This is a genomic window from Nocardiopsis sp. TRM 82005 (assembly GCF_056312425.1).
Genome location: NZ_JBWDTQ010000004.1, coordinates 57,672 through 115,342, shown reverse-complemented (window position 1 = coordinate 115,342; position 57,671 = coordinate 57,672). Strand labels below are relative to the sequence as shown.

49 protein-coding genes (2 of these 49 cut by a window edge) are annotated in these 57,671 nt (G+C 70.2%); 28 read left to right on the top strand and 21 right to left on the bottom strand.

The window, feature by feature from the left end:
* Positions 1–1,338: the 5' portion of a GntP family permease gene (locus tag AC0T5L_RS01845; protein ID WP_476163560.1), read on the bottom strand. The gene continues 39 nt to the left of window position 1, outside the view; only the first 1,338 of its 1,377 coding nucleotides appear in the window; it begins with the start codon at positions 1,336–1,338; its stop codon lies beyond the left edge, outside the window.
* 477 nt (positions 1,339–1,815) lie between these two features.
* On the opposite strand from AC0T5L_RS01845, the gene AC0T5L_RS01840 reads away from it, so the two are divergent.
* From AC0T5L_RS01840 to AC0T5L_RS01815, 6 genes are all read left to right on the top strand, one after another.
* Complete coding sequence (locus AC0T5L_RS01840) at positions 1,816–2,448, top strand: DJ-1/PfpI family protein (protein WP_476163559.1); 633 nt, start codon at positions 1,816–1,818, stop codon at positions 2,446–2,448.
* A gap of 2 nt (positions 2,449–2,450) precedes the next feature.
* Complete coding sequence (locus AC0T5L_RS01835; protein ID WP_476163558.1) at positions 2,451–2,906, top strand: MarR family winged helix-turn-helix transcriptional regulator; 456 nt, start codon at positions 2,451–2,453, stop codon at positions 2,904–2,906.
* 103 nt (positions 2,907–3,009) lie between these two features.
* A complete protein-coding gene (locus AC0T5L_RS01830; RefSeq protein WP_476163557.1) occupies positions 3,010–4,014 on the top strand; it encodes a threonine aldolase family protein in 1,005 nt (334 codons plus the stop codon).
* Between the two features lie 145 nt (positions 4,015–4,159).
* The gene (locus AC0T5L_RS01825) at positions 4,160–4,951 is read left to right on the top strand and encodes an IclR family transcriptional regulator (protein WP_476163556.1); all 792 of its coding nucleotides are present in this window, start codon (positions 4,160–4,162) and stop codon (positions 4,949–4,951) included.
* Positions 4,952–5,218: 267 nt separating this feature from the next.
* The gene (gene glpK / locus AC0T5L_RS01820; RefSeq protein ID WP_476163555.1) at positions 5,219–6,718 is read left to right on the top strand and encodes a glycerol kinase GlpK; all 1,500 of its coding nucleotides are present in this window, start codon (positions 5,219–5,221) and stop codon (positions 6,716–6,718) included.
* A 216-nt stretch (positions 6,719–6,934) separates the two neighbouring features.
* Entirely contained in the window at positions 6,935–7,687 is a 753-nt protein-coding gene (locus AC0T5L_RS01815) for an MIP/aquaporin family protein (protein ID WP_476163554.1), read from the top strand.
* Between the two features lie 184 nt (positions 7,688–7,871).
* On the opposite strand, the gene AC0T5L_RS01810 is transcribed toward AC0T5L_RS01815, so the two are convergent.
* The gene (locus AC0T5L_RS01810) at positions 7,872–8,738 is read right to left on the bottom strand and encodes a helix-turn-helix domain-containing protein (protein ID WP_476163553.1); all 867 of its coding nucleotides are present in this window, start codon (positions 8,736–8,738) and stop codon (positions 7,872–7,874) included.
* A 462-nt stretch (positions 8,739–9,200) separates the two neighbouring features.
* Here AC0T5L_RS01810 and AC0T5L_RS01805 point away from each other — a divergent pair, with 462 nt between their 5' ends.
* Complete coding sequence (locus AC0T5L_RS01805; protein WP_476163552.1) at positions 9,201–10,769, top strand: glycerol-3-phosphate dehydrogenase/oxidase; 1,569 nt, start codon at positions 9,201–9,203, stop codon at positions 10,767–10,769.
* Positions 10,770–10,930: 161 nt separating this feature from the next.
* On the opposite strand, the gene AC0T5L_RS01800 is transcribed toward AC0T5L_RS01805, so the two are convergent.
* From AC0T5L_RS01800 to AC0T5L_RS01755, 10 genes are all read right to left on the bottom strand, one after another.
* Entirely contained in the window at positions 10,931–11,134 is a 204-nt protein-coding gene (locus tag AC0T5L_RS01800; RefSeq protein WP_077691661.1) for a cold-shock protein, read from the bottom strand.
* 663 nt (positions 11,135–11,797) lie between these two features.
* Positions 11,798–12,706, bottom strand: a complete 909-nt coding sequence (locus tag AC0T5L_RS01795) for an ATP-binding cassette domain-containing protein (protein WP_476163679.1) — start codon at positions 12,704–12,706, stop codon at positions 11,798–11,800.
* Between the two features lie 8 nt (positions 12,707–12,714).
* Positions 12,715–13,665, bottom strand: coding sequence for an ABC transporter ATP-binding protein (locus AC0T5L_RS01790; protein WP_476163551.1), 951 nt, complete (start codon positions 13,663–13,665; stop codon positions 12,715–12,717).
* Complete coding sequence (locus AC0T5L_RS01785) at positions 13,665–14,576, bottom strand: ABC transporter permease (RefSeq protein ID WP_476163550.1); 912 nt, start codon at positions 14,574–14,576, stop codon at positions 13,665–13,667. The genes AC0T5L_RS01790 and AC0T5L_RS01785 overlap by 1 nt, the downstream gene beginning before the upstream one ends.
* Entirely contained in the window at positions 14,573–15,568 is a 996-nt protein-coding gene (locus tag AC0T5L_RS01780) for an ABC transporter permease (RefSeq protein ID WP_476163549.1), read from the bottom strand. The genes AC0T5L_RS01785 and AC0T5L_RS01780 overlap by 4 nt, the downstream gene beginning before the upstream one ends.
* Before the next feature lie 184 nt (positions 15,569–15,752).
* Positions 15,753–17,462 (bottom strand): ABC transporter substrate-binding protein, encoded by a 1,710-nt coding sequence (locus AC0T5L_RS01775; RefSeq protein WP_476163548.1) that lies wholly within the window; start codon positions 17,460–17,462, stop codon positions 15,753–15,755.
* Positions 17,463–17,805: 343 nt separating this feature from the next.
* Positions 17,806–18,825: a LacI family DNA-binding transcriptional regulator gene (locus AC0T5L_RS01770; RefSeq protein WP_476163547.1), complete on the bottom strand. Its 1,020-nt coding sequence runs from the start codon at positions 18,823–18,825 to the stop codon at positions 17,806–17,808.
* A gap of 105 nt (positions 18,826–18,930) precedes the next feature.
* Positions 18,931–19,821: an Fpg/Nei family DNA glycosylase gene (locus tag AC0T5L_RS01765; RefSeq protein WP_476163546.1), complete on the bottom strand. Its 891-nt coding sequence runs from the start codon at positions 19,819–19,821 to the stop codon at positions 18,931–18,933.
* Positions 19,822–19,939: 118 nt separating this feature from the next.
* Positions 19,940–23,068 carry a DNA helicase gene (locus AC0T5L_RS01760; protein ID WP_476163545.1) on the bottom strand — a complete coding sequence of 1,043 codons (3,129 nt, stop codon included), beginning with the start codon at positions 23,066–23,068 and terminating at the stop codon, positions 19,940–19,942.
* A gap of 153 nt (positions 23,069–23,221) precedes the next feature.
* A complete protein-coding gene (locus AC0T5L_RS01755; RefSeq protein WP_476163544.1) occupies positions 23,222–24,685 on the bottom strand; it encodes a PucR family transcriptional regulator in 1,464 nt (487 codons plus the stop codon).
* A gap of 251 nt (positions 24,686–24,936) precedes the next feature.
* Between AC0T5L_RS01755 and gabT the strand changes: the two genes are divergently transcribed.
* Positions 24,937–26,274 carry a 4-aminobutyrate--2-oxoglutarate transaminase gene (gabT, locus tag AC0T5L_RS01750; RefSeq protein ID WP_476163543.1) on the top strand — a complete coding sequence of 446 codons (1,338 nt, stop codon included), beginning with the start codon at positions 24,937–24,939 and terminating at the stop codon, positions 26,272–26,274.
* 20 nt (positions 26,275–26,294) lie between these two features.
* On the opposite strand, the gene AC0T5L_RS01745 is transcribed toward gabT, so the two are convergent.
* Together AC0T5L_RS01745 and AC0T5L_RS01740 are read right to left on the bottom strand one after the other, a co-directional pair.
* On the bottom strand, positions 26,295–26,783 hold the full coding sequence (locus AC0T5L_RS01745; protein ID WP_476163542.1) for an Lrp/AsnC family transcriptional regulator: 489 nt from the start codon (positions 26,781–26,783) through the stop codon (positions 26,295–26,297).
* Positions 26,784–26,925: 142 nt separating this feature from the next.
* A complete protein-coding gene (locus AC0T5L_RS01740) occupies positions 26,926–28,566 on the bottom strand; it encodes a PucR family transcriptional regulator (RefSeq protein WP_476163541.1) in 1,641 nt (546 codons plus the stop codon).
* Between the two features lie 196 nt (positions 28,567–28,762).
* Between AC0T5L_RS01740 and AC0T5L_RS01735 the strand changes: the two genes are divergently transcribed.
* Positions 28,763–30,049 carry an aspartate aminotransferase family protein gene (locus AC0T5L_RS01735; protein WP_476163540.1) on the top strand — a complete coding sequence of 429 codons (1,287 nt, stop codon included), beginning with the start codon at positions 28,763–28,765 and terminating at the stop codon, positions 30,047–30,049.
* A 96-nt stretch (positions 30,050–30,145) separates the two neighbouring features.
* The gene (locus tag AC0T5L_RS01730) at positions 30,146–31,654 is read left to right on the top strand and encodes a CoA-acylating methylmalonate-semialdehyde dehydrogenase (protein WP_476163539.1); all 1,509 of its coding nucleotides are present in this window, start codon (positions 30,146–30,148) and stop codon (positions 31,652–31,654) included.
* Positions 31,655–31,893: 239 nt separating this feature from the next.
* Here AC0T5L_RS01730 and AC0T5L_RS01725 read toward each other — a convergent pair whose 3' ends face one another.
* Positions 31,894–32,136 (bottom strand): hypothetical protein, encoded by a 243-nt coding sequence (locus tag AC0T5L_RS01725; RefSeq protein WP_476163538.1) that lies wholly within the window; start codon positions 32,134–32,136, stop codon positions 31,894–31,896.
* 239 nt (positions 32,137–32,375) lie between these two features.
* The gene (locus tag AC0T5L_RS01720; protein WP_476163537.1) at positions 32,376–33,188 is read right to left on the bottom strand and encodes a carbon-nitrogen hydrolase family protein; all 813 of its coding nucleotides are present in this window, start codon (positions 33,186–33,188) and stop codon (positions 32,376–32,378) included.
* Between the two features lie 181 nt (positions 33,189–33,369).
* On the opposite strand from AC0T5L_RS01720, the gene AC0T5L_RS01715 reads away from it, so the two are divergent.
* From AC0T5L_RS01715 to AC0T5L_RS01700, 4 genes are all read left to right on the top strand, one after another.
* On the top strand, positions 33,370–34,035 hold the full coding sequence (locus AC0T5L_RS01715; protein WP_476163536.1) for a TetR/AcrR family transcriptional regulator: 666 nt from the start codon (positions 33,370–33,372) through the stop codon (positions 34,033–34,035).
* A 52-nt stretch (positions 34,036–34,087) separates the two neighbouring features.
* Complete coding sequence (locus AC0T5L_RS01710; RefSeq protein WP_476163535.1) at positions 34,088–35,017, top strand: ABC transporter ATP-binding protein; 930 nt, start codon at positions 34,088–34,090, stop codon at positions 35,015–35,017.
* The gene (locus AC0T5L_RS01705; protein ID WP_476163534.1) at positions 35,014–36,612 is read left to right on the top strand and encodes an ABC transporter permease; all 1,599 of its coding nucleotides are present in this window, start codon (positions 35,014–35,016) and stop codon (positions 36,610–36,612) included. Before AC0T5L_RS01710 ends, AC0T5L_RS01705 begins: the two co-directional genes overlap by 4 nt.
* Before the next feature lie 158 nt (positions 36,613–36,770).
* The gene (locus tag AC0T5L_RS01700) at positions 36,771–37,622 is read left to right on the top strand and encodes an alpha/beta hydrolase (protein ID WP_476163533.1); all 852 of its coding nucleotides are present in this window, start codon (positions 36,771–36,773) and stop codon (positions 37,620–37,622) included.
* A 39-nt stretch (positions 37,623–37,661) separates the two neighbouring features.
* On the opposite strand, the gene AC0T5L_RS01695 is transcribed toward AC0T5L_RS01700, so the two are convergent.
* Together AC0T5L_RS01695 and rlmN are read right to left on the bottom strand one after the other, a co-directional pair.
* Positions 37,662–38,135, bottom strand: a complete 474-nt coding sequence (locus AC0T5L_RS01695) for a hypothetical protein (RefSeq protein WP_476163532.1) — start codon at positions 38,133–38,135, stop codon at positions 37,662–37,664.
* A 31-nt stretch (positions 38,136–38,166) separates the two neighbouring features.
* A complete protein-coding gene (gene rlmN, locus AC0T5L_RS01690) occupies positions 38,167–39,264 on the bottom strand; it encodes a dual-specificity RNA methyltransferase RlmN (RefSeq protein WP_476163531.1) in 1,098 nt (365 codons plus the stop codon).
* Between the two features lie 196 nt (positions 39,265–39,460).
* Here rlmN and AC0T5L_RS01685 point away from each other — a divergent pair, with 196 nt between their 5' ends.
* Positions 39,461–40,546 (top strand): suppressor of fused domain protein, encoded by a 1,086-nt coding sequence (locus AC0T5L_RS01685; protein ID WP_476163530.1) that lies wholly within the window; start codon positions 39,461–39,463, stop codon positions 40,544–40,546.
* Positions 40,547–40,665: 119 nt separating this feature from the next.
* On the top strand, positions 40,666–41,892 hold the full coding sequence (locus AC0T5L_RS01680) for an MFS transporter (protein WP_476163529.1): 1,227 nt from the start codon (positions 40,666–40,668) through the stop codon (positions 41,890–41,892).
* Between the two features lie 50 nt (positions 41,893–41,942).
* Here the strand turns inward: AC0T5L_RS01680 and AC0T5L_RS01675 are convergent, their stop codons facing one another.
* Entirely contained in the window at positions 41,943–42,320 is a 378-nt protein-coding gene (locus tag AC0T5L_RS01675) for a BlaI/MecI/CopY family transcriptional regulator (protein ID WP_476163528.1), read from the bottom strand.
* Positions 42,321–42,988: 668 nt separating this feature from the next.
* On the opposite strand from AC0T5L_RS01675, the gene AC0T5L_RS01670 reads away from it, so the two are divergent.
* The 4 genes from AC0T5L_RS01670 to AC0T5L_RS01655 all read left to right on the top strand — a co-directional run bounded on the left by AC0T5L_RS01670 (position 42,989) and on the right by AC0T5L_RS01655 (position 48,896).
* Complete coding sequence (locus AC0T5L_RS01670; protein ID WP_476163527.1) at positions 42,989–46,642, top strand: multifunctional oxoglutarate decarboxylase/oxoglutarate dehydrogenase thiamine pyrophosphate-binding subunit/dihydrolipoyllysine-residue succinyltransferase subunit; 3,654 nt, start codon at positions 42,989–42,991, stop codon at positions 46,640–46,642.
* 32 nt (positions 46,643–46,674) lie between these two features.
* A complete protein-coding gene (locus AC0T5L_RS01665) occupies positions 46,675–46,854 on the top strand; it encodes a DUF6104 family protein (RefSeq protein ID WP_476163526.1) in 180 nt (59 codons plus the stop codon).
* A 248-nt stretch (positions 46,855–47,102) separates the two neighbouring features.
* Entirely contained in the window at positions 47,103–47,954 is an 852-nt protein-coding gene (locus AC0T5L_RS01660; protein ID WP_476163525.1) for a DUF4097 family beta strand repeat-containing protein, read from the top strand.
* Complete coding sequence (locus AC0T5L_RS01655) at positions 47,955–48,896, top strand: PadR family transcriptional regulator (protein WP_476163524.1); 942 nt, start codon at positions 47,955–47,957, stop codon at positions 48,894–48,896.
* A 206-nt stretch (positions 48,897–49,102) separates the two neighbouring features.
* Here the strand turns inward: AC0T5L_RS01655 and AC0T5L_RS01650 are convergent, their stop codons facing one another.
* The gene (locus AC0T5L_RS01650; protein ID WP_476163523.1) at positions 49,103–50,332 is read right to left on the bottom strand and encodes an NAD(P)-dependent malic enzyme; all 1,230 of its coding nucleotides are present in this window, start codon (positions 50,330–50,332) and stop codon (positions 49,103–49,105) included.
* 344 nt (positions 50,333–50,676) lie between these two features.
* Between AC0T5L_RS01650 and AC0T5L_RS01645 the strand changes: the two genes are divergently transcribed.
* The 7 genes from AC0T5L_RS01645 to AC0T5L_RS01615 all read left to right on the top strand — a co-directional run bounded on the left by AC0T5L_RS01645 (position 50,677) and on the right by AC0T5L_RS01615 (position 56,258).
* The gene (locus tag AC0T5L_RS01645) at positions 50,677–51,603 is read left to right on the top strand and encodes an ABC transporter substrate-binding protein (protein WP_476163522.1); all 927 of its coding nucleotides are present in this window, start codon (positions 50,677–50,679) and stop codon (positions 51,601–51,603) included.
* Positions 51,604–51,644: 41 nt separating this feature from the next.
* The gene (locus tag AC0T5L_RS01640; protein WP_476163521.1) at positions 51,645–52,610 is read left to right on the top strand and encodes an amino acid ABC transporter permease; all 966 of its coding nucleotides are present in this window, start codon (positions 51,645–51,647) and stop codon (positions 52,608–52,610) included.
* A complete protein-coding gene (locus tag AC0T5L_RS01635; protein WP_476163520.1) occupies positions 52,607–53,428 on the top strand; it encodes an amino acid ABC transporter ATP-binding protein in 822 nt (273 codons plus the stop codon). The genes AC0T5L_RS01640 and AC0T5L_RS01635 overlap by 4 nt, the downstream gene beginning before the upstream one ends.
* A 331-nt stretch (positions 53,429–53,759) precedes the next feature.
* A complete protein-coding gene (locus tag AC0T5L_RS01630) occupies positions 53,760–54,347 on the top strand; it encodes a class I SAM-dependent methyltransferase (protein WP_476163519.1) in 588 nt (195 codons plus the stop codon).
* An 81-nt stretch (positions 54,348–54,428) separates the two neighbouring features.
* Positions 54,429–54,908 carry an N-acetyltransferase family protein gene (locus AC0T5L_RS01625; protein ID WP_476163518.1) on the top strand — a complete coding sequence of 160 codons (480 nt, stop codon included), beginning with the start codon at positions 54,429–54,431 and terminating at the stop codon, positions 54,906–54,908.
* A 124-nt stretch (positions 54,909–55,032) separates the two neighbouring features.
* The gene (locus AC0T5L_RS01620; protein WP_476163517.1) at positions 55,033–55,458 is read left to right on the top strand and encodes an ATP-binding protein; all 426 of its coding nucleotides are present in this window, start codon (positions 55,033–55,035) and stop codon (positions 55,456–55,458) included.
* Positions 55,459–55,499: 41 nt separating this feature from the next.
* Positions 55,500–56,258 (top strand): RNA polymerase sigma factor SigF, encoded by a 759-nt coding sequence (locus tag AC0T5L_RS01615; RefSeq protein ID WP_083922283.1) that lies wholly within the window; start codon positions 55,500–55,502, stop codon positions 56,256–56,258.
* Between the two features lie 32 nt (positions 56,259–56,290).
* On the opposite strand, the gene AC0T5L_RS01610 is transcribed toward AC0T5L_RS01615, so the two are convergent.
* Positions 56,291–56,680, bottom strand: coding sequence for a hypothetical protein (locus AC0T5L_RS01610; RefSeq protein ID WP_476163516.1), 390 nt, complete (start codon positions 56,678–56,680; stop codon positions 56,291–56,293).
* A gap of 74 nt (positions 56,681–56,754) precedes the next feature.
* Here AC0T5L_RS01610 and AC0T5L_RS01605 point away from each other — a divergent pair, with 74 nt between their 5' ends.
* A protein-coding gene (locus AC0T5L_RS01605; RefSeq protein ID WP_476163515.1) for a diacylglycerol/lipid kinase family protein crosses the window boundary here: on the top strand, positions 56,755–57,671 show its 5' portion. 16 nt of this gene lie beyond the right edge of the window; 917 of the gene's 933 nt are visible here — the first part of the coding sequence; it begins with the start codon at positions 56,755–56,757; its stop codon lies beyond the right edge, outside the window.

The following is a 57,671-nucleotide window of genomic DNA, read 5'->3' as shown; positions in this document are numbered from 1 at the left end:
GATGAAGCCGATCAGGGTCTCCATGACGGTCCAGGTCTTGAGCGTGGTCTTGACATCCATACCCAGGAAGCGGCCGACCAGCCAGAACCCGGAGTCGTTGACGTGCGACAGGGCCGTGGCACCGGAGGCGATCGCGATGACGATCAGGGACAGGTCGATCGAGGACAGTCCCGAGGAGTTCTGCACGGCCGGAGCGATGAGCCCGGCCGCCGTGGTGAGGGCGACGGTCGCCGACCCCTGGGCGACGCGCAGCGCGAGCGCGATGACGAAGGCGGCCACGATCACCGGCAGGCCGGTGGACTCCAGGGTGTCGGCCAGGGCGATGCCGATGCCGCTGGCCTGTAGCACACCGCCGAACATGCCGCCCGCGCCGGTGATGAGGATGATGGAGCAGACCGGGCCGAGCGCGCCGCCGACGATCTCCTCGACCCGCTGACGGGCGAAGCGACCGCTGCTGAGCACGATCATCGCGAAGAGCACGGTGATGAGCAGCGCGATCGGGGTCTGGCCGAGCAGCTGGAGGCTCTCCACCCACAGGGCGTCCCCGGGGAGGGCACCGATGGAGACCAGGGTGGTCACGCCGGTGTTGGCGAAGATCAGCAGCATCGGCAGCAGGAGGATGGCCAGGACGGTACCCAGGCGCGGGGGGTTCTCGTGCTTGACGGTGCCGTCGGACATGATGTCCTCGGGGACCGGGAGCTCCCACTTGCGGCCCGACCACAGGCCGAACAGGTAGCTGGCCATGTACCAGGTGGGGATGGCCAGGAGGAGGCCGACGAGCAGCGTCAGGCCCATGTCGGCGCCGATCTCGACGGCGGCGGTGACCGGACCGGGGTGCGGGGGCACGAAGGCGTGCATGACAGCGAAGGCGCCCGCGGTGGGCAGGGCGTACATGAGCACGGATCCGCCGACGCGGCGGGCCACGCTGAAGACGATCGGCAGCATGACGATGAGGCCGGCGTCGAAGAAGATCGGGAAGCCGAAGAGCAGCGAGGTCACACCCAGTGCCAAGGGCGCCCGTTTCTCACCGAAGGCCCTGATCAGCACGCTGGCGAGGACGGCGGCACCACCGGTGATCTCCAACAGGCGGCCGATCATGACCCCGAGGCCCACGAGCAGGGCGACGCTGGCCAGGGTTCCGCCGAAGCCGTCCAGGAGGGTGGGCACCACCCCGGAGACCGGGATGCCGGCCGCGAGTGCGGTCAGGACACTGACCAGGATGAGCGCGACGAACGCGTGCAGTTTGAAGCGGATGATCAGGAACAGCAGGAGGGCGATGGCGCCCGCAGCGATCCCGAGGAGGGGACCCGTTCCGTAGACGGGTTCGAAGTTCTCCACGCTGGAGCCTTCCGTCGGTGTGCGGTGGTGCTGAGCCGTGCCAGGGCACGGACCCGACCTGCTCTGGGGGCAGGCTCCGAGAATGGTAATACCATTTGTGAGGTTATGTGAACGCCCCCGTTCCGTTCTGTTACCCCTGCGAGACCTGCGTCACCGACAGACCCGCCAGTGACCGACTTTCACCGGAGGGGTGATGTGCACCACAGGACTCCACTCGGGGCCTCGCTCCGGATTTCAGCCCGCGGGCACGGGCGACGCCCGCCCCGCCCCCGGGGGGCCGAGACAGGGGAGGCGCCGCGTGGCGAAGCGCCCCCACCTGGCGGAGATGGCGCGAAAACACCCCACGGACGCCCGGACCCTGCGAAGCTGACCTCTCCGGGGCAGGGCTCGCCCGCCCCAGGGCGCAGCTGGCACGCGGGCGGAACCAGCCCGGAACCCACCATTGACAGTATATTGTCGATTTGACAGCATGCTGTCATGATCGAAGACACCAGGCAGACCATCCACCTCGCCGTCTACGACCAGCTCGCCGACTGGGAGATCGGGCACGCCATCGCCACCGTCCGCAGTGGCGACTGGCAGCGCGTCCCCGACCGCTACGACGTGGTGACCGTCGGCCTCACCGGCGCACCCGTCACGACCGCCGGAGGGCTGACCATCCTGCCGGACATCACCCTCCCCCAACTCAAACCCTCGTCCAGCTCCATGCTGATCCTGCCGGGGGCCGACGGCTGGGACACCGACCCCGAGTCCCTCTCCCCCTTCGCCTCGGCCGCGGGGATCTGGCTCGACGCCGGGGTACCGGTCGCCGCCATCTGCGGCGCCACGGCCGGCCTCGCCCGCGAGGGCCTGCTCGACTACCGCGACCACACCAGCGCCGCGCCCGAGTACCTGCTCTCCACCGGCTACGCCGGCACGGGGCGCTACCGATCGGCCCTCGCGGTCGCCGACGGCGGCCTCATCACCGCCGGCCCCACCGCTCCCCTGGAGTTCGCCCGCGAGATCTTCGCCGCCCTGGACCTCTACCCGCCCCGCGTCCTCGACGCCTGGTACCGGCTGCACGCCGAGCACGACCCGGACGCCTACCACGTACTGCTGGAGGGGGCCTGAGGATGGCGCAGTCCGAGGACAGACACTCCGATCTGCTCACCGGGGCCGCGCTCACCGTCTTTCGACTCAACGGCCAGTTCCTGTCAGTGGCCGAGGAGCTGGCCCGCAACGCCGGCCTGACGGCGGCGCGCTGGCAGGTGCTCGGCGCGGTGATCGACGAACCCTTGCCGGTGTCGGCGATCGCGCGCCGCTTCGGCACCACCCGCCAGAGCGTGCAGCGCATCGCCGATCTGCTCGTGGAGCGGGGGTTGGCCGAGTACCGCCCCAACCCCGCGCACAGCCGGGCCAAACTGCTCACCCCCACCGAGCTGGGCGTGTCCGCCCTGCGCCGCATCGACCCCGACCACAGCCGGGTGGCCGAGGCCCTGGTGACCGAGCTCGGGGAGGAGGACGCCGAGCACGCGCTGAAGTCGCTGCGCCTGCTCTCGCAGGCCATGGACCGGATCGGGGGTGGATGAGGCTCGGGCAGTATCGTCTGTGGCGTACCCGGTCCCGTACCCCCGCCCCGTGCGTCGGGGCCCGGTCCCGCCAGGACACGCGCCCCACGAGGAGGAAGCCGCCATGATCGACCTGCGCTCTGACACCGTCACCCGTCCCACCCCGGCCATGCGCGCGGCCATGGCCGGGGCCGAGGTCGGCGACGACGTGTTTGGCGAGGACCCGACCGTGCGGGAGCTGGAGGAGGAGGCCGCCGGGCTGCTGGGCAAGGAGGCCGCGCTGTACGTGCCGTCCGGGCACATGGCCAACCAGCTGGGACTGTACGCGTCCGTCCGCAGCGGCGAGGAGGTGTGGGCGCACGAGCACCACCACCTCATCGGGGACGAGCAGGGTGCCACCGCGGTGCTGGCGCGGGCCCTGCCACGCCTGTACTCGGACGGGACCTTCCCCACCGACGAGCTGCTGACGTCGTGGATCGCCGGCCGGGGCGACGTCCACCGGGCCGAGCCAGCCCTGGTGTGGCTGGAGAACACGTTCACCGGCCGTGTGGTGCCGCTGGCCGAACAGCGGCGTGTGACCGGCTTCGCGCATCGGCACGGGCTGCGCGCGCACCTGGACGGGGCACGGCTGTGGAACGCGGCCGTCTCCCTGGACACCGCTCCCGCCGAGGTCGCGGACGGGTTCGACACCGTGTCGGTGTGCTTCTCCAAGGGCCTGGGCGCCCCGGTGGGCTCGGCCCTGGCCGGGGACGCCGACACGGTGCTGCGGGCCCGGCGCGGGCGCAAACTGCTCGGCGCGGGGATGCGCCAGGCCGGCATCATCGCCGCTGGGGCCTTGTACGCGCTGCGCCACCACCGGGAGCGACTGGCGGAGGACCACGAGCGCGCCTCGGAGCTGGCCCGGCTGGTCACCGAGCTGTCCGGGCTGACCGCGCGGGCGCGGACCAACATGGTGCTGGTCCAGGCCCCGGCCGGCGAGGGTGCCCGTTACGCCGACGCCTTCACACGGCACGGGGTCGCTGCGACGGGCGGCGGCGACACCGTCCGCCTGGTCGTCCACCTGGAGATCACCGACCGCGACATCGATGAGGCCGCGCGGGGCGTGGCCAAGGCCGCCGCCGAGCTGTGACCCCGACCGCCGCACAGGTCAGCGCGGCGGTGGACGGCTAAAATGTACCGATTGCCCGCGCCTCCGGACAGGGTCATGCCGCGCATCACATCGCGTAGTAGCATTCGCGTATGACATTGTCGTACTAGAGAGTGGTAGCACCGCAATGCCGGGAAGAATCCAGTCGATCGAACGCGCTGCGGCCATCCTCCGAATCCTGGCCACCGGCGCCCGGGGGCTGAGCCTGGCGGACATCTCCCGGTCCCTGGAGTTGCCCAAGGGCACCGTCCTCGGCATCCTGCGCACCCTTCAGCACGTCGGCTTCGTCGAGCAGGACCCCGAGTCGGGATGCTACCGGCTGGGCGGGGGCATGCTCAGCCTCGGCACCCGCTACCTGGACGGCAACGAACTCCGCACACGTGCTCTGAACTGGGCGGACGGCCTGGCCTCGCGCAGCGGCGAGAGCGTGCGGATCGGTACGCTGCACAAGCACCAGGTGCTCGTGGTGCACCACGTGTTCCGCCCGGACGCCTCCCAGCAGACGCTCGACGTGGGCGACCTCCTGCCGCTGCACGCCACGGCCATCGGCAAGGTGCTCATGGCCTTCGATCCCCTGGCCGCGCCCGAGGAGGACCCGATCGTCGCCGAGACCGGCGGGGCGGCGGTCCTGACCTCCTTCACCCGGCGCACCGTCACCTCCCCCGCAGCGCTGGAGCGCCAGCTGGACGAGGTACGGGACAACGGCTGGGCCTGGGAGATGGAGGAACTCGTGGACGGCGAAGTGTCCATCGCCGCGCCCATCCGGGACCGGCGCGGCACCACCGTCGGCGCCATCGGTGTGCGCGGCGCGGTCGAACGCCTGCGCGAGGAGGGGGGCAAACCAGACATGGAGCAGGTCTCCTACGTGCGCGACGCCGCCCGGGCCATCTCCCGCGAGCTCGGCGCGACACCGTACTGAGCTCCCACGCGTCCCCGTTCGCCGCCCTTCCGCGCCCCGGCTTCCCGCGCGGCGGCTTCCTTGTGCTCGCCCCTCCCTGGCACCGTTGCTCGACGGGCGGAGTGATCCACGCGACACGATTGCGTCACACGGCCTTGACATGGGCAGGAAAGACGGATGAAACTAACGCCTAATCATGCGTCAATGTCGTACAACGTGCGGGTATAACCCAGTCCGCGTGCGTGCGGCCCTGTCCCGAGCCCTCTCCACCCTGAAGGCGAGCACCCGATGAGTCAGCAGTACGTCGCCGCGATCGACCAGGGCACCACGTCGAGCCGCTGCATCCTCTTCGACCGCGACGGACGTATCGTCTCGGTCGACCAACGCGAGCACAGGCAGATCTTCCCCAAGCCCGGATGGGTCGAACACGACGCCGAGGAGATCTGGGCCAACGTCGAGGTGGTCATCCGGCAGGCCCTCGACAAGAACGACATCACCCCCGAGCAGATCGCCGCCGTCGGCATCACCAACCAGCGCGAGACCACCCTGGTCTGGGACCGCGAGACCGGTGAGCCCGTCCACAACGCCATCGTCTGGCAGGACACCCGAACCGGCGGACTGATCCGCGAGCTCGGCGGCGAGGCCGGGCAGGACCGCTTCCGCGAGAAGTGCGGACTGCCGCTGGCCACCTACTTCTCCGGCCCCAAGCTGCGCTGGCTGCTCGACAACGTCGACGGCCTCCGCGAGCGCGCCGAACGTGACGAGGTCATGTTCGGCACCATGGACACCTGGATCATCTGGAAGCTGACCGGCCGCCACGTCACCGACGTGACCAACGCCAGCCGCACCATGCTGATGAACCTGTCCACCCTGCAATGGGACCAGGAAATCCTGGACGCCATGGGCATCCCCGCGGGCATCCTGCCCGAGATCCGCTCGTCCTCCGAGGTCTACGGCGAGGCCCGCGGCCACCTGGCCGGGACCCCCGTCGCGGCCTCGCTCGGCGACCAGCACGCCGCCCTGTTCGGGCAGACCTGCTTCGACCCCGGCGACGTCAAGGGCACCTACGGCACCGGGACCTTCCTGGTCATGAACACCGGCACCGAGCCGGTGACCTCCGAGAACGGCCTGCTCACCACCCTGGGTTACAAGCTGGGCGACGAACCGGCCGTGTACGCCCTGGAAGGCTCCATCGCCGTCACCGGCTCCCTGGTGCAGTGGCTGCGCGACAACCTGGGCATGATCTCCACCGCACCGGAGATCGAGACGCTCGCCCTCACCGAGGAGGACAACGGCGGCTGCTACATCGTGCCCGCCTTCTCCGGCCTGTTCGCCCCGCACTGGCGCAGCGACGCGCGCGGCGTCATGACGGGCCTGACCGGCTACGTCAACAAGGGCCACATCGCACGCGCCGTCCTGGAGGCGACCGCGTGGCAGACCCGAGAGGTCGTCGACGCGATGAACGCCGACGCGCCGACGGAGCTGACCATGCTGAAGGTGGACGGCGGCATGACCGCCGACAACCTGCTCATGCAGATCCTCTCCGACGTGCTCGGCGCCGAGGTCGTCCGTCCGATGGTCGCCGAGACCACCTGCCTGGGCGCCGCCTACGCCGCCGGGCTGGCGGTGGGCTACTGGCCCGACGTGGAGACCCTGCGCGTCAACTGGCACAAGGCGGCCGAGTGGACGCCGAAGATGGACCAGGACGTCCGCACGCGTGAGTACCACAACTGGAAGAAGGCCGTGCGCCGCACCCTGGACTGGGTCGAGCACGAGGACGCCGAGTAGCACGGGGCACGACAACCCCACCGAACGACCGACTCCCAGGGGCGCCGGCTGCCACCTTCGACCCCTGGGAGCGGCCCGCGGGGCGCCGGACGCGCCCCACCATCCCATCCCTGTGACGGGTGTGTCTGATTATCCCCTCGTGTACCGCTCCGTCGGTCCACCCGGACGGATGAGACCTCCCGTGACCCAGTTCCCCCTCACGGGGCGGAGGTCCCCATGGTGTATCTGGCAGAGTTCATCGGTACGGCAATCCTGACCCTGCTCGGCTGCGGCGTCGTCGCCGGTGTCTCACTCGCACGGTCCAAGGCTCTCGGCGGAGGCTGGATCGTCGTCACCTTCGGCTGGGGTATGGCGGTCGCGATGGCCGTCTACGTCGTCGGCGCCACCAGCGGCGCCCACATCAACCCGGCGGTCACACTCGGCCTGGCCAGCGTCGGCGAGTTCGGCTGGGCACAGGTGCCCGGTTACATGCTGGCCCAGGTGGCCGGCGGGTTCACCGGCGCCGTCCTCGTCTACCTGGTCTACCTTCCGCACTGGAAGGTGACCGACGACCCGCAGACGAAGCTGGGCGTGTTCAGCACCATCCCGGCCGTGCGCAACATGGTCGCCAACTTCATCACCGAGGTCATCGGTACCGCGATGCTGCTCCTTGGTGTGCTGGGCATCGGCGCGAACGCGGGGTTCGTCTCCGTCAACGAGGGCGTCGACCTGAGCGGCCTGTTCGCCAACGGCCTCGCGCCGCTGCTGACCGGTCTGCTGGTGCTCGCGATCGGCCTGTCGCTGGGCGGCCCGACGGGGTACGCCATCAACCCCGCCCGCGACCTGGGCCCGCGCATCGCGCACGCGCTGCTGCCCATCCCTGGCAAGGGCCCGTCCGACTGGGGGTACGCCTGGCTCCCCGTGGTGGCACCGCTGGTGGGCGGTGTGATCGGCGCCTGGATCTGGCGGCTGACCGGGTTCGGGGGCTGATCCGGGCCCGGTCCGGTACCGGCTCCGTGCCCCTTCCCCGGGGTCGGCCTCCCCGGTGGCGTCCCTCCCACAACGCGCCCAGGGCGTCCGGCATGCTCGCCGGGCGCCCTGTCCCGCGTGCGGCCCCGGTGCACCGTGGACGGCCACCGCTCCCGACGGCTCCTGCTGGCGGCGCCCGTACCCGTCACGAGCGGGGGCAGGTCTCCACGTGGGCCTCCTGAAGGTAGTCGAGTGTCTCTCCCGGACGCAGGGCGACCAGGCGGATGTGGTTGACGAGGTTCTGGTAGCGCGCCACCTCGTCGGGCTCCTCCAGGTAGATGCCGTCGGTGGCGGTCTCCAGGTAGACGACCGTGGGGTCGATGGCGGTGGGGAACTCCATGATGACGAAGGGTCCGCCGGAGCCGGGGTTGAGCTTGGTGGCCAGAGTCATCTGGACGGTGACATGGGGACGCCGTGCCATCTCCAGGATGTGCTTGACCTGGGCGTGCTTGGCCTCCGGGAAGTCCTGGAGCCGGAGCAGGGCACCCTCGTCGAAGATCGCGCACAACTCCGGGGGGTCCTCGTCGTCCAGGATGCGCTGCCGGGCCATCCGGGCGTCGGTGACGCGGCGGATGTCCTGGGGGCTGGCCAGGCAGGCCTGCGAGGTGACCCGCATGTACTCGGGTACCTGGAGCAGCCCGGGCAGGACCACCGGCTGCCAGGTGGTGATGGAGCTCGCCTCGGTCTCGAAACCGACGTAGCGGGCCGCGAGCACGTCCCGGTACCGGGTCCACCATCCGCGTTCGAGGGACTGACGGCACAGAGTGAGGATCTCGTCGTGCTCCTGGCCGGGCTCGACCTCACAGGCGTCCAGAATGGCGCGGATCTCGCTGAGCCGGGGACGCTTCTTCACACCCGACTCGATGTTGGAGTAGGTGGACTTGGACAGCCCCGCGGCGGCAGCCGCCTCTTCGCTGGTCTTGCGTGCGGCCAGCCGTACCCGCCGAAGCTCGGCGGAGAGGCGGCGTCGCCGGATGGTGGGTGAGTACCTGGTCGCCATGATGAGGCTCATCGTAAGTCGGAAAACACCCGTTACGCTGGGCAATCCAGCAAATCCGCACTCCGGGTACGGCCCTCCCCGCCGAACCGGTACACCCGGTCACATGATCCTGGAATGCAGCTTTCTGGACCCCGGGTCTCTCCGTCCGCGCACTCGCGCACTCGTGCGGTCAGGCGCCCCGCCTCAGCGGGCCGGCGGAACCGTGAGGGCTCGACACCACACGCAAGTTCCTGAGTTCGACAATGCCGTATTCCACATGCACCATGTGTCCACACGCATCCCCTCCGCGACACCAGAGGACTGACGCCTCTCCCATTTCCCTGGAAGGAGCCCCCAAGGGCGCCGAATCACCCCTCCGCCTTCTCTGGCGTGCGGCATTGTCGTATTATATGGCTGGTACTCGCATGAAACGTGGAGCCCGTTCGGCTACACGCGAGACCCCCGCCATCCCTCCGAACGGACGGAGCACCAGCCATGACCATCAGCACCAGCCCGAACCACACCGCCACCACGCGCTCACGAACCCGGGACGAACTCACCCGGGGAACCTTCGACCTCCTGGTCATCGGCGGCGGCATCCTCGGCACCTCCGTCGCATGGACCGCCACCCAGGCGGGTCTGCGTGTGGCCATGGTCGACGCCGGGGACTTCGCCGGAGCCACTTCCAGCGCCTCCTCCAAGCTGGTGCACGGCGGTCTGCGCTACCTCCAGACGGGCAACGTGCGCCTGGTCGCGGAGAACCACCGGGAGCGCCGTTCCCTGGCTTCGGACGTGGCACCGCACCTGGTCAACCACATGCCGTTCCTGGTCCCCGTCTACTCAGGCGGACCGCACAGCGCGGCGAAGATGGGCGCCGGGGTGTTCCTGTACTCGGCGCTGTCAGCCTTCGGTGACGGCGTGGGCCGTCTGCTCTCACCCGCCCAGGCGCAGCGTCTCGCTCCCGGACTGCGAACCGACGGCCTCAAGTCGGTGGCCGCCTACAGCGACCACCAGATGAACGACAGCCGAATGGCCGTCATGACCGTGCGCGCCGCCGTGGACGCCGGGGCCGTGGTGCTCAACCACGCCGAGGCCGCGGGCCTGCGCACCACCGGGGGCCGGGTCACCGGCGCCGACCTGCGCGACCGCGTCGACGGCCGTGAGTTCGGGGTCGACGCGCGACTGGTCCTCAACGCGACGGGCCCGTGGGTGGACCATCTGCGCCGCATGGAGGACCCGGCCGCCTCCCCCAGCGTCCGGCTGTCCAAGGGCGCCCACCTGGTGCTGCGCACCCCGGAACCGTGGCGGGCCGCGCTGACCATCCCCGTGGACAAGTACCGGGTGTCGTTCGCCATCCCGTGGGAGGGCAGGCTGCTCCTGGGCACCACCGACGAGGAGTACACCGAGGACCCGGCCGACGTCTCGGTACTGCCCAAGGACGTCGAGCAGATCCTGGGGGAGGCGAAGCTGGGCATCGACGCGCCCTACCTGGACGCCTCCCACGTCGACTACTCGTTCGCGGGCCTGCGGGTGCTGCCCGGCGGACCCGGCGGCACCAGTGCGGCCAAGCGGGAGACCGTGGTCAGCCAGGGCCGGGGCGGGATGCTGTCGGTGGCCGGCGGCAAGTGGACGACCTACCGGCACATCGGCCGGGCCGTCCTGGAAGAGCTGCGCCGGGTGCGCGCGGTACCGCTGGCCGAGGACATGGCCGACCCTCTGCGGACGGTGCCGCTGCCCGGCCTGGCCAGTCCGGACGCGGTGGCCCAGCGGCTGATCACCGACCGTGCGCCCGGCACGCGGATGGACCCGCTGGTCTCCCGGCACCTGGCGTCGCACTACGGCAGCCTGGCGATGGACATCGCGGCGCTGGTGCGCGAGAGGCCGGAACTGGGCGAGCGCGTCCACCCCGACGGGCCCGACATCTGGGCGCAGGTGGTCTTCGCCCGCGACCACGAGTGGGCGGTGACCGCGGACGACGTACTGCGCCGCCGCACCACCGTGACCGTGCGCGGTCTGGACACCCCGGAGGTGCGCCGGCGTACCGAGGCCCTGCTGGGGGAGTAGGCCCTCCGCGGGAGGGCGCTGGGGCCGAAGGCTCCCGGCCGGGGCGGGGGGAGGGGAGGGCGGCGAGGAGGGGCACCGCGCGGAACCCGGCCGTCGAGGGCCGGGCGGAAACGCGAACGCCCCGGAGGGCAGGGCCTTCCGGGGCGTTCTACGACGTGGTCTTAGATACCGACGACGTTCTCGGCCTGCGGGCCGCGAGTGCCGGCGACGACGTCGAACTCCACGCGCTGGTTCTCCTCGAGGTTGCGGAAGCCGCTACCCTGGATCGCGCTGTAGTGAACGAAGGCGTCGGGGCCACCGTCGTCGGGGGAGATGAAGCCGAAGCCCTTCTCGCCGTTGAACCACTTCACAGTTCCCTGAGCCATGTTTTTCTCCTTCAGCTCGGTGTACACGAACGCATACTCACGTCCGAAAATTGCCGCGAGCCGACTCCAAGAGAAACCGCCCGCCGGTCACAAACTCCGCGGGCAAGACACCAACTGCGAAATTCAACGACTAACAATCTTCTCTGAACTTACCACAGCTGAGCGTGCCGACGAAGGGTCTCGATGTGGCAACACGCACGACCCGCGAGGGAATACTCACGGGCCGCGCGGTGTACACGTGTGACGCAAGTTATAGTAACAGCCACATCACGCTCTGTTCGTGAACGTGGGCGCCGCTGCGTCGTTCACGCACTTCAGCGCGGGTGGGCCGTGTCCGGTTCCTGGCCCCTCCCCCTACCACCCGCGACCGCGAAGGTGTACGGCCCGCCGGACGGCGGCACCCGTCCAAGCTGTGCCCCGGACGCCTCCGGGCCGCGTCCGTCAACGTTCGGGGCGAGGCCCCGTAAGAGCACGCGAGCCCACGCACTCACCCTCAAATCCGGATCTTCCTCCCGGATTTCAACATCGAATTCCGTTTTTCGGCAGACGGTGTCGCGGCCACACGAGAAGAACCGCCATACCCTCTCCACCGCGCTGCCGAGACCGGAAAAACCGAGGCGCCCGCCGGGCGGCGGACGCCGCGCGAAGGAAGCGGCGGAGGGCTCAGCCCTGGTCGATCCCCACGAAGTGGTCCTCCTCGGCCTCGATGAGCGGTGCCGACTCCTCGTCGGGCGCCGTCGGCAGGACGACGTCCTCAGGCGGGTTGGCCTCCAGCTCGGCGTCGATCTCCGCCCAGGTGCGGTGCAGCTGCGGCACGCAGGAGAGCAGGTGGCGGCTGTAGGGGTGCATCGGGTTGTCGAACACCCTGGCCGTGGGCCCCATCTCCGCGATGGCGCCCTTGCGCAGGATCACCGACTTGTCGCTGACGTAGTTGCCCAGGGACAGGTCGTGGGTGACGAACAGGATGCCGAGCCCGCGCTCCTTGAGGTCGGCGAGCAGGTTGAGCACGTCGATACGGGTGGAGGCGTCCAGCATGCTGATGATCTCGTCGGCCACCAGCAGCTTGATGTCCAACAACAGCGCCCGCGCGATCAGCAGCCGCTGCAACTGGCCGCCGCTGAGCTGGTGCGGGTACTTGCCGAGGACGTTGCCCGGGTCCAGGCGCACAGTGGCCAGCGCGTCCAGCACCTTCTCCTTCCACACCGCGGCCGGCGTCCGCGGGAAGTAGGAGGTGTGGATCATCTCGAAGACCCGGTCGGCCTTGAAGATCGGGTTGAAGCAGCTGAACGGGTCCTGGAAGACCCCCTGCACCTGGCCGTAGTACTCCTTGCGCGCGGTGTGGCCCCGGATCGTGGTGATGTCGGTGCCCTCGAAGGTGATCCGCCCGGCGGAGGGCTTGGACAGGCCCAGCACCATCTTGCCGATGGTGCTCTTGCCGCTGCCGCTCTCACCGATCAGCGAGACGACCTCGCCCGGCTCCACCGTCAGGTTGACGTCGCGCACGGCACGCAGGCGGCCGCCGCCGAAGGCGCCCACCCTGTACACCTTGTGCACGTGACTGAGTTCCAGCACGGTCTGACTCACCCCGTCTTCCAGCATGCGGCCCAGTGGCCGGGTTCGATCTCCACCAGCGGCGGCTGTTCGGAGCACTTGGAGAATGCCATCGGGCAGCGGTCCTTGAACCGGCAGCCGGTGGGCGGGTCGAGCAGGCCCGGCGGGGTGCCGGGGATGCCCTCCAGGCGGCCCTGCGCCGTGGTGGATCCGACCTCGGGCAGAGCGCCGATGAGCATCTGGGTGTAGGGATGCTTGGGCTCGTTGATGATGGTCGAGGCGGGTGCCTTCTCCACGACGTGGCCCGCGTACATCACCATGATCGTGTCCGCCATCTGGTACACGAGCGAGATGTCGTGAGTCACGAAGATCATGCTCTTGACGTATCCGCGGTCGCGGAACTCCACCATCGACTCGGCGACGGCCCGCTGCGTGGACACGTCCAGGGCCGAGGTGACCTCGTCGGCGATCAGCAGCGACGGGTCGAGCAGGGTGGAGATCACCATGACGACGCGCTGCTTCATGCCCCCGGACAGCTCGATCGGGAACCGGTTGAGCACGTCGGTGTCCAGGCCGACCAGTTCCAGCCGGCGGTTGAGCTCGTCTGCGATGTCGGCGGGCCGGACACCGCGTGCGCGCAGCAGCTCGTTGACCATCCGACCGATCTTGCGGGTGGGGTTGAGGGCGCTCATCGCGTACTGCGGGATGAGCGAGATCTCGTGGTAGCGGAGGGGGACCATCGCGTTGTCGTCCGCGATGGGCACGTCCTTGCCGTCCAGCTCGATGGTGCCGTCCACGTGGCGCATCCGCGAGTCCAGGCGGATCATGCTCTTGCCCAGGGTGGTCTTGCCGCAGCCGGACTCGCCGGCCAGGCCCATGATCTCCCCGTCCGCGAGGTCGAACGTGACACCGTCGAGGGCGTGAACGTCCCCGCGCAGGGTCTGGTAGTAGACCTTCAGGTCATTGACGCGCAGGGTCATTACAGCTCCCGCAGCTTGGGGTTGAACACTTCGTCCAACCCGACGTTGAGGATGTACAGCGAACCCACGATCACCGTGATGCCGAGCCCCGGCGGGATGAACCACCACCACATGCCGAGTTGCAGGGCACTCCAGGCGACGGCGCTCTCCAGCATCAGGCCGAGGGACACGCCGTTCGACGGGCCGAGACCGATGAAGTCCAGGCCGGCGGCAATCAGGATGGCTCCACCGAACAGCAGGATGAAGGACATCACCAGGTAGGAGCTCATGTTGGGCGCGATCTCGGTGGTGATGATCTTCCACGTGCGCCGGCCGCTGAGCCGGGCCAGGTCCACGTAGTCTCGGGTGGCCAGCGACAGCGCCTGGGAGCGCACCGCGCGCGCCGCCCACGGCCACGAGGTCAGTCCGATGAACAGGCCCTGCACGAACAGGCCGCGCGCGTCCAGGTAGGCGATCGCGACGATGAGGACGACCATGGCGGGCAGGACCAGGACCACGTTCGTGATCATGTTGAGGATCTCGTCGACGATCCCGCCCTTGTACCCGGCGACGAAGCCGACCGCCGTGCCGATGACGAAGGCGACGCCGCCGCCGAACACGCCGATGATGAACGTGGAGCGCACCCCGTACACGAACTGGGCCCAGATGTCCTGGCCGAACGTGGTGGTGCCGAACCAGTACTCGCCGCTGGGCGGCTGGGTCTGGGGACCGACGTACTGGTTGGGGTCGTGGTCGACGAAGAACGGGCCGATGATCCCTAGCAGCAGGAAGCTCAGGACGACGCCCAGTCCGATGAGCAGCTTGGGGTTGCGCCGGGCGAAGTGCAGGGTCTCGGAGACCTTGCGCTCGCCGGCCGGCTCGGGAGAGCCCGCGGAGTCCGCGGTTCCCGGTGCTCCGGCGACACTCGTCATGAGGAGCCTCCCGTCATCTGGACCCTGGTGCGCGGGTCGATCAGCACGTAGACGATGTCGATGATGAAGTTGGCGATCAGCACCCCGACGACCACGAACAGGAAGATTCCCTGGAGCAGGAAGAAGTCCCTGCTGTTCAGGGAGTCCAGGATGAGGCTGCCGAGGCCGGGGTAGCTGAAGACGATCTCGGTGAGCAGGGAGCCCGCGATGATCGTGCCCAGCTGGACCGCCAGACCGGTGATCTGCGGCAGCATCGCGTTGCGGAACGCGTAGCGGCGGATCAGCTTGCGCGGTGCGCCGAGTGCCTTGAGGTAGTTGGCGTAGTCCGCCTCCAGCTCGTAGATGATCATGTTGCGCATGCCGATCGCCCAGCCGCCGAGCGCCACCAGGAACATGGACAGGAACGGCAGGAACCAGTGGGCGATCAGGTCGGAGATGAACATCCAGCTGAACTCGGGGCGCAGGGAGAAGCTGTAGCCGCCGGAGGCCGGGAAGACGCCGGCGACGATGCCCAGGCTCCATGCCAGCAGCAGGGCCAGCCACATGTACGGCGTGGCGGTCAGGATGTACCCGACCGGAAGGACCGTGTTGTCCAGGATCTTGCTTCGGGCGGCGAAGGCGCCGAAGCGGTTGCCGACGATCCAGCTGAGCAGGATCGCGGGGAGCAGCAGACCCAGGGTGTAGGGCACCGACCGCAGGATGACGTCGGTGACCGGTTCGGGGTAGAGCATCACGCTGATGCCCAGATCGCCCTGGAGCAGGCCCGACCAGAAGTTCAGGTACTGCTCGAGCAGCGACGCGTTGAGTCCGAATACCTCCTCGTAGTAATTGGTCATGGTCTCCAGGGCCTCGGGGTCGCCCACCGAGGCACGGGAGAGCATGCTCTGGACCGGATCGCCCGGCATGAAGCGCGGAATCATCCAGTTGATGGTGACCGCGACGATGAACGTAAGCAGGTAGACGAAGAGCTTACGACCGATGTAGCGCCACACACGTTCCTCCAGGTGATGGCGGCGGACAGTCGAGCGGCCCCGGCGGGGCGCGGTGCGGACCCTGTGGGTGATCCGTACCGCGCCCGCTCGCCCGGGGCTCCCCCGGCCGGGCGTCTCTCGCGCCGTGCCTCGGCCGGGGGTGGGGAGTGGTCGGCGGAAATGGTGGGGGGCGGCTCCCCCGCCCCTACTCGACCGGTTCGATCTCCGCGAGGGTGGTGATACCGCCCTGCTCCAGCCAGCCGTCCCAGAGAGTGGCCGCGCTGTTGGGCGTGCCGTCGTGCTCACTGGGCCAGTTGGTCCAGGTCGAGTTGTTGGACTGCGCCCAGAGGCCGTTGTACCAAAGCGGGATGGCCGGGAGCTCCGTCAGGTGGATCTCCTGCAGCTGCGAGGTGATCTCGGCCGCGCCCTCGACGTCGTCCACGGGCACCGACGCGAGCTGCTCGGTGAGGTCCCACGCCTCCTCGTTCTCGTACCGGTGGAAGTTCACCGTGGTCTGCTGCTCCTGGACGGGCAGCTGGAAGAGGTAGTCGTAGTAGGTCCACGGCGTGTTGCTCAGCTGCCGCTCGTTGTTGATGACCAGGTCGAACTCACCGGTGTTGCGGTTGTCCCTGAGCAGGCCCTCGTCGGGGAACTCGGCCTCGATGTTGATGCCGACCTCCTGCGCGTTCTGCGCGATCAGGCGGGCGGCCTCCATCCAGTCGGTCCAGCCGGAGGGGACCTCCAGGGTCAGGGTGATGGGCTCTCCGTCTGGCGTCTCGACGAAGCCGTCGCCGTCCTCGTCCAGGTAGCCGGCCTCCTCCAGGAGGCCCACCGCCTCGCCCGCGTCGTACCTGAAGCCTTCCTCCTCGACCATTTCGTGGTCGATGTAGTCGTCCCACTCGGGCAGCAGGCCGGTGGGGCTGGCCGGCTGGACGAGGTTGGCGTAGGGGCCCTCGACGATCTCGGTGAGATCGATGGAGTGGGCCAGGGCCTGGCGGAAGGCCACGTCGTCGAGCGGGGCACTGGAGGTGTTCGGCACCAGCCACGCCGTGTTGGCGCTCTTCATGTACGGGGGACCGTCGTGGAAGCTGGTGACGTTCTCGTCACTGTTGAGGACCTGGTCGATTCCGGGAAGGAAGTTGTTCGAGAGGTCGATCTCGTTCTGGTTCAACATGCCCATCGTCACCTCGTTGGAGGCGTTGACGATGTCGATGATGTAGCGCGCGTCCATGGACATGTCGAGGGCCTCGGTGGCCCACCAGTCATCGTTGCGCTCCCAGACCATGCGGTCGTCAGTGTGCGACTCATAGCCGTAGGGGCCGGTACCGACGGGGTTCTCGTTGGAGCTGTCGGTGACCGCGGTCTCCTCCATGTCCTCCCAGATGTGCGCGGGGAGGATGGGGTTGGCGTAGGCCCAGTTCATCCACTCCTGCGGACGGCTCTCCGAGAAGTTGACGGTGACCGTGCGCTCGTCGGAGGCCTCGACGCTCTCGACGTAGTCCCAGACGTTGCTGTAGGAGACCCCGTCGATCTGGCCGAGTTCGAGCGTGGCCACGACGTCGTCGGCGACCAGGGGCTCTCCGTCGCTCCACGTGATGCCCTCACGCAGGGTGATCTCGTGGGCGGTGTCGGAGACCCACTCGTCGCTCTCGGCGAGCCAGTGCACGTACTCGCCGGTCTCCGTGTCGTAGTGGAAGAGCGGCTCGTAGACCAGACCGATCGTGCCGACCGCGTAACCCCCCCTCATCATGGGGTTCCAGCTGGTCGGCGCTGTCCATGCCGTACCCGTGGTGTACAGCGTCTCGTTCCGGGGGTACTGTCCCGAACCGCCGCCGTCGTCCCCGCCGTCACCCGAACACGCAGTGGCCGCGATGACCAGTGCCGCGAGTGCCGCCGGAAGCCGCAGAGTTTTCATCTCGACTCCTCCTTCCACCCGGCCGGCCCGTGGGGGGACTCCCCCTCCATGACGCGGAGGGGTGGGAGCGCTCCCAGTAGTGAGCGCGCAGGGCCGTTGCTGAACCGGGTAAGTGACGTTAACAACAACACGTCCGCTGGAAGCCCGTCAATGCCCAACACTTTGCTGTTATCCGCTTGTAACAGCACAGATGCGGGTATGTCGGTAGGTTTACTCCCGTCAAACCGGCCGCACAGGCGCGCTCACGCCCTCCGGGCAGGGCGGACGGGGGCCGCGCGTTCGGCGGATCCCCCGGCGGATGACGATCGGGTGTCAATCCCGCGGTCATCTCGGGGACACCGGATCACGTCCTCAGGGGACCGGTGCTCGCCCGCGGGTACAGCTCCCCACGGGAGGCCTCCCGGTGCTCCGCCGACCCGCCCCCGATCGCCGTACCCAGCATCAGCGCGGCCTGACGGCCGTAGGAGACGACGTCACGGGCGATCGCGGTCAGCGACGGGCGGACCAGCCGGCACAGCACCGAGTCGTCCCAGGCCACGATGGACAGCTGGGAGGGCACGTCGACGCCCATCTCGCGGGCCACGCCCAGCCCGGCCACGGCCATCAGGTCGTTGTCATAGACCAGGGCGGTCGGCCGGTCCGTGGTGGCCAGCAGCCTGCGTGTGGTCTTCGTGCCCGCCTCACCCGTGTAGTCGGCGTAGACCGAACGGGCCTCGCCCAGGCCGGCCTGTTCCGCCGCGTCCAGGAAGGCCCTCCCCCGCGCCCGGGTGTGCATGAACTCCTCCGGGCCCGCCACCTGGACGATACGCCGGTGGCCGAGCGCGGCCAGGTAGTGGACGACCTCGCGCATGGCGCCGGCGTCGTCGGTGTACAGGCAGGGCAGGGAGCCCACGCCCCCGGGTCCGCCCAGGACCACGGTGGGCAGCGAAAGGTCCTCCACCACCCGGATCCGGGGATCGTCCACGCGCAGGTCCACCATGATCACACCGTCGACCCGGCGCTCGGCCGTCCAACGCCGGTAGGCCGCGATCTCGGCGCGCATGTCCTCTGTGACCTGTAACAGGAGGTCCACTCCCGACGAGGCCAGCTCCGTCTCGATACCTGAGACCAGCTGCATGAAGAAGGGTTCCAGGCCGAGTGCGTGGGCGGGGCGGTCGACCACCAGGCCGATCGCGCCGACCCGGCCGCCGGGCGAGAGCGCCCGTGCCGGGCTGCTGGGCGCCCATCCCAGGTCACGGGCGATCCCCATGATGCGCCCACGGGTCTCCTCCGAGACACCTGGGCGCCCGTTGAGGGCGTACGACACGGCACCCTTGGACACCCCGGCGGCCTTGGCGATGTCCATGATGGTCGGACGCCGCATCAGTCCCCCCATTCGTCCCCCTGATCACAGAAAACTGAACCGGTTAAGCAGACGGCTAGGGATTGTACTGCATTGACTTTATGTACTTATTCCGACAAAAACCCATCAACCCCTCGGGCCTCCCTGGCACCCGGGGCACCAGTAGAGGGTCCGCCCGGACAACTCGGAGGAGGCGATCGAGGAGGAGCACACGCGGCAGGGGTCGCCCGTCCGGTAGCAGACGTAGAGGGTGTCCGGTCGTGGCACGGGCAGTGCGTCGGGGTCGGGGCGGTGTTCGGGCAGGGTGGTGATGATGTAGCCGTCGCGCACTCCGTCGCGGAGCAGCCCGGAGAGATCGTTCCACAGCCGCGCCCACTGGTCGGACGTGAGGTCGCGTCCCGGAGTCATGGGGTCCAGGCCGGCCCGGAACAACGACTCGGCACGGTAGATGTTGCCGATCCCCGCCACCACGTCCTGGCGCATGAGCAGCGCGGCGATGCTGCTCCGGGAGCGGCTGACCACGTGCCAGGCCCGCTCGGGGTCGGCGTCCTCGCGCAGGGGGTCGGGACCCAGGCGGGCCTGGACGGCCCGCTTCCCGTCCTCGGTGATGACCTCACAGGCCGAGGGCCCGCGCAGGTCGGCCCACCCGGAGGAGTTGACCAGCCGGGCGCGTACCGCGCCGACCGGTCCGGGCGGCAGGACGAGGCCCTCCTCGTCCCGGACCAGTTCCGGACGGGCGCCGCCCCCGGCCCGCGGCGCGCCCAGGTGGCGTTCGCCGTCGGCGTCGCCGAAGGACCAGGCGCCGTACAGGCCCAGGTGGACCCGCAGCCACTCCCCCGAGTCGAACCCGAGGAAGAGGTGCTTGCCGTGCGCCTCACTCTCGGTGAGGACCCTGCCGTCCACACGGGCGGCGCCGTCGGCGAAGCGGCCCTGCGGGCTGGTCGCGCGCACCATGCCGCCGCCGAAGGTCTTGTCGAAGTGCGCCGCCAGCCGGTGCAGCGTATGGCCCTCAGGCACCCGTGCTCCCCTTCTCCCGCCGACCCGCCTCGGTGGACGAACCACCATGTTCCGGGCGTCCGGCTCCAGGGTAGTGCTCCTCCGGTCGCCGCCGGTCGGGGCCGGATCGGCCGATGCGTCAGTGGGCGGTGAGGATCTCCTCGACGAGGACGCGCCGGTCGGCCAGACAGCGCCATGCGGGCACCACCACCACGGGGTCCCCGGTGGCGCGGTTGAGCGACTCCCCACGGGCGAGCAGATGGCGCAGGGCACGGCCGTCGGCCTCGCGGTCGAGCAGGAGCAGCAGGCGGCGGGAGCCGAACCGGACCACCATGTCGGCGGTCCACCCCTCGACCGTCTGTTGGAGGGTCACCTCCGTGCCCACCCGGCGCAGCTCCTCCACCAGCGCGGCCGCGGCCGGGTCGGTGCGCACCGCGCAGGTGCCCGAGGCCATCGCGTCCAGGTCACCCAGCGGCCCGTCGTCACCCGACCAGTACCTCCGGTCCCCCACCGCCACGAGCCGCTGGCGGGTACGGGTCAGCACCGACGACCACAGGTGGCCCATCCGGCGGACCCGGCGCTCGGCGGTGGCGGGAGCACCGGAGGTGAGCACCGGCGAGAGCACGGTGACGTCCACCGCGTCGCGGTCGCAGCCCAGGAGGTCCGGGCCGCCGATCCGCACCTCGTGGCGAAGGACGTGCTTGCGCAGCAGGCGGCGGATCAGGGCCACCTGGGGCTGGGTCGGCGCGACGACCGCGACCACACGGCCACGCGGCAGGTGCTCGTCGATCTCGTCCACCACCACAGCCACCCGGTAGGCCTCGTCCCGGTTGACGTAGGAGGCCCCGGGAGCCGCCTCGCAGACCCCGGTGACCTCTCGCCACTCGAACGCCGGGCCCCCGGTGGGGTCAGGGGTGGTGCGCACCGCGAGCCTGCCCCCGTAGCAGTGTTGTGAGGCGGTCTCGGCGAGCCGGGGCGGCGCCCCGTCGTGCTCGTCCAACCACAGCATGGGCGGCGCCGCCCGGCACAGGGCGCGCATCGCCGAACCCGTGCCGTGGCGCAGTCCCCGGTCGTCCAACTGGTCCGCGGCCAGACCCGCGGCGGCCAGCGCCCGGCGCTCCTCGTCCGGCTCCAGTGAGCTCGTCGGCCCCGGGTGCGCGGGGTCGCCGAAGACCACGGCGCGGTTGGCGCGGTAGAGCACCGGCAGCAGCTCAGCCGCCCGGGAGCGTTCCGTCCCGACCACGATGACCAGGTCGAACAGGCCCGCCTGCGGAGGCAGTGCCCTGACCTGGCCGGTTCGGCACACCCACGTGGGCAGGGTGTCGAGCAGGTTGCCCAGTCCGAGCCAGCTGTTGCCGTGCTGCCAGTTGAGGGTCTCCAACCGGCTCTCGACGGCGGAGCGGCCCCGCCACAGCCGGGGTTCGGCGACCGCGCGCAGGCATGCGGCGCTGGACCTGCGGTGCCGGGCCAGGGAGTCGGCGAGCTCGGCGGTCAGCTCACCCAGCGGTGCGCAGCGGGTGCGCCGGTCCACCGCCGACCGCCACTCGCTCTCCATGCGGGCGACCGCGCACAGCCGGGCGAGGCTGTCGGGGTCGGTGTCCACCCCCAGCTCCCGGCGGACGGCGCCGCGGTGGTGCAGCCCCGTCAGGCCGCCCGCGCTGGCGCGTTCGGCCCGGTGCAGCCAGTACTCGGGGCCGCCCCGCTCCGGGGTGAAGAGGGAGTCGGGGTCCCAGCCCTGGGCGGTGACGCGGCCGCGCTCCTCGGCCAGGCGGGCGAGCGCGTGCCCTCCGGAGGCCATGGTGTCCATCGCACGCCACACCTCGCGGACCCTCGCCCAGTTCCCGGCCAGGTCCGACCAGTGGGTGGCGGAGTCCTCCTCGCCGGGATCGGCGGGTGCGGTGGGCAGGCTCCGCGCGTGCTCGGTGAGGAGCCGGGTGAGCAGCAGCACCTCGGCGGCACGGTGCTCGTGCCCGCCGACGCGGACGAGGGGGTGCGCGGGCGAGGTGTCGGCGCGGGCGATGGTCTCGGTGACGTCGGTCTCGGTGCGCCCGCACACCAGGACGCGCTGGCCGTTGCTGACGGCGGTGCGGACGAGGGCGTCGACCAGGTCGTGTACGCCGCTTCCGGGGGGAGAGGCGGCCACGGTGAGCTGTTCGCGCATGGCGGCGCGCAGGACGGTGTACTGGGACTGGTTGAGGGGGGTGGCGCAGACCGGGACGGCCAGGTCGTCGGTGTCCTCGTCGGTTTCGAGGGGCGGAGGGACGGTGCGGGCCGCGTTCCGGGGGCTCCCCCGGCCGCCGCGGAAGAGCCGTCCTGATGAAGCGGCGCCGTCGGTCCGCCGGGCCATCGCGGTCTGCCCGAGCAGGGACTCCAGCGCCGTCCCGCTGATGTCGTCGGGGTTGAGGCCGTCGCGGTCGGAGGGGTCCAGGTCGGCGAGAACGCTCTCGACACCGTCCGGGTCGTGCTCGTCGGCCTCGTGCTGGCCGCCGGGTCCGGCGCGGAGGAACACCGCGACGTTGTGGGCGCCGTCGGTGCCGGTGCGCGGGGCACTCCGGGTGCCCAGGGGCGCGATGTCGTCCACCCTCTCGACCTCCAGCCGGGCGAGCAGGGCGCGGACCTTGGCTGCGAGTTCGGCGACGGCGGCGGGGCGCCGCACGGGATCGGGCGCCCCGGAGCGCAGCCGGGTGCGCAGTTCGAACAGGTCCTCGGGGTCGGTGACGCCGAGCCTCTCCAGGAGGGCCGGGTTGACGTCGGGTGGACCGACCGCCCGGACCAGCGTGCCCCCGCCCGGTTCGGCGCGGAGGTCGCCGGTGTCGTCCACCGCCAGTACGTCCACGGTGAGCAGGGGCAGGGCGACGCGGTCGGCGCCCTCACCCAGGAGCACGAGCGGGTAACCGTAGCGCGGTGCCTGCCCTCGCCTCCGGGCCAGGCGCAGGACCCGGGCGGCCTCCGGGGGCAGCGCGAGGGTCTCCCGGGCTCCGCTGAACAGGACCTCGGGGCCCGCGGGTAGGCAGGCACAGGTGTCGGAGCCGAGGCCGTGGGCGCGGACGGAGTGGGTGTGCACGGCCTCGCGGCGCAGACAGGCGCGCAGGTAGGCCAGGAGGGAGCGCACCTCGGAACGGTCGATCGGCGGTTTCCAGCGCAGTGAGGCGGTACCGACCCCCGACCGGCTGACCTGGCCGGGTGCGTCGGGGAGGATGTCGGGCACCCCCGGTCCCGCTCCCGGCGCGTACCCGAGCTCGTACTCGTCGTCCCGTAGTGACCTCAACGTCGCCCCCCGCCCAGCCGTCGTAGCCGGGTGATTACTCTCTGACAGCAAGGCCCATTGTGGTGGATGGACCGGCCCCGAACCCTCCGAACGCCGGAACAAGTTTCAACTTTCGCGTTGAACGGGGTGTGGCCGGTGCGCCGGGCATCCGCCTCAGGGGGTGGGCGCGCGGCCGGCCCCGGTGCCGTGGACGCGCAGGGCGATCCAGAGCTCGGTCCGGTAGTCGGGGTCGTCGAGGTTTCCGGGCAGCAGGTCGCGGATGCGCCGCATGCGGTAGCGGAGCGTGTGCCGGTGGACGCCCAGAGCCTCCGCTGCCGCGTCCCACCGGCCCGAGGCCGCGAGGTAGGCGCGCAACGAGGCGAGCAGCTCCGCGGAGGTCCGCTGCCGCAGGAGCGGGGCGAGCAGGTCCCCGGCCATGCGGGCCCCGTCGGGGGTCTCCGCCAGGCCGAGCAGGCCGCCGGGCAGGTCACCGGTCCTGAGCAGGCCCTCACCCGCGTCGCGAGCGGCGTCCAGCGCGCGCTCGGCCTGGGACAGGGCCGCGGACAGCTCCGCGTAGGGGGAGGGATCACTCACGCCGACCGGCCCCTCCAGCACTTCGCCGACCACCTCCGTGTCCGTGCCGGCGGGGGCCAGCAGCAGCGCGCGTCCGCGGTGCTCGGTGACCAGGACGCCCTCGGGCGGGTGCGTCGGCCCGACCCCCTCGGCCACCGCCACCACGACGGGTTCGGTGGGAAGGACCTCCCGCAGCCGCTCCGCTCCCGGGTGGAGGGGGTCCAGGGCCCCGGTGAGCAGTGCCGCGAGCACCCCCTCGCGCACCCGGGCGGTGACGTTGTGGGCGGTGCGCTCCAGTTCGAGGGAGAGCAGGGAGACCGCGGCGTTGACCAGGGTGCGCTCGTCCGAACCGAGCCGTCCGCCGGTACCCACGGCGAGGAACCCGCGGACCCTTCGGCCGATGGACAGGGGCTGCACGGAGACGTGCTCGCCTCCGGAGTCCAGGGAGACGCTGGCGCGCATACCCGCCTCGCGCAGCCGGTCGAGCTCGTCGGCCAGCCCGGCGGCGCGCGCGGCGGCCCGGGCGGGAGCGGCGTGCCGGGCGGTGCCGTCGGCGGACAGCAGCAGGACCCAGGCGCCGAGGTCGCGGGCCAGCCGGTCCACGACCGCGGGGGCTCCGGTGAGCGCGGCGCGGGTGAGGTCGCGCTGGGCGGCGAAGGCCCGGCTCAGCCCCTCGTACTCCTCCTTGGCCAGGAGTCGGGAGACCTCCTTGCCGATCGCGATGAAGGGGGTCTCCCGAGCGACCTCCAGCAGGGCGAGGCCGAACTCGTCGGCGGCCTCACGGAGCTGGTCCGGGGTCTCGTCCAGGACCACGCCGACGGCGAATCCCAGGCCGGCGATTCGGCGCTCGGCCAGACGGCGAGCGTAGTCGCGCAGGTCGGGGATCTCGGTGGCCCAGCGCACGCCGGTGGTGAGGAGGAGTTCGCCGCCCGCCAGGTAGGGCGTGGGGTCCTCCAGCTCGCTGACCGCGACCCACTCCACCCGCCGGTCCAGGTTCTCCTGCCCGGTGAGCAGGTTCAACCGCAGACGCGGTGTCCGCATCAGGGCGCCCAGGGTCGGTGGCATCCGCTTCCCTCCTACTCCGTCTGCCGGTCGAGGCGGTCCCGTCCGGCGGACGGGATCAGGCGCAGGCGGGCCTTGCGCTTCCAGCCCGGCGGACATGCACCGTCCGAACCCTGACGCGTTGGCGCAAGGCTCTGCGTCGATTATCCACCGTGTCCATGTGTGCGGGGCTTCACGCGCCCTAGTGTCATGCAGGCCGGGGAGCCCACCCCCGGCCTTCCCACTCCCCGTCCACCGCAGAAGGAGGCAGCCGCATGGCACCGACCGAGGTCGCCCAGTCCCGCCGGGTCGTCACCGAGATCCCCGGCCCCAAGTCCCGCGCGATCCAGGAGCGCCGCCGTTCGGCCGTCGCCCAGGGCGTCGGCAGTGTCCTGCCCGTCTACGTCGAGCGCGCGGGCGGCGGCATCGTCGAGGACGTCGACGGCAACGCCCTGATCGACTTCGGATCCGGCATCGCCGTGACCAACGTCGGCAACGCCGACCCGCGCGTGGTGGAGAACGCCGCCGAACAGCTCAGCCGATTCACGCACACGTGCTTCATGGTGAACCCGTACGAGGCGTACGTGGACGTGTGCGAGGCGCTGAACCGCGTCACGCCCGGAGACCACGAGAAGCGGTCGATCCTGCTCAACTCGGGCGCCGAGGCGGTCGAGAACGCGGTGAAGATCGCCCGGAGCGCGACCGGACGCCAGGCGGTGGTGGTGTTCGACCACGCCTACCACGGCCGCACCAACCTCACCATGGGGTTGACCTCGAAGAACATGCCCTACAAGCAGGGCTTCGGCCCGTTCGCCGGTGAGATCCACCGGATGCCGATGGCCTACCCGTTCCGCTGGCCGACCGGGCCGGACGGCTGCGGGCCCGAGGCCGCCGCCATGATGGCAGACCAGATCACCAAGCAGATCGGCGCGGAGAACGTGGCGGCCGTGGTGATCGAGCCGATCCAGGGCGAGGGCGGCTTCATCGAGCCCGGCACCGGTTTCCTCCCCGCGCTGGCGGAGTTCTGCCGGGTGAACGGCATCGTGTTCGTCGCCGACGAGGTGCAGACGGGCTTCGCTCGTACCGGCCACATGTTCGCCAGTGAGCACGAGGGCGTGGTCCCGGACCTGGTCACGACCGCCAAGGGCATCGCGGGCGGTCTGCCGCTGGCCGCGGTGACCGGTCGTGCCGAGCTGATGGACGCCGTGCACGGCGGCGGTCTGGGCGGCACCTACGGCGGCAACCCTGCGGCGTGCGCCGCCGCGCTGGCCGCCTTGGACGTGATCGAGTCCGACGGCCTGGTGGAGCGGGCCCGCGAGATCGGCGACCTGATGCTGGGCCGCCTGCGCGAGCTGGCCGCCAAGCACGAGGTCATCGGCGACGTACGCGGACGCGGCGCGATGATCGCGATCGAGCTGGTCAAGGACGGGGACAAGACGCCCGATCCCGAGTCGCTGGCCAAGGTGCTGTCCTTCTGCCACTCCCGCGGCCTGGTGCTGCTGAGCGCGGGCACCTACGGCAACGTGGTCCGCATGCTGCCGCCGCTGGTGATCGGTGATGAGCTGCTGCACGAGGGCCTGGACATCCTGGAGGAGGCCTTCGCCCAGCTGTGAGGTCCGGAGCCGGGGCCGTCCTAGCGGGTGCCCCAGGCGTAGGTCTGCTTGCGCAGCTTGAGGTAGAGGAACGTCTCGGTGGTGGACACGGTGTCGACGGCGCGGATGTTCGCCAGGATGTCCAGCAGTTTGGGGTCGTCCTCGGCGACCACCTCGACCATCAGGTCGAAGGAGCCCGCCGTGATCACCACGTACTCCACCCCCTCCAGCTCCGCGATGGCGTCGGCGGCGGCGTTGAGGTCACCGGTGGTGCGCACGCCGATCATGGCCTGGCGGTTGAAGCCCAGCATCATCGGGTCGGTAACGCCCACCACCTGGACCACCCCGGCTTCCAACAGGCGCTGCACGCGCTGGCGCACCGCCGCCTCCGACAGACCGACGGTCTTACCGATGGCCGCGTAGGACCGTCGGCCGTCCTCCTGGAGCACCTCGATGATGCGTTTGGCGGTGTCGTCGAGGACAACGCCGTTGGCTCTGCGCGTGGGGCTGGGGTCAGGCTGCTCGGTCAACGGGCCCCTCAGCTTTCAGTAGATGGAATCCGGTTTCTGCAAGTGCGCTGACCAGCGGATTTGATTGCCACCCGCGCACATGACAACGGATTCCAAGGTACTGCACACGTGTGAGGGATGGGACACACGAGAGGCCGGGGCCCTACTCCGCCCCGCGGTGGGCTGGCCGGCCGCCGGTCCAGCGGTCGTCGCGGACCGAGTCCAACGACAGCAGGGCCACGTGCAGGGACAGGCAGATCTCCACCGACTCCAGGTCCGCGTCCAGCACGTTGGAGATCCGCCGCAACCGGTCGTAGAAGGCGGGCCGCGAGAGGTGGGCGTGTCCGGCCGCCAGCGCCTTGTTGCGGCCCGCTCCCAGATAGTGGCGGAGCATGTCGGTGAGGTCGCTGCCGTGCCGCGCGTCGTGGTCCAGCAGCGGCCCCAGTTCGCGCTCGACGTAGGTCTGTAGCCGCTCGTCGTCGCGGAACAGGTGCAGCAGGCCGCGCAGGTGCAGGTCGGGCAGCCGGTAGAAGGGGCGCCGGTCGTTCTGGCGAACGGCCACGTCGCCGACCTGCCGGGCCTCCAGGAAGGAGCGCCGCACCTCGCGGATGCCGTCCACGGAGGAGCCCACCGCCAGCACGGAGGTACCGCCCATGGTGGTGCGCACCCGGTCGGCGAGCATGTGCAGGGTCGTGTCCAGGCTCTGGCGGCCGGGCAGGGCGAGCAGGACGCCCACACGCAGATCGTCGAGCGAGCCCACCAGGGCGGGCAGGCGCAGCTCCCGGCAGGCGCGTGCGGCGCCCTCGGCGGTGTCGGACAGGCGCGCCTGGGCGGCCAGACCGGTGCCGCTCTCACGCAGGCGCAGCACCAGCCCCACCAGTTCGCGGCCCTTGAGCGGCACGCCCACCGCCCGGGCCCGGACCAGCGCCTCCTCCGGGTCGGAGTAGGCGCGGTCGATGATGCCCGCGATGATCGTGCGGTGCGTCTGCCGCTCCAGGCTCTCCTGGTGGCGCTCCAGCAGCCTGCCCAGGGCCAGGGTGGTGGCGGCGCGTTCGATGAGCATGCTCTGGCGGGGGGTGGGGCTGGCCCCCACGATGAGGATCAGCCGCCCCCAGTCCTGGCCGCGCGCACCGACCGTGGTGACCAGCCAGCCGGTGGCGGGTGTGTGGACGGTGCGCGAGCCCGAGCGGGCCGCGCGCGACCGGCTCTCCCACGAGGTGAGCAGGGTGCCCGGGTCCTCGCCGTTGAGGTCGCAGGCCAGGACCTGGTGGGTGAGGTTCTCCAGGACCACCGGGCAGCCGGAGAGCTGGGCGACCTCGTGCAGGATGCGTCCGGCGTCGGCGCCCTCCACTGAGAGCTGGGTGAACACCGAGTGCAGCTTCTCGGACTCGCGCAGCTCCTCCAGCTGTTCGTTGACCACACGGATGTGCACGGCCTCGGTGATCTCCACGAAGCGGGCCTCGCGGTCGAGCAGGATGACCGGCACACCCGCGTCGCGGGCGGCTCCGAGGAAGGCGGGCGGGAGCTCGGCGTGGTACTTGCGGCCGAGCTCGACCGCGATACCGCTGACCCCGGCCGCGGCGAGGTCGTCGATGTAGCGGCGCAGCGCGTCGGGGTCGTCCGGCATGGCGATGCCGGTGCTGAGCACCAGCTCACCGCCCCGGAGCAGGTGGGCGAGGTCGGTGACCTCCGCGATGTGGACCCAGCGCACGGCCACGTCCAGGTGCGTGGAGCCCACCACGACCCGGGGGCGGGCGCGCTGGAGGGCGGGCAGCTGGAGGACCTCGGCAAGGGTAGGAAGCACAGCCCCATCCTAGAGGCGCGGAATCGGACGTAGCGTCAAATTACAGACTCAGCCTTTTACACTTTGTACACCGATGAGCGCTTCCGTCCCCAGGTGGCAGCACCACGCGGAGGGCTTTACATGCCGTAAGCCCAGCCAGCATCTTGTCAACACGCTGATCCTGGCCAAGCGCGGGAGGCCGGGCGAGACTGGGGGCATGTCGGAACTTCTCTCGCGCCACCACGCGGTCATGCCTTCCTGGCTGCCCCTGTACTACGAGTCCCCGCTGGAGATCACCAGCGGCAAGGGCGCCCGTGTCACGGACGCCGACGGCAACACCTATCTGGACTTCTTCACCGGCATCGTGACCAACATGCTCGGCTACGACGTGGCCGAGGTGCGCGAGGCCGTGGAGCGCCAGATCGCCAAGGGGGTCGTGCACACCTCCACCCTGTACCTCATCCGCAACCAGGTCGAGCTGGCGGAGAAGATCGCACGCCTGTCGGGGATCCCCGACGCCAAGGTGTTCTTCACCAACTCCGGCACCGAGGCCAACGAGACGGCCCTGCTGCTGGCCACGTACGCGCGCGGCAGCGACGAGGTGCTCGCCATGCGCGGCAGCTACCACGGGCGCTCGTTCGGCACCGTGGCGGTAACCGGCAACCGGGCGTGGAAGAACTCCTCGCTGTCGCCGCTGAACGTGCACTACCTGCACGGCACCGACCACGCCGCCCCGGCCTTTCGCGGGATGACCGACCAGGAGTACATCGAGGCGTGCGTCGCCGACCTGCGCGGTGTGCTGGACACCGCCGCGCCGAACGTGGCGTGCCTGATCGCCGAGCCGGTCCAGGGCGTGGGCGGGTTCGCGATGCCTCCGGACGGACTGTACGCCGCCTACAAGGAGGTGTTGGACGAGCACGGCATCCTGTTCGTGTCCGACGAGGTGCAGACCGGGTGGGGCCGCACCGGCACGAGTTTCTTCGGTATCGGCAACCACGGCGTGACACCGGACGCCATGACCTTCGCCAAGGGCTTGGGCAACGGCTTCGCCGTGGGCGGCGTCGTGGCGCGCGGTGACCTGATGGACCGGCTGGGCGCGCTGGGCGTGGCCACCTTCGGAGGCAACCCGGTGTCGATGGCGGCGGCCGGGGCGACCCTGGACTACGTCCTGGAGCACGACCTCCAGGAGAACGCGCGGCGCCAGGGGGCACTGGTCCTGGAGGGCCTCAAGGCGCTGACCTCGCTGCCGAGCGTGCGGGACGTGCGCGGCAAGGGGCTGATGTTCGCCGTGGAGATGGTGGACCCCGCCACCGGAGCGCCGTCGTCGCCGCTCGCCGGGAAGGTGCTGGAGGCCGCGCGCGAACGCGGACTGCTGGTGGGCAAGGGCGGCGTGCACGGCAACGTCATGCGGATGGCACCGCCGATGACGCTGTCCCAGGAGGAGGCCGTGGAGGGCCGCGACACACTGCTGGACGCGGTGCGCGCGGTGGACTCCGGGGCCTGAGCGGGCCCCGGGTGTCGATGTAGTCCGGGGTTCGCGCTTCGGCGACCCCCGTACGAGCAAGCGGTCACCCCGCCTGTGGACAAGGAAGAGAGCAGTATGAGCAAGCACGTCACCCACTGGATCGGCGGGGCCGCCTACGAGGGGGCGGCCCAGCGCCGTGGGGACATCCACAATCCGGCGTCCGGCCAGGTCACCGGCACGGTCGGCCTCGCGGGACCGCAGGAGGTCGACGCGGCGGTGACCGTGGCCCGGGAGGCCTTCCCGGGGTGGCGCGACACCTCGCTGTCCAAGCGGGTCAAGATCCTGTTCCGCTTCCGCGAACTGCTCAACGGCAACAAGGAGCGACTGGCGGAACTGATCAGCGCCGAGCACGGCAAGGTCTTCTCCGACGCCCTGGGCGAGGTGGCCCGCGGCCTGGAGGTCGTCGACTTCGCCTGTGGCATCCCGCACCTGCTCAAGGGCGGCTACTCCGAGAACGTGTCCACGGGCGTGGACTCCTACTCGATCATGCAGCCGCTCGGTGTGGTCACCGGCATCACCCCGTTCAACTTCCCCGCGATGGTGCCGATGTGGATGTTCCCGGTGGCCGTCGCCTGTGGCAACACGTTCGTGCTCAAGCCCAGTGAGAAGGACCCGTCCACGGCCGTCGTACTGGCCGAGTTGTGGGCCGAGGCGGGGCTGCCGGACGGGGTGTTCAACGTGGTGCACGGCGACAAGGCCGCGGTCGACGCCCTCCTGGAGCACCCGGACGTGGCGGCGGTCAGCTTCGTGGGCTCCACACCGATCGCCCGGTACATCTACCGGACCGCGGCCGAGCACGGCAAGCGCGTGCAGGCTCTGGGCGGGGCGAAGAACCACATGGTGGTGCTGCCCGACGCCGACCTGGACCTGGCCGCGGACTCGGCGGTCTCGGCCGGGTTCGGTTCGGCGGGCGAGCGGTGCATGGCCATCTCGGCGGTGGCCGTGGTGGACTCGGTCGCCGACGAGCTGGTGGAACGCATCCGTGAGCGTGTGGCGCGCCTGCGCGTGGGCCCCGGTGACGACGACCGCAGCGAGATGGGCCCGCTGGTCACCCGCGAGCACCGGGACAAGGTCGCCTCCTACCTGGAGTCGGGTGTGCGCGAGGGCGCGACCCTGGCGATCGACGGCCGGGTGCACCCGGTGCCGGGCGGGGCCCCGGAGGGGTTCTGGCTGGGCCCGTCGCTGCTGGACCATGTCGGTCCGGAGATGTCCTGCTACAGGGACGAGATCTTCGGCCCGGTGCTCAGCGTGGTGCGCGTGGGCGACTACGACGAGGCCGTGAAGCTCGTCAACGACAACCCCTACGGCAACGGGACGGCGATCTTCACCAACGACGGCGGCGCCGCGCGGCGGTTCCAGAACGAGATCGAGGTCGGCATGGTGGGGATCAACGTCCCCATCCCGGTGCCGATGGCCTACTACTCCTTCGGCGGCTGGAAGCAGTCGCTGTTCGGCGACTCGCACGCGCACGGCACGGAGGGTGTCCACTTCTACACCCGCACGAAGGCGGTCACGGCACGCTGGGCCGACCCGGCCCGACAGCCCGAGAGGGGAGTCAACCTGGGCTTCCCGACCAACGGTTAACCAGGGGTTCACCGAAAAAGCGGACGGATCTGGCTCACTGTCGGTCGGCGGTGTACGACACGGAGTATCGTTGTCACCAGGCGCCCCTCACGGGGCGTGGCCGGCGCCGCCGGCCGGTACAGAATCCATCCTGGGAAAGGCGCGCTCATTTCCCCTCCTCCCCGATGGAAGCGGGCGCGCCAACGGAAGCGCTCCGGGTCCGCCTCTCCCCCTGGACCCGGAGCGCGACCGTCTCCTCGCTACCTGGCCGCGAACAGCCGTTCACCGACGGGAACCCGGGGCTCCGCGCCGATGATGCCCGCGCACTCCTCACAACCGAACACGTAGCTTCCGTCCGGCAGCTCACCGAGGACCCGGCGAGGCCGGGGCCACTTGGTGTGGCAGACGACGCAGGCATCCCCCATGCACTGCGTCCAGCTCAGCGAGCTCGGATCGTAGACGTAGGCGTCGGCTGTAGGCGGCGTGTCTGGCTCGCACATCATGCTCGTTCCGCGCAATGTCCTTGCTCCCCCCGTGGTTTAGGACAGTCTGGCGGGCCGATAGTTACCGGCTCTTTATTGAATCAGAAGCTTTGGGTGCCTGGAAGGTTCCGGACCGATTTGCATCACATCATGCAGGTGAATCATAACCGTAAGTGACGAACCCTGGGAAGGCCTTGCCCCCTAGGAAGATTTTCATCCGTTTTACCCGAGTATCTACCAAGCAGTAGCGTTCCGGGGGCTCAGTCCTCCACTCGCGCAGAGACCGAAAAACGGCGCAGCGCCAGAGCCGGATTAATCTTTCGCACTTCTTCCACACGAGCGGCCGAAACCCCGGCCGAGGCAACGGCAGAGGTCTGTTCCCCCAGCGCCGCGAGCGGTGTTCCCATGGGGTCGACCACCATGCTGTTACCCGCACCCGTGGGCGCCGCCTGCCCGGAGGCCGCCACGTACACGGTGTTCTCGATGGCCCGCGCCCGCGCCAGCGTCCGCCAGTGCTCCTCCTTCAACGGTCCCGGCACCCACTGCGCGGCCAGCAGCAGCACATGCGCACCGGCGTCGACGATACGCCGCGTCACCTCGGGGAAGCGCAGGTCATAGCAGGTCTGCAGGCCGAACACCACACCGTCCAGAGTGAAGGTCTCCGGCTCCTCGATCGGACCGGGCCGCAGCACGTCCGACTCCTTGGCCCCGAACGCGTCGTACAGGTGGATCTTGCGGTAGTGCGCGACCTGCTTCCCCTCCGGGGAGAGCGCCACGAGCGTGTTGGTGAAGCGGGTGGCGTCGCCGTCCTCGGCCTCGTTGACGCCCAGCACCAGGTGCACGCCCTCCCGGCGGGCGGTGTCGGCCGCCGCGGCGACGAAGGGGCCGCCCAGGGGCTCGGCCGCCGCCACATAGCGGTGGTCGGTGCGCGAGGCGGTGAACATCGTGTACTCGGGGAACAGGACCACGTCAGCGCCCTCGGCCGCGGCGCGAGCGGTCAGCTCCGCCACCGAGCGCTGGTTCTCCGCCTTGTCCTGACCAGGGGCGAACTGGGCGACCGCGACCTGCACCATCGGACCTCTCCTCGTCGGCGTGGGGCGCTCCGGCAGGAGCCGTGCCCCGAGTGTACGACCAGCCCCCGGGGCCGCGGCCGCGCCGGGAGGGGCCGGGCACGGAGCAGCCTCCCCGGCAAGGGGCGGACGGCGTGCGCCCGCCCCTTGCCAAGGACCTGAACATGCGTTTAATGTACTGAACATGGGTTCAGCCACGCCGTCCGACCGTGAGTCGGACCTGACAGCACGCGCCCGCATCCGTGACGCGGCCATCGAGTGCTTCGGCCAGCACGGGTTCGGCGTGACCGTGCGCTCGATCGCCGACCAGGCCGGGGTCTCCCCCGGCCTGGTGATCCACCACTTCGGGTCCAAGGACAAGCTCAGGCAAGCCTGTGACGACCACGTGGTCGCCCTCGTCAACGAGGTCAAGACGGAGACGATCACCAGCCACGACAGCCAGACCTTCCTCCACCAGTTCGCGACGGTGGAGGAGTACACCCCCTACATCGCCTATGTCTTCCGAGCGGTCCAGGCCGGAGGGCCGTTCGCGGTCTCCCTCTACGAGCGCATGGTCGCCGACGTCGAGCGCTACCTCGCCGCGGGCGAGGCCGAGGGCACGGTCCGTCCGAGCCGGGACCCGGCCAAGCGGGCCCGCTGGATGGCCGCCAACTCCTTCGGTGCGGTGCTCGTGCTCATCACCATGCAGCAGCCCGGACAGCAGATCGACTTCGCCCGGGTCATCCGCGAGTGGTCGGAGGAGCACATGCTCCCGGCCCTGGAGGTGTACACCGAGGGCCTGCTCACCGAGCGCACGATGCTCGACGCCTACCTCACGTACGTCAGTGACCCTCCCGAGGAGTCCAGCTGACCGCACCGAACCCCCGACCACGATCCCCACCGCGTACAGAGGAACCCCGACCATGCCATCAACCGCCATCGAAGTCAGCGGCGTCGACAAGTACTTCGGCCGCTTCCAGGCCCTGGACAAGCTGGACCTGACCGTCCGCACGGGCCAGGTCGCGGGCTTCCTCGGGCCCAACGGCTCCGGGAAGTCCACCACCATCCGCGTCCTGCTCGGCCTGCTCAGGGCCGACGCCGGATCGGTCAGCCTGCTCGGCGGCGACCCCTGGCGGGACGCCGTCGCCCTGCACCGCCGCCTGGCCTACGTACCCGGCGACGTCACCCTGTGGCCCAACCTGACCGGCGGGCAGGCGATCGACCTGCTCGGGCGGCTGCGCGGCGGGCTCGACACCGCGCGCAAGGGGGAACTGCTGTCCCGGTTCGAACTGGACCCGACCAAGAAGGCGCGCACCTACTCCAAGGGCAACCGGCAGAAGGTCGCCCTGGTGGCCGCGCTGGCCTCCGAAGCCGAGCTGCTCGTCCTGGACGAGCCCACCTCCGGCCTGGACCCGCTCATGGAGGCCGTGTTCACCGAGTGCGTCCTGGAGGCCAAGGCCCAGGGCCGCACCGTGCTGCTCTCCAGCCACATCCTGTCCGAGGTGGAGAAGCTGTGCGACACCGTCACCATCATCCGCAAGGGGCGCTCGGTCGAGTCCGGGACCCTGGACGACCTGCGCCACCTGACCCGCTCCACCGTGCGCGCCACCGTCGCAGGTGACGCACGGGCCCTGGAGGGCGCCGAGGGAGTGCACGGCCTGCGCGTCGACGGCGGCACCGTCACCTTCGACGTCGACAACACCCACATGGGCGCCGCCATGCGCACGCTCACCGGCCTCGGGATCCACTCCCTCGTGAGCAACCCGCCCTCCCTGGAGGAGCTGTTCATGCGCCACTACGGCGACGAGCTGGCCGCGCGGGGCGGCGACAGCGACGGGAGCGCGGCGGCATGAGCGCTTTCACCGGCACCGGCGTCCTCGTCCGGTTCATCCTGCGCCGCGACCGCGTCCGGCTGACGGTCTGGGCCCTCGCCCTGGTCGGCACCGTCGCCGCGACCGTTCCGGCGCTCAACGACATGTTCTCCACCGACGCCCAGCGCCAGGCCCGGGCGGCGATCATGGACACCCCGACCGGGGTCGTCTTCGGCGGCCCCGGGTACGGGTTGGACGACTACCAGCTCGGCCCGATGGTCGTCAACGAGCTGACCATGAGCATGCTCATCGCCCTGGCGGTCATGAGCATCCTGCATGTGGTCCGGCACACCCGCGCCGAGGAGGAGAGCGGGCGCGCCGAACTGCTGCGCGCCAACGTCCTCGGGGCGAGCGCGCAGATGACCGCCGCGCTGGTCACCGTCTCACTCGTCAACCTGCTCATCGGCGGCCTGACCACCCTGGCCCTGGTCGGCAACGGACTGGGGACCGCCGGCTCGGCGGCCTACGGCCTGGGCCTGGCCCTGGCGGGTATCTCCTTCGGCGCCATCGCCGCCGTGTGCGCCCAGGTCGTGGAGCACGGGCGCAGCGCCGCCGGACTGGCCTTCCTGGCCATCGGAGTGCTGTTCATGTCCCGGGTCGTCGGCGACATGGCCGAGGAGGGCGGCAACGCGCTGTCCTGGCTCTCGCCGTTCGCCTGGGCCCAGCAGACCCGCATGTTCCACGACCTGCGCTGGTGGCCGCTGACGCTGTACGCGGCCCTCATCGTGGTGCTCTTCGCCCTGACCTACGCCCTGGCGAAGCGGCGCGACCTCGGAGCGGGCCTGGTCGCCGCCCGGCCCGGCCCGGCCGGCGCGGGCGGGCTGCTCAACGGCACGTTCGCACTGCACCTGCACCAGCAGCGCGGGGCCGTCATCGCCTGGACGGTCGCCACCTTCCTCTTCGCCCTCTCGTTCGGCTCGCTGGCCACCGAGGTGGAGGGGATGCTGGAGGAGAACCCCGACCTGGTGGCCATCGTCGGGGGCGCCGCCGACGACGCCACGAAGGGCTTCCTCGGCGTCATGGGCGGCTACGTGCTGATGGCCGCCTCGGCCTACGCGGCCCTCTCGGTGCTGCGGGCACGGACCGAGGAGACCTCCGGCCGCGCCGAGCTCACCCTGTCCACGGCCGTTGGCAGGGTCGGCTGGTTCGGCAACGCCCTGCTGGTCAGCATGCTGTCCTCGGCGCTGATCGTGGTGGTGGGCGGGCTCGGCATGGGCCTGAGCGCGTCCGCGGCCCTGGGCGACTCCTCCTGGACCTGGACGATGGTCGTGGCGGCGCTGGCCCAGCTGCCGGTGGCGCTGCTGTTCGCCGCGCTGGCCGCGCTGCTGGTGGGGGTGGCGCCGCGCCTGATCCCACTCGTGTGGGCGTGGCTGGGCTACAGCCTTCTGACCACGATGCTCGGCGGCATACTCGGCCTGGACGACTGGCTGCTGAACCTGAGCGCGTTCGAGCTGCTGCCCAAACTGCCGAACGAGGAGTTCGACGCCGTTCCGATGGCCGCCGCGCTGGTGGCCGTGCTCGTGGCCGGCGCGGTCGCCCTGGCGGGCTTCCACCGCAGGGACCTGGCCACCGCCTGACCGGGGCGGGCCCCGCTCGGGCGCGCCGTCGGACTCGCGGGCTCCGGCGGCGCGCCCTCTCGCGCTGGCTGTGGCCGGGTCGCCCGGGACAGCCCGGTGAGCGGCCGGGAAACGTGGGTACTCCACACGACGCACCGCTTTCGGGAAGGGGCCGCTTCATGGCCGTGACGGACGGGGGGCGTCCCCGGCGGCGCCTCCGCCGCGCCGCAGCCATGACCGCCGCCGCCCTCGCCGTGCTCGTACTTCTGGGAGGACTCGTGTGGGGCTTGCAGCGCTCACTCATCTACCTTCCGACGGGCGGTGAGCCGCCCCCGGCCGGAGAGGTGATCGACGGCGCGGAGGACGTGCGCCTGCACACGGACGACGGGCTGGAACTCGGCGCGTGGTACGTCCCCGCCCGGGACGGGGACCGCGGGACGGCGGTCCTGGTCGCCAACGGCAACGCCGGGAACCGCGAACTGCGGGCCCCTCTGGCCCGCGCGTTGTCCGAACGGGGCTTCTCCGTGCTGCTGTTCGACTACCGGGGCTACGGCGGCAACCCCGGCACTCCTTCCGAGGAGGGCCTGGCATCGGACGCACGGGCGGCCGCCGACGCCCTGGCCGAGCGCGGCCACGGCGCGGACGGCACCCTCTACTTCGGCGAGAGCCTCGGCGCCGCCATCGTGGTCGGTATGGCCGGCGAGCGCCCGCCCGCTGGGCTGTTCCTGCGCTCGCCGTTCAGCTCACTGGCCGACATGGCCAAGGCACACTACCCCTTCGTGCCGAGCCCGCTCCTGCGCGACACCTACCCGGTCTCCGAGACCATCGGGGCGGTCGACGTGCCCACCTCCGTCGCGATGGGTGGGGCCGACACGATCGTGCCCGTCGAGCAGAGCCGGGAGGTGGCCGGGGCCAGTCCGAACCTGGTCGAGGAGGTCGTCCTGGACGGTGCCGGGCACAACGACGCGAAGATGGTGCACGGGCCGGAGGTGGTGGACGCGCTCACCCGCCTGGCCGAACACGTCCGGTGAACCCGTGCCGCCCGGCAGGGCCACGGGCCGGGGCCGCCGTCAGTCCGGCAGGAAGGACAGGCCCCACGCGGGGGCGAACACCACGATGAGGAAGCGCGCGGTGCGGGTGACGAAGGCGATCGCGCAGAACAGCACGGGGTTCATGCGCACCACCCCGGCCAGCACGGACACCGCGATGAACGGCGGGATGCTCGCGAAGGAGCTCAGCGCCACCAGCCCCGAGCCCCACACCGGTTGTTCCTCGGCTCGGCGCCGCCATCCCTCGGCGCGTGCGGCCCATTTTCCCGGCGTCGCGGTCCTACGGCGGATCCACGGCGCGGAGAGCGACCCGCGACCGGCGTAGTAGTAGGGCAGTTTGCCGAGGGCCTGCCCCGCTCCCGCCGCGACCGCCATGGCGACCAGGGCGCCGTCGTCCACAGCGACGACGGCGCCCACCAGGTAGAGCTCGATGTTGATCACCGGGACGACACCGGAGACGAGGGCGACCACGAAGGCCAGGGCGGTCTCGATCACGCCGTGCCTCCGGTCGGTGCCGGACGACCGGTCAGTTCTCTGCCGCCGCGAGCTGTCCGCACGCTCCGTCGATCTCCTGGCCGCGGGTGTCCCGGATGGTGACGGACACCCCGTGCGCCTCCAGCCGCCGGACGAACTCGCGCTCGTCCTCGGGACGCGAGGCGGTCCACTTGGACCCGGGGGTGGGGTTGAGCGGGATGAGGTTGACGTGCACCAGGTGCCCCTTGAGGAGCTCGCCGAGCAGGTCCGCCCGCCACGCCTGGTCGTTGATGTCCTTGATCAACGCGTACTCGATGGAGACCCGGCGGCCGGTGGCCTCGGTGTAGCGCCAGGCCGAGTCCAGGACCTCGTCGACCTTCCAGCGGTTGTTGACCGGCACCAGCTCGTCGCGCAGCTCGTCGTCGGGGGCGTGCAGGGAGATCGCGAGGCGGACCTGCATCCTCTCGTCGATGAGCTTGTTGATCGCGGGCACCAGGCCGACCGTGGACACGGTCACACCGCGCTGGGAGATGCCGAGGCCGTTCGGGACGGGGTCGGTGATACGGCGCACCGTCTGCAACACACGCTTGTAGTTGGCCATGGGCTCGCCCATCCCCATGAACACGATGTTGCTGATTCGGCCCGGCCCCCCGGAAACCTCACCGCGCGCCAGGTCGCGGGCGCTCGCCACCACCTGCTCCACGATCTCGCCGGTGGACAGGTTGCGGGTCAGGCCCGCCTGGCCGGTGGCGCAGAACGGGCAGTTCATGCCGCACCCGGCCTGGGAGGAGATGCACAGGGTGACGCGGTCGGGATAGCGCATGAGCACCGACTCGAACATCACCCCGTCGAAAGCCTTCCACAGGGTCTTGCGGGTCATCCCGTTGTCGCAGGTGATGTGGCGCACCGGGGTGAGCAGGGTCGGCAGCAGCGCCTCGCCCAGCCTCTCCCGGGAGGAGGCCGGCAGGTCGGTCATCGCCTCGGTGTCCGACTCCAGGGCGCCGAAGTAGTGCTGGGCGAGCTGCTTGGCGCGGAAGGGCTTCTCCCCCAGCTCGCTGACGACCTCGGCCCGCTCCTCGGAGCTGAGGTCGGCCAGGTGCCGGGGAGGTTTGGCGCGGCGGGGTGCGACGAAGTTGAGCTCGGCGGGCATAGACAGTCCGTAGGAAGTGGAGTCGATGGTCTCGGCCCGGCGCGGGACGGCGGCGGCCCGGGTCGTTATACGACCTATACGCCGCCGCGCTGCAGCTCCGCCTGTCAGGGCACTACCGTCAATTCTACGCACTGCGTGGACGGACCGGACGGGTCCGCCGGATCACGACAACCGGGATCGGCGTGTGGGAGGGCCGGTGACAGGGATCGACGTCCTGCTCGACGAGATCAGCCCGTACCAGAGCCGCAGGGTCGTCGTCGAATGCGACTCCCACACCACGGCCGCCTACCTACTGGACGCGCGCGGCCGCATCCGCGTCCCGGTGTGGCTGGCCAACCACGAGATCGCGCCCCGCGCCAGCGAGCCCGGCGGGCTGTACGAGGGTCGGGCCCCGCTCATGCCCGAGGCCTACACCAAGCACCCCCAGGGCCGCCCCCGTTTCGACCCGGGCCGCCTGCGCGCGGTGTGGTTCGAGGAGGGCGACGGCGTCGCCCTCGTGGACGAGGAGGGGCTGCTCGCCGTCATCCCCGGCTGGGCCGAGGCGGACAGCGGCTTACCCGGGTACGCACGCGAGGCGATCGGTCGCAGCGCCTACGCGTGGGAGCTGGACCCGGTGCGCGAACAGTTGTGGCCGCGCGTGGTCCACGCCGAGGCCTACTGGGACTGGCGAAGCGCCTCCGGGGCCTGGCGCAGCGTGCAGCGCACCGTACTCAGCCACCTCAACCGGCACGTGGGCGAACCCGGCCACTACTGGGACGTGTCCGACGGCCACCCGCCGCTGCTGCGCGTCTCGGAGCGCCCGCCCACCGCGGAGCGCCCGTTCACGGTGCTGTCCACAGTCGGCGTGTGCGGTCAGCGGATGCCCACCCTGGACCGCTACATGGCCGACACCTCCCGGTACGCCCGGGTGGAGCTGGCCCTGGCCACGACCATGCCCGCGCACCACGCCGCCCGCGTCTTCCGGTGGATCGGTGCCTTCCCCTGGCGGGCGGTGACGTGGTTCGGCGCCGGGCACACCGTCAAGTGGCTGGACAACCCCGAGGACCGGGCCATGCGCGGCGGCGCGGGCGCGGTCCTGCTGCTGGAGGACCCATCCCCCCTGGTCACCCGTCCCGACCACCGGCCGCCGGACACCTCCGGGCTCTCCTTCCAGGGCGACCCCGTGCGGTGGCTGTGGATCGTGCCGATCACCCGCCCCGAGCACCTGTTCGCAAAGGAGCACGACAGCGCCACCCTGGTGGAGAAACTGGCCGCGGAGGGGCGCAGCTGGGTCCTGGGCTAGACGGCTCCTCCCGGGGCACCGCCTCGCCGGACGGGCGTTCAACGGGCCGCGGGAAAACCGGTTGACGGCCCGCCGGGCGGCCGGGATCGTACTCCGGGGCGAGCGGGCGGGGGTAGGGCATGGTGCGAACCGGGAGGAGTCCGGGGGCGGGGTTCACCGCGCCGCTGTGGCATCCGGCCTTCCGCGGGCTGGCACTGGGCCGGACCCTGATGGCCTTCGGCAACGGTATGGCGTCGGTGGCGCTGGCCTTCGCCGTACTGGACGTGACCGGCTCCCTGACGCACGTGGGGCTGGTGGTGGGTGTGCGCTCGGTAGCGAACGTGTCCCTGCTGCTGCTCGGCGGCGTCATCGCGGACCGGCTGCCGCGAACACTGGTGCTCCAGGGTGGATGCGCCCTGGCCGCGGTCTCCCAGGGGCTCCTGGGCGCGACTCTGCTGGCGGGGGTCGCGTCGCTACCGCTGATGGTCGTACTGAGCCTGGTCAACGGCGCCGCCGCGGCCGTGAACCTGCCCGCCTCAGCGGCGCTGACCCCGCAGACCGTGCCCCGGGACCTACTGCGCCAGGCCAACGCCGTGGCGGGCGTGGGCGTCCAGGGCGGCACGTTCCTCGGGATGTCGGCGGGCGGCGTGGTCGTGGGCCTGCTGGGCTCGGGCTGGGCGATCACCGCTGACGCGGTGCTGTTCGCATGCGCCGGTGCGGCCCTCCTGTCCGTACGAGTGCCAGGGACGGACCGGGCCGGGTCCGCCAACGTGCTGCGCGACCTGCGGGACGGGTGGAGCGAGTTCGTCTCCCGCCCATGGGTGTGGATCATCGTGTTGCAGTTCATGGTGGTCAACGCTGGCTGGTCGGCGGCCACGGCCGTGCTGGGCCCGGCCATCGCCGACGAGACCTTCGGCCGGACCGCGTGGGGACTGCTCATGGCGACCAACAGCGTCGGCCTGCTGGTCGGCGGGGTGCTGGCGGCGCGCTGGCAGCCGCGGCGGGCGCTGGTCTTCGGCACGGCCCTGGTGGTGACGCACACGCTGCCGTTCCTCGCGCTGACGGGACCGTCGCCGCTGCCGGTCCTGTTCACCGCGATGTTCGTCGCGGGCGTGGCCGTGGAGCAGTTCACCGTCGCCTGGGAGGTCTCGGTCCAGGAGAACGTCCCGCAGGAGAAGCTGTCACGGGTGTACTCCTACGACGCGTTGGGGTCGTTCGTGGCGATGCCCGTCGGGCAGATCGCCATCGGCCCGTTCGCCGAGTCGTCCGGCCCGGGCCCTGCCCTGGTACTGGTGTCGTCGCTGACCCTCCTGGCCACGCTGGCCGCGGTCTCCTCCCCCAGCGTGCGGGCCCTGCGCCGCCGCTGACCGGACGCCCGCCCGCTGAGAGTGGTGGGAGCGGCGGAGAGGGTGCGCGGCTAGCTCCTCGCGACGTCCCGGCGGCCCCGGGCCTGGCTCAGGACCCGGTGAAAGCGCGCCATGTCCTCGTCGCTGAAGCGCTCCACGAAGCGCAGCAGGGTGGCGCCGGGGTCCGGTCCGGTGTTGAGCACCTCGTCCATCACCCTGGCGGTGTACTCGGCATGCGACTCACACGGCCAGTACGCCCAGGCGCGGCCGGCCTTCTCCCGGTCCAACAGCCCCTTGTGGAAGAGGATGTTGGCGACCGTCATGACGGTCGTGTAGGCGACTTCGCGGTTGTAGACCATGGTTTCGCGGACCTGGCGCACCGAGAGCGGTTCGTCGGACCGCCACAGCGCGTCCATGATGGCCGCTTCCAGTTCCCCCAGCCCTCGCATGGGCCTCCCCACCCGTATTCGTCACGGTCGTACTCGTCCGGGAGATCGTAGGCACGACACGGCCCTCGGCGTGGGAGAACTCCGGAGAGCACACAGATCCGTACATCCTCGGCACCGGTCACCGGCGATTCACCAGCGAACGGCCACGGGGCATGAGGGAAACAGGCGGTGGAGGGGACCGAACCGGAAGGTGGGAGCGCGGCCGGGCCCGAGCCCCTCCATACCCCGCTGGGAGAAACCACCGGAGGGGGCCGGCCGTCCTGCCCGGCCGCTCACGCCCCCTCCGACGCGGGTCCGCCCCGGCGGGTTCCCGCAGGCGCATCGTGTTACACACCACACCATGACTGGCCGGAGACGGCCAGTATCTTCACATCCCAAAAGCCCCGTAAAACCGCACAAAACCGGCGGCGTCACCACCCTGGGCGCAATTACCTGCACGTAGAGGCAACGCGGATGTGAAAGATTGTTACCTATCTCCTAGTTTCGGCAACGCTCGTGTTCCCCGCGGGCAGGTCCCTACAAGTAGCCTGGTACTCGACGAGTGCTGGCCAGGCCAGATGCTTCCCGCATGCGCGGGACAGCTCCCATGTTCCTTGAGCCGCCTTGCCAGCAGCCACCCGTCTTCCTACACATTCACAAGCGAGCTGCGGAAGTGGGCGATCTCCGCCGTGTCGTCTGAGGCGTCTCAACCCCTGACAGATTTCGGTCCCAACGAGTGGTTGGTCGAGGAGCTTTATCAGAAGTACTTGAACGACCCGAACTCCGTTGACAAGGCCTGGTGGAACTTCTTCGCGGACTACAAGCCCGCGGAGTCTGCTGGCGCGAAGGGCGGGGGGAACACGAAGGCGCAGAGCGAGAAGGCCCCCGCGGCCTCCGCCAAGAAGAAGCCAAGTGCCCCCGCCGCCCCGGCGTCCAAGCAGAGCGGCAAGAAGGACGACAAGGAGAGCAAGGACGAGGCTCTCCAGATCAAGCAGGAGCGCCTGCGCGGGGCGACCGCGCGGACCGCGACCAACATGGAGTCGAGCCTGGAGCTGCCCACCGCCACGAGCGTGCGCGCGGTGCCGGTCAAGCTGCTCTTCGACAACCGAATCGTCATCAACAACCACCTCCGGCGTGCCCGTGGCGGGAAGGTCTCCTTCACCCACCTCATCGGCTACGCGATGGTCAAGGCCCTCAAGTCCCTGCCGGAGATGAACCACTCCTACGTGGAGGTCGACGGCAAGCCCGGCGTCGCCAAGCCCGAACACGTGAACTTCGGCCTGGCGATCGACCTGCAAAAGCCCGACGGCTCCCGCCAGCTCGTCGTCCCCTCGATCAAGAAGTCCGACGAGATGGACTTCACGGAGTTCTGGGGCGGCTACGAGGACCTGGTCCGCAAGGCCCGCAACAACAAGCTGGGCGTGCCGGACTTCCAGGGCACCACCATCAGCCTCACCAACCCCGGCGGCATCGGCACCGTGCACTCGGTCCCGCGCCTGATGCCGGGCCAGGGCACCATCCTGGGCGTGGGCGCGATGGAGTACCCGGCCGAGTTCCAGGGCGCCTCCTCCGACACCCTGGCCGAGCTGGGCATCAGCAAGGTCATGACGCTGACCTCCACCTACGACCACCGCATCATCCAGGGCGCGCAGTCCGGCGAGTTCCTTCGCCGGATCCACCAGCTGCTGCTGGGCGAGGACGGTTTCTACGACGAGATCTTCAACTCGCTGCGCATCCCCTACGAGCCGGTGCGCTGGGTGCAGGACATCCACGTCAACAAGGCCACCCAGCTCGACAAGGCCACCCGGGTCCAGGAGCTGATCCACGCCTACCGGGTGCGCGGTCACCTGATGGCCGACACCAACCCGCTCGACCACGAGCAGCGCAAGCACCCCGACCTGGACGTGCTCGAACACGGCCTGACCCTGTGGGACCTGGACCGCGAGTTCCCGACCGGGGGCTTCGGCGGCAAGCAGGTCATGAAGCTGCGCGACGTCCTGGGCGTGCTCCGCGACACCTACTGCCGCACGGTGGGTATCGAGTACATGCACATCCAGAGCCCGGAGGAGCGGGAGTGGATCCAGTCGCACGTCGAGCGCGAGCACGAGAAGCTCGACCGCGACGAGCAGCTGCACGTCCTGCACCGGCTCAACAGCGCCGAGGCCTTCGAGACCTTCCTGCAGACCAAGTACGTGGGCCAGAAGCGCTTCTCCCTCGAGGGCGGCGAGTCGCTGATCCCGCTGCTGGACGGCGTGATCTCCAGGGCGGCCAGGGCCGACCTGGACGAGGCCGTCATCGGCATGGCCCACCGCGGCCGCCTGAACGTGCTGGCCAACATCTGCGGCAAGTCCTACGGACAGATCTTCGGTGAGTTCGAGGGCAACCTCGACCCGCGCAGCGCGCACGGCTCGGGCGACGTCAAGTACCACCTGGGCACCGAGGGCACCTTCGACACCCAGGACGGCAACAGGATCCAGATCTCGCTGTCGGCCAACCCCTCCCACCTGGAGACGGTCGACCCGATCGCCGAGGGCATCGTGCGCGCCAAGCAGGACGTGCTCAACAAGGGCCCGCAGGGCTACACGGTGCTGCCGATCCTGATCCACGGCGACGCCGCGTTCGCCGGGCAGGGTGTGGTCGCCGAGACCCTGAACCTGTCCCAGCTGCGCGGTTACCGGACCGGCGGCACGGTGCACATCATCGTGAACAACCAGGTGGGCTTCACCACCTCGCCGGACGACAGCCGCTCCAGCTTCTACGCCACGGACGTGGCGCGGATGGTGCAGGCACCGATCTTCCACGTCAACGGGGACGACCCCGAGGCCGTGGTCCGGGTCGCGCACCTGGCCTTCGCCTACCGGCAGGCGTTCAAGAAGGACGTCGTGATCGACCTGGTCTGCTACCGCCGCCGCGGTCACAACGAGGGCGACAACCCGGCGTTCACCCAGCCGCTGATGTACGACGTCATCGATGCCAAGCGCTCCACCCGCAAGCTGTTCACCGAGGCCCTCATCGGCCGCGGCGACATCACGGTGGAGGACGCGGAGTCGGCGCTGCGCGACTACCAGTCCGAGCTGGAACGGGCCTTCACCGAGACCCGCGAGGTCGAGAAGAAGCCGGTCGAGCCGGGTGCCGTGGTCAAGCCCGAGGTGTTCACCGAGAGCCGCCTGGACCACTCCGCGGTCGAGACCGCGATCAGCAGCGAAGCGGTCAAGCAGATCGTGGACACCCAGGTGTCGCTGCCCGAGGGCTTCACGCCGCACCCGCGGCTGGCGCCCCAGCTCTCCCGCCGCGCCACGATGGTCGAGACCGACGCCATCGACTGGGCGACCGGTGAGCTGCTGGCCTTCGGCGGTCTGCTGCTGGACGGCCACCCGGTCCGCCTGATCGGCCAGGACACCCGCCGCGGCACCTTCGGCCAGCGCCACTCCACGCTGATGGACCGCGAGACCGGCGAGACCCATACGCCGCTCAAGAGGTTCGACAACGGGATCAACCGGTTCCACGTACACGACTCGCTGCTGAGCGAGTACGCGGCACTGGGCTTCGAGTACGGCTACTCGCTCACCCGCCCCGACGCGCTGGTGATGTGGGAGGCCCAGTTCGGCGACTTCGTCAACGGCGCCCAGACCGTCATCGACGAATACATCAGCGCGGGCGAGCAGAAGTGGGGCCAGCGCTCCAGCGTGACCCTGCTGCTGCCGCACGGATACGAGGGCCAGGGGCCGGACCACTCCTCCGCACGCATCGAGCGCTTCTTGCAGCAGTGCGCGCAGGAGAACATGACGGTGGCCTACCCGAGCAACCCGGCGAGCTACTTCCACCTGCTGCGCTGGCAGGCCAAGTCGCCGTTCCAGCGCCCGCTGGTGGTGTTCACGCCCAAGTCCCTGCTGCGCCTGAAGGCGGCCACCTCGGCCACCGAGGACTTCACCACGGGCCACTTCGAGCCACTGATCACGGACGAGTCGATCGAGCCGGACAAGGTGCGCCGCGTGGTGCTGTGCTCGGGCAAGATCTACTACGAGCTGGACGCCGCGCGTCGCAAGAGCGGTGACAAGCACACCGCGATCATCCGTGCGGAGCGGCTCTACCCGCTGCCGATCGAGGAGATCCGCGAGCAGCTCAGGGCCTACCCGAACGCGGGCGAGGTCCTGTGGGTGCAGGAGGAGCCGGCGAACATGGGCCCGTGGCCCTTCGTGGCGCTGGTCTTCTCCGAGCAGCTCGACCGTCCGTTCACCCGGATCTCGCGTCCGGCCTCCTCCGCGCCCGCGGCCGGTTCGGCCAAGCGCCACGAGGCCGAGCAGCGTGCCCTGGTGGACACGGTGTTCCCGCCCGCGGACTGACGGGCGCGCCCGCGAGCAGGTAGGGGAACAACGTGTACTACACCGATCGCGGAATCGAGGAGTTGGAGAACCGGCGCGGCGACGAGGAGGTCAGCTTCACCTGGCTCGCCGAGCAGCTGCGGACGTTCACCGACATCAACCCCGAGTTCGAGACCCCGGTCGACCGGCTGGCCACCTGGCTGGCACGGCTGGACGACGAGGATGACGAGTAGACGGCGCCCACCGCGCTGACAGGGGCCCGGGTCGCACACGCGACCCGGGCCCCTCGTGCGTGGCCACGACCGCGTCCAGCGCCCCTCACGGCCCCTCCAGGCGTTCCAGCGCCGGGGAGGGGCCGCGCTCGTACTCGGGGAGAACCCCGAGAAGCCCCTGAAACACCCCGCAAATCCACGACATATCTTGAGTTCCCCCGATACGCGACATATCGTGAGACCACGGAGCGAGCGAAAGGGGTCACACGATGGCGCACTGGACCATCGACAGGCCGATGACCCAGACACTGGACGGCATCGTCGCGTTGCGGGTCCGGATCATCGGAGGCCACGTCAACATCATTCCCACCGACGACCCGGTCACCTTCGAGGTCACCGACATCGTCGGCGAGCCCCTCCTGGTCACACAGGAGGCGGGCATCCTCACCATCCACTACGAGGACCTCACCAGCCAGGGGCTCCTGGAACGGCTTCGGCCCGTCAAGCTCGACGGCTACAAGCGCGTGCAGCACCGGAAGGCCACCGTGAACCTGCGGCTGCCCAAGGAGTGCCCGGTCGAGGTCAGCACGGTCAGCGCGTCGGTCGTGGCCGCCGGGCTCAACGCCCGCAGCCATCTGCGGACCGCCTCCGGGGAGATCACCCTCGACGAGACCTCGGGCGAGACCGACATCGGCACCGTCTCAGGCAGCACCGCCGTGCGGGGCGCCCACGGCAGCCTCAAGTTCAACAGCGTCAGCGGCCAGCTGGCGGTGGCGGGCGGGCGGCTCTCCGCGCTGAGCGCCAAGACCGTCTCCGGGCAGCTGCTGGCCGACACCGACATCGCTCCGGCGGGGCGTGTCCGGCTCAACTCGGTCTCCGGCGAGATCGCACTGCGGGTGCCCTCCGACACTTCGGCGGCCGTGGAGCTGCGCACCGCGAAGGCACCGGTGGAGTCCGACTTCGGTCTGGACCGCCGCAGTGCCACGGCCAGGACGATCCTGAGCGGGAAGATCGGCAGCGGGGTCGATCCCGCCTCCATCACCGTCAACTCCGCGTCCGGCCGGACGGCGCTGCTGCGGCGCGCGCCGGAGACACCGGCCGCGATCCCCGAGGGGGCCTGAATGAGCACCATCTTCGGCCACGGCAGACTCCGGCTCTACCTGCTCAAGTTGCTGGACGAGAGCCCGCGGCACGGTTACGAGATCATCAGCCTGCTCCGCGACCGCTTCCTCGGGGTGTACTCGCCCTCCCCCGGGACCATCTACCCCCGGCTCGCGCGGTTGGAGGAGGAGGGGCTGGTGACCCACACCGAGGAAGGAGGCCGCAAGGTCTACCGCCTCACGGACAAGGGACGCGGGGAGCTGCGTGATCGCAGCGGCGACCTGGACGACCTGGAGCGGGAGATCACCGACTCGGTGCGCGACATCGCCCGCGCGGTCAAGCAGGACGTGCGCGCGACGATCAGCTCGCTGCGGGACGAGTTGAAGTTCTCCTCCGGCGGGACGCGTCGGCCCGAGTCCGGTGAGGCCAGGCCCGAGTCCGGGGAGACCCGGCGCGAGTCCGAGGGCACCAAGGCCTCCGAGGAGGCCGGAGAGCCGTCCGGGGAGCGCCGTGAGCAGCGCGGGAAGCAGGGCTGCGAGGAGGGCTCGCGGTGGGCCCGCGAATGGGAGCGCTTCGCCCAGGGCTTCGGCGCGTTCGGCGCCGCATGGGGCCGGGGCGACTCCGAGCGCGCGTCGCAGGCCCCGGAGTTCGAGCGGGCGCTGCACGACTTCAGCGACCGGGTGCGCGACGTGTTCCGCGAGGCGGGCCACGTCGGGGGAGCCGCCGCAGGCGACCTGCGGCGCATCCTGGACGACACGGTCGAGGTGATCCGCAGGGACATGCGGCACTGGGGTCCGCCCGCCGACCGCCCGGAGGAGGGTTCGGAGACCGCCGAGGCGGGGCCCTCCGCCGGGGAGCGGTCCGCCGAGAAGCCCGAAGAGGCACCCGAGGCGCGGCCTAAGCCCTCCACCGGCGACGACCCGTGGAGCGAGGCGGTCGACGACACCGGCGACGACAGGTAGTCCGCACGGCGGGAGCGGCGGGGGCGCCGCAGGGGCGCGCCCTCCCGGACTCCCGCTGAAGGGACGGCCGGGGCCCGGCACCAGACGGTGCCGGGCCCCTCGTCGTGTACGGGTGTCCGGGGCCTGTCCGGTGAACGCCCGCCCAGTCCCCGGGGCGCCGTTCCGACACCGCACGAGGCGAAGCGGAGCCCCGGAGCGAACACCGCCTAACGGCGGACGACCCCGTCCTCGCGGGCCTGGGCGGCGACCGCGGCGGACACGGCGGGGACCACGCGCTCATCGAAGGAGCTGGGGATGATGTGGTCTGCGGACAGGTCGTCGCCGACCAGGTCCGCCAGAGCCGTGGCGGCGGCCAGCTTCATGTTCTCGGTGATGTCCGTCGCGCCCGCGTCGAAGGCGCCCCGGAACACGCCGGGGAAGGCCAGCACGTTGTTGATCTGGTTCGGGAAGTCGCTGCGCCCGGTGGCGACGACGCTCGCGTACTTGTGGGCGACGTCGGGGTGCACCTCCGGGTTGGGGTTGGCCATCGCGAAGATGATCGCGTCCTCGGCCATGGTGGCGACCACGGACTCGGGCACCTCTCCGGCGGACAGGCCGATGAACACGTCGGCGCCCGAGAGCGCGCTCTCGATGGACCCGCGCAGCCCCGCCCTGTTGCTGGTGGAGGCCAGCTCCTGCTTGACGGGGGTCAGGCCCTCACGGCCGTCGTAGATCATGCCCTTGGAGTCGGCCACGGCGATGTCGCCGATCCCGCTGTCGACGAGCATCTTGGTGACGGCCACGCCCGCGGCGCCCGCGCCGGAGACCACGACGCGCAGGTCACCCAGGGTGCGTCCGGTCAGACGGGCGGCGTTGCGCAGCGCGGCGACGGTGACGATCGCGGTGCCGTGCTGGTCGTCGTGGAAGACGGGGATGTCCAGGCGCTCGCGCAGCTGGCGCTCGATCTCGAAGCAGCGGGGCGCGGAGATGTCCTCCAGGTTGATCCCGCCGAAGGAGGGGGCCATGCGCACGACGGTCTCGACGATCTCGTCGACCCCGGTGCAGCCCAGCGCGATCGGCACGGAGTTGACGTCGCCGAACTGCTTGAACAGCAGCGACTTGCCCTCCATGACCGGAAGGGAGGCCCCGGGGCCGATGTCGCCCAGGCCGAGGACGGCGGTGCCGTCGGTGACGACGGCGACCAGGTTGCTCTTCCAGGTGTAGGTCTCGACGAGCTCGGGGGTCTCGGCGATGGCGTCGCAGACGCGGGCGACGCCGGGAGTGTAGGCGAGGGACAGTCCCTCGTGATCGTGGACGTCGATGGACGAGGTCACGTGCAGCTTGCCGCCGCGGTGCAGCGCGAAGGCGGGATCCTCGTCCAGGTTCTGGGAACGCGAAACGGTGGTCACTACTTCAAACCCCTCAGGTCTTGCGTGTTCCACCCTGCCGTCGGCCATGACGGCGGGACGGACCGGTAGTGGTGCAGACCGCGCGCGAAGATGTGCAGGTGCTAGGGGGACTCCTCCTCGGCGCCGGTCGGCCATGACCGGTGGTGTCGCCGGGGAGAGCCATTCTTCGCCGGACTCCTATGCGAGTACTGCGCGGCCGCTCTCACGGGGATGACCCGTTACGCAATCCTCTCACAACGGTGACCACAGGAAAATCGCGGGTCGGCACGATGGGGAGACACCGACTTATCAGCTTTTGAAGCATAATGTTCTGAATGTCGTTTTGGCTCGGGCGGTGGGGTCACGAACCCGCCTCCGACCAGGCACTTCGTGCCCATGAAGGAGACCCCACGATGGCCCCACACAAGCCCCTGTCCGCGCCGTTCGCCCTCGGAGCCCTGTCCCTCGCCAGCGCCTTGGCCCTGTCCGCCTGCGGTAGCGGCGACGGTGGGAGCTCCGAGGAGACCCCCGCGCCCGAGGCGCCCACCGTCGAGACCGACGAAGAGCTCGCCGCCCTGGTCCCCGCCGACATCGCCGAGGACGGAACCGTCAAGATCGGCGTCGAGGCCTCCTACCCGCCCGGCGAGTTCCTGGAGGGGGACGGCGAGTCCGTCCTGGGCTTCAATGTGGACCTCGTCAACGCCGCCCTGGGCAAGCTCGGCCTGGAGGGCCAGTGGGAGCCCACCGCCTTCGACTCCATCATCATCGGTGTGGACACGGGCACCTACGACCTCGGGTCCTCCTCCTTCACCGTCACCGAGGACCGCATGGAGCAGGTCAACATGGTCAGCTACTTCTCCTCGGGCACCCAGTGGTTCGCCCAGGAGGGCAACCCCGAGGGCGTGGACCCCGACGACGCCTGCGGCATGCGCATCGCGGTACAGGCCGACACCACCCACGACGCCGACATCGAGGAGCGCAGCGCCGCCTGCGTCGACGCGGGTGAGGAGGCCATCACCATCCAGAAGTTCGAGAGCCAGCCGCTGGCCACCCAGACCATCGTCTCCGGTGTCAACGACGCCTCGCTCGCCGACATGCCCACCGCCGCCTACGCGCTGGACCAGACCGACGAGGGTGTCCTGGAGTTCGTCGGCGAGCAGTACGACGCCGCACCCTACGGCGTCCTCACCCACCAGGACAACGAGGAACTGGCCGACGCCGTCGCCGCCGCCTTCAACGCCATCATGGAGGACGGCACCTACGCCGAGGTCCTGGAGGAGTGGGGCGTCGACGCCGGCGGCCTGGAGAGCGCCGAGGTGAACCCCTCCCTCTCGGAGTAGCGCGAAGCCTCACCGACACCCACCGAAGGAAAGACTGACCTGTGTCCTCACCGACCGAATCGGTGAGCGGTCCGGGGGCGGCCGACCCGGCCCCGGACCGCTCGGCCGCCCCCGTCACCGCCGTCCCCGTGCGCTACCCCGAACGGTGGATCGCCGCAGGGCTCATCCTGGTCCTCGCCGCCATGTTCGTGCACATGCTGTTCACGAACAGCGCGTTCAACTGGCCGTTCATGGTCGACCACATGTTCTCGGAACCGGTCGTGCGCGGCGTTTGGATCACCCTCAGCGCCACCGTGCTGTCGATGGTCATCGGCGTCGTCCTGGGTATCCTCCTGGCGGTGATGCGGCTGTCGGGGAACCCCGTCCTGGTCTCGGTCTCCTGGTTGTACACCTGGTTCTTCCGCGGCGTGCCCCGCCTGGTGCTGGCGGTGCTCTTCGGCAACCTCGCCATCCTGTACACGACGATCGAGATCGGTATCCCGTTCGACAACTACTGGATGCCGTGGCTGGGCCTGGAGGGCGACGCCCGCTTCTTCGAGATCGACGCCCGCACCATGCTGAGCGGCTACACGGCGGGCCTGCTCGCCCTGGCGCTGTCCGAGGGCGCCTACATGGCCGAGATCATCCGCGCGGGCCTTCAGTCGGTGGACAAGGGCCAGACCGAGGCCGCACAGGCGCTGGGCATGGGCAAGAACAAGGTGCTGCGCCGGATCACCCTCCCGCAGGCGATGCGTGTGGTCATCCCGCCCACGGGCAACGAGACCATCGCCATGCTCAAGGACACCGCCCTGCTGGCGTACGTGCCGGTGACCATCGAGCTGTTCTACCAGTTGCAGGCCATCGGCGCCCGGACCTACCAGATCTTCCCGATGCTGGTCGCGGCGTGCTTGTGGTATCTGGCCATCACCAGCGTGCTGATGGTCGGTCAGTACTTCATCGAGCGCAGGTTCAACCCGGAACAGCACGGCAGTATCCGGGACCGCATCGTCGGAGGGGCGCACAGATGAGCGAGCAGAACCAGGACGGGACCGCCGTGGAGGGGTCCGAGGGCACCGGTCCGGCCGCTGACGCGCTGGTCGTGGCGGAGAACGTGCACAAGGCCTTCGGCCGCCTGGATGTCCTCAAGGGCATCGACCTGCACGTCAGGCGCGGTGAGGTCATGTGCATCGTCGGCCCGTCCGGGTCGGGCAAGTCCACGTTCCTGCGCTGCATCAACCACCTGGAGAAGCTCACCGCGGGCCGCCTGTGGGTCAACGGCGAGCTGATGGGATACCGGCAAAAGCGCGGACGGCTGTACGAGCTGCGCGACAACGAGATCGCCGCCCAGCGCAGCGACATCGGCATGGTCTTCCAGCAGTTCAACCTGTTCCCGCACCTGAGCGTCCTCGGCAACGTCATCGAGGCGCCCATGCAGGTCAAGCGGACCCCCAGGGCCGCGGCCGCCGCCAAGGCCATGGAGCTGCTCGAGCGGGTGGGCCTGCCGGACAAGGCCGACGCCTACCCCGAACAGCTCTCCGGCGGCCAGCAGCAGCGCGTGGCGATCGCCCGCGCGCTGGCCATGGAGCCCTCGCTGATGCTGTTCGACGAACCCACCAGCGCCCTGGACCCCGAGCTGGTCGGCGAGGTCCTGGACGTCATGCGCGACCTGGCCGAGGGCGGAATGACGATGGTGGTCGTCACCCACGAGATGGGGTTCGCCCGCGAGGTCGGCGACTCCCTGGTCTTCATGGACGACGGCGTGGTGGTGGAGTCGGGGGTGCCCTCGGAGGTGCTCTCCGACCCGCGCCACGAGCGCACCCAGACCTTCTTGTCCAAGGTGCTCTGACAGGGCGCCGCGGTCACCTTTCCGCGCCCCGCACTCCGCCGTGGAGTGCGGGGCGCGGTCGCCTGGCGGGCCCCTCAGGGCCCGCGCGGCGAGTGCCTGCGCAGGGCTCTGGCGGGGTTCTGGAGGTGGCGTAGGAGGGTTGGCGAGGAACGAGCCGACCTTTCCGAAGACACCGAAGGTTCCCGCCTATAGGGCGTCCGAGCACGGGGCAAAGCGAAGCGGAGCCCAAAGGAAGCACTCTCAGCCCCGCAGGGAAACGCCGCCCGAGCCCTTGACCGCGTGACGGCGTACACCCAGAGTCATGGGGTAGGAAGCCGCTCGGGGGAGAGACATGGACGCGCGCACAGAGCACACACGCAGGCGCTGGAACCGGCTGGCTCCCTACTGTGAGCACAGCGAGCTCTTCCAGAGCCCCGGCATGCGCCGCACCCGCGAGATCCTGTGCGCCGGGGCCCGCGGCCGCACCCTGGAGGTGGCGGTCGGGACTGGGCGGAACCTGCCCTACTACCCGCCGCAGGTCCGTCTCACCGCTGTCGACCTCAGCCCGCGGATGCTGGCCCGCGCCCGGGAGAGAGCCGACGGCCTGGGGCTGGCCGTCCGGTTCGTGGAGGGCGACGCGCAGTCGCTGGACCTTCCCGACCGGACCTTCGACACGGTCCTGTGCACGCTGGCGATGTGCGCCGTTCCCGACCAGCACCGCGCCCTGTCGGAGATGTACCGGGTACTGGTGCCGGGCGGCAGACTGCTGATGGCCGATCACGTCGAGTACGCCGGCTTTCCCGGACGGCTCCTGGAACAGCGCCGTGAGAACCCGCGCCGCCTGCCCAGGGAGGTGGCCGCCGAGGTGGGGTTCGAGGTCGGCCACCACGACCGGCTGTTCCTCGGGCTGGTCGAGCGGGTGGTCGCACACCGTCCCTGAGCGGTCCGATCCGGTCCGCGAAACACCTCCGGTCCAGCGCATATCCTGGAAGGGACCGTATCCCCGCTCCGAGGTGGTCCGATGATCCGCCCCGCCCGCCCCGACGACATCCCCGTCATTCACACGATGATCGGAGAACTCGCCGAGTACGAAAAGGAACCGGACGCGGTCGTGGCCACCGAGCAGGACCTGCGCACGGCCCTGTTCGGTCCTGACCCGGCGGTGTTCGCACACGTCGCGGAGGACGCCGACACCAACGCCGTCGGATTCGCGCTCTGGTTCCGCAATTACTCCACCTGGACCGGCAGGCACGGCATTCACCTGGAGGACCTGTACGTGCGTCCTGAGGCGCGCGGCCGGGGACACGGGCTGGCACTACTGCGCACCTTGGCGCAGATCTGCGTGGAACGCGGTTACACGCGTCTGGAGTGGTCGGTGCTCGACTGGAACGAGTCCTCGATCCGGTTCTACGAATCCCTGGGTTCGCAGCCCATGGACGGGTGGACGGTCCGCCGCCTGGATGGCGACGCGCTGACCGCGCTGGGTTCTGGACGGGACTGAGACATGCCATCCGTCTTGCTTTCGTCTCAGATCCTGTGGACACGATCCGTTCTCCCTGCGTCAGTGGCAGGGTGAAACCAGATACATTGCTCTCAAGCGGCAACCCCGCTCCCGAAGGAGGGACGTGACCGAAGAAACCGCTGTGCCCACGGCCGACGCCATTGGCGTTCGGGACGCTGTCACCGTCAACATGCCCGCGGACAGCGCTTATTTGTCCGTCTTGCGGACGGCGACGGCGGGACTGGCCGCGCGACTCGACTTCACCCTCGACGAAATCGAGGACCTGAGGATCGGTGTCGACGAGGCCTGCGCGATGCTCCTCTCCCAGGCTCTGCCCGGCACAGAACTGACCACGGAATTCGAACTCACCCCCGACGGGATGCGCATCTCCGTCTCGGTGCTCACCGCCGACGGACGCCTCCCCGCTCGTGACACCTTCGCCTGGACCGTCCTTTCCGCCCTCGCGGGGGAGGTCGACGCGGGGGTCGGCCCGGACGAACGTGTCCACATCGTCCTGTACAAACGCCGCGGCACCCTGGAGTCGGCGTGAGCGAGAGGGGGCCCGCTCTGACAGCGAAGACCGAGCACGCGGTGCCCGACCGTGCCCGCGCCAGAGAGTTGTTCGAGCGCCTGGGCGAACTCGAAGCGGACTCCGAGGAGCGTCGGCGGATCCGCGACGAGCTGGTGGAGCTCCACCTGCCCTTGGTGGAGTACCTTGCCCGCCGGTTCCGCAACCGCGGCGAGTGGCTGGACGATCTCACCCAGGTGGCCACGATCGGGCTGATCAAGTCCATTGACCGGTTCGACCTGGACCGCGGAGTGGAGTTCTCCACCTACGCCACCCCGACGATCGTCGGTGAGATCAAGCGGCACTTCCGCGACAAGGGCTGGGCGGTCCGGGTTCCCCGTCGCCTACAGGAGCTGAAGCTCTCGCTCACCAAGGCGGTCAGCGACCTGTCGCAGCGGGAGGGGCGCTCCCCGACCGTCGCCGAGCTCGCAGCGCACCTACAGATGTCCGAGGAGGAGGTGCTGGAGGGCTTGGAGTCCGCCAACGCCTACTCGACGGTGTCACTGGACGCGCCCGACAGCGGGGACGAGGACGCCCCCGCGGTGGCCGACTCCCTGGGCATCGTGGACGAGTCCCTGGAGGGCGTGGAGTACCGGGAGTCGCTCAAACCGCTTCTGGAACAGCTCCCGCCGAGAGAGAAGCGCATCCTGCTGCTGCGCTTCTTCGGCAACATGACACAGTCGCAGATCGCCCAGGAGCTGGGGATATCCCAGATGCACGTATCCCGTCTGCTGGCCCGCACCCTGGCGCAGCTGCGCCAGGCGCTGACCACCGACGACTGACCGGCCAACGGCCACCGCTGACGGCCGCGGAGCTACTTGTCCCGTTCCCCGGGAAAGAGCACCGCGGTCGTCGGTGGTGAGAGGACCGCCGCCGCGGCGCACACGGCCACGCCCAGGAGCACCGCGCCGTACACGTACTGCCCGCTGGTGAACATGTAGTAGGCGACCGCGGCGAGGAAGAGCTGGGTGAGGAACACCGGCGTTCGCGCCCAGTCCCTCAGCCGCCAGAGCCCGCGCGCGACGAACAACAGCAGCGCGCCCGCGCCCAGCCCGAGTGCGGTCAGGGGGATCGCGCTGGTGGGGTCGGAGGCCTGGCCGGTGACGGCGTTGAAGAAGCTGTAGAGGCCGCCGGCCGCCGCGGCCAGCCCGATCAGGGCCTCCAGTGCGGCGGCGACGACGATGGTGACGGGACGAGAGGACACCCGACGAGCCTATACGTGCCTCCCGCGGTCTCCCACTCGGCTCCGGAGCAGAGCGGAACGCCTAGACTGGCCTGGTGCGCGCCCTTTTCATCGTGAACCCCCAGGCCACCACGACCACGTCACGCACGCGTGAGGTGATCCTCGGCGCCCTGGCATCGGAGCTGGACGTCACCGTCGCCCCGACCGAGTACCGCGACCACGCGGGCATCCTCGCCCGCGAAGCGGCCGAGAACGGCTACGAACTGGTGCTGAGCCTCGGTGGCGACGGCACCGTCAACGAGGTCGTCAACGGACTCCTGACCGCCCCGGACGAACTCAAGCGCCCACGTTACGCGGTGATCCCCGGCGGCAGCGCCAACGTCTTCATCCGCTCCCTCGGCTTGCCCGGCGACCCGGTGGAGGCCACCGGCGTGGTCCTGGAGGCGATCCGGGAGGGCCGTGAACACGAGGTCAACCTCGGCCGGATCACCAGCGACCAGGACGACCGGTACTTCACTTTCTGTGCTGGTTTCGGCTGGGACGCCGACGTGGTCCAACAAGTGGAGAACGAGCGCGCGAACGGACGCAGGGCCACTCCGGCGCTGTACGCGGAAGTGGCGGTAAAGCTGTTCTTCCAGGGTGATATCCGCGATCCGTCACTAAGCGTGGTCACCCGCGGAAGGTCTCTTGTGGGGGCGTATTTCGCGCTCGTCACCAACACCACGCCTTGGACGTACGCGGGGACACTGCCGCTTCAGCCGACCCCGTCCTCGCGTTTCGAACTGGGTCTGGACGCTTTCGCGCTGACCCACTCCTCGCCCGCGCTCACCGGTTGGATCCTTTCCCAAATGTTCTTCCCCAAAGGTCTCCCGGCCCGCGGGGACGGCTACGTGACCTGGCATGACCAGGAGTCCCTCCAGATCACGTCATCCCACCCCAGGGCGTTCCAAATCGACGGTGAATACCTGGGAGACCGCGAACAGGTCAACTTCCACTCTGTACCAAAGGCATT

What these genes read in the sequence shown, in the direction of transcription:
- AC0T5L_RS01830 (WP_476163557.1), top strand. Translation starts at nt 3,010, where the DNA reads ATGATCGACCTGCGCTCTGACACCGTCACCCGTCCCACCCCGGCCATG.
- AC0T5L_RS01815 (WP_476163554.1), top strand. Translation starts at nt 6,935, where the DNA reads ATGGTGTATCTGGCAGAGTTCATCGGTACGGCAATCCTGACCCTGCTC.
- AC0T5L_RS01755 (WP_476163544.1), bottom strand. Translation starts at nt 24,685, where the DNA reads ATGCCACCGACCCTGGGCGCCCTGATGCGGACACCGCGTCTGCGGTTG.
- AC0T5L_RS01790 (WP_476163551.1), bottom strand. Translation starts at nt 13,665, where the DNA reads ATGACCCTGCGCGTCAATGACCTGAAGGTCTACTACCAGACCCTGCGC.
- AC0T5L_RS01705 (WP_476163534.1), top strand. Translation starts at nt 35,014, where the DNA reads ATGAGCGCTTTCACCGGCACCGGCGTCCTCGTCCGGTTCATCCTGCGC.
- AC0T5L_RS01800 (WP_077691661.1), bottom strand. Translation starts at nt 11,134, where the DNA reads ATGGCTCAGGGAACTGTGAAGTGGTTCAACGGCGAGAAGGGCTTCGGC.
- AC0T5L_RS01810 (WP_476163553.1), bottom strand. Translation starts at nt 8,738, where the DNA reads ATGAGCCTCATCATGGCGACCAGGTACTCACCCACCATCCGGCGACGC.
- AC0T5L_RS01785 (WP_476163550.1), bottom strand. Translation starts at nt 14,576, where the DNA reads ATGACGAGTGTCGCCGGAGCACCGGGAACCGCGGACTCCGCGGGCTCT.
- AC0T5L_RS01680 (WP_476163529.1), top strand. Translation starts at nt 40,666, where the DNA reads ATGGTGCGAACCGGGAGGAGTCCGGGGGCGGGGTTCACCGCGCCGCTG.
- AC0T5L_RS01730 (WP_476163539.1), top strand. Translation starts at nt 30,146, where the DNA reads ATGAGCAAGCACGTCACCCACTGGATCGGCGGGGCCGCCTACGAGGGG.
- AC0T5L_RS01660 (WP_476163525.1), top strand. Translation starts at nt 47,103, where the DNA reads ATGGCGCACTGGACCATCGACAGGCCGATGACCCAGACACTGGACGGC.
- AC0T5L_RS01650 (WP_476163523.1), bottom strand. Translation starts at nt 50,332, where the DNA reads ATGGCCGACGGCAGGGTGGAACACGCAAGACCTGAGGGGTTTGAAGTA.
- rlmN (WP_476163531.1), bottom strand. Translation starts at nt 39,264, where the DNA reads ATGCCCGCCGAGCTCAACTTCGTCGCACCCCGCCGCGCCAAACCTCCC.
- AC0T5L_RS01835 (WP_476163558.1), top strand. Translation starts at nt 2,451, where the DNA reads ATGGCGCAGTCCGAGGACAGACACTCCGATCTGCTCACCGGGGCCGCG.
- AC0T5L_RS01715 (WP_476163536.1), top strand. Translation starts at nt 33,370, where the DNA reads ATGGGTTCAGCCACGCCGTCCGACCGTGAGTCGGACCTGACAGCACGC.
- AC0T5L_RS01725 (WP_476163538.1), bottom strand. Translation starts at nt 32,136, where the DNA reads ATGATGTGCGAGCCAGACACGCCGCCTACAGCCGACGCCTACGTCTAC.
- AC0T5L_RS01700 (WP_476163533.1), top strand. Translation starts at nt 36,771, where the DNA reads ATGGCCGTGACGGACGGGGGGCGTCCCCGGCGGCGCCTCCGCCGCGCC.
- AC0T5L_RS01735 (WP_476163540.1), top strand. Translation starts at nt 28,763, where the DNA reads ATGTCGGAACTTCTCTCGCGCCACCACGCGGTCATGCCTTCCTGGCTG.
- AC0T5L_RS01630 (WP_476163519.1), top strand. Translation starts at nt 53,760, where the DNA reads ATGGACGCGCGCACAGAGCACACACGCAGGCGCTGGAACCGGCTGGCT.
- AC0T5L_RS01825 (WP_476163556.1), top strand. Translation starts at nt 4,160, where the DNA reads ATGCCGGGAAGAATCCAGTCGATCGAACGCGCTGCGGCCATCCTCCGA.
- AC0T5L_RS01775 (WP_476163548.1), bottom strand. Translation starts at nt 17,462, where the DNA reads ATGAAAACTCTGCGGCTTCCGGCGGCACTCGCGGCACTGGTCATCGCG.
- gabT (WP_476163543.1), top strand. Translation starts at nt 24,937, where the DNA reads ATGGCACCGACCGAGGTCGCCCAGTCCCGCCGGGTCGTCACCGAGATC.
- AC0T5L_RS01770 (WP_476163547.1), bottom strand. Translation starts at nt 18,825, where the DNA reads ATGCGGCGTCCGACCATCATGGACATCGCCAAGGCCGCCGGGGTGTCC.
- AC0T5L_RS01625 (WP_476163518.1), top strand. Translation starts at nt 54,429, where the DNA reads ATGATCCGCCCCGCCCGCCCCGACGACATCCCCGTCATTCACACGATG.
- AC0T5L_RS01840 (WP_476163559.1), top strand. Translation starts at nt 1,816, where the DNA reads ATGATCGAAGACACCAGGCAGACCATCCACCTCGCCGTCTACGACCAG.
- glpK (WP_476163555.1), top strand. Translation starts at nt 5,219, where the DNA reads ATGAGTCAGCAGTACGTCGCCGCGATCGACCAGGGCACCACGTCGAGC.
- AC0T5L_RS01805 (WP_476163552.1), top strand. Translation starts at nt 9,201, where the DNA reads ATGACCATCAGCACCAGCCCGAACCACACCGCCACCACGCGCTCACGA.
- AC0T5L_RS01655 (WP_476163524.1), top strand. Translation starts at nt 47,955, where the DNA reads ATGAGCACCATCTTCGGCCACGGCAGACTCCGGCTCTACCTGCTCAAG.
- AC0T5L_RS01645 (WP_476163522.1), top strand. Translation starts at nt 50,677, where the DNA reads ATGGCCCCACACAAGCCCCTGTCCGCGCCGTTCGCCCTCGGAGCCCTG.
- AC0T5L_RS01720 (WP_476163537.1), bottom strand. Translation starts at nt 33,188, where the DNA reads ATGGTGCAGGTCGCGGTCGCCCAGTTCGCCCCTGGTCAGGACAAGGCG.
- AC0T5L_RS01635 (WP_476163520.1), top strand. Translation starts at nt 52,607, where the DNA reads ATGAGCGAGCAGAACCAGGACGGGACCGCCGTGGAGGGGTCCGAGGGC.
- AC0T5L_RS01675 (WP_476163528.1), bottom strand. Translation starts at nt 42,320, where the DNA reads ATGCGAGGGCTGGGGGAACTGGAAGCGGCCATCATGGACGCGCTGTGG.
- AC0T5L_RS01710 (WP_476163535.1), top strand. Translation starts at nt 34,088, where the DNA reads ATGCCATCAACCGCCATCGAAGTCAGCGGCGTCGACAAGTACTTCGGC.